Origin of the sequence: Corynebacterium kroppenstedtii, from assembly GCF_016894245.1 — a bacterium.
Classification (GTDB): Bacteria; Actinomycetota; Actinomycetes; order Mycobacteriales; family Mycobacteriaceae; genus Corynebacterium.
In genome coordinates this window covers 980,418-1,038,088 of the sequence record NZ_CP069792.1, presented here as the reverse complement: position 1 = coordinate 1,038,088, position 57,671 = coordinate 980,418, and the positions used below count along the sequence as shown (strand labels likewise).

Annotated in this window: 46 protein-coding genes and 3 pseudogenes (2 of these 49 cut by a window edge); 9 read left to right on the top strand and 40 right to left on the bottom strand. The window is 58.5% G+C overall.

All coding sequences use genetic code 11. The features are described 5' to 3' along the window. The 24 genes and pseudogenes from I6J23_RS04550 to I6J23_RS04440 form a co-directional block, all read right to left on the bottom strand. On the bottom strand, window positions 1–527 hold the start of the coding sequence (locus I6J23_RS04550) for an MFS transporter (protein WP_239455034.1). The gene continues 805 nt to the left of window position 1, outside the view; only the first 527 of its 1,332 coding nucleotides appear in the window; the start codon lies at window positions 525–527; the stop codon falls past the left edge of the window. A gap of 411 nt (window positions 528–938) precedes the next feature. Further along, window positions 939–1,970, bottom strand: a complete 1,032-nt coding sequence (gene rfbB / locus I6J23_RS04545; protein ID WP_204582698.1) for a dTDP-glucose 4,6-dehydratase — start codon at window positions 1,968–1,970, stop codon at window positions 939–941. Window positions 1,971–2,031: 61 nt separating this feature from the next. Further along, entirely contained in the window at window positions 2,032–3,504 is a 1,473-nt protein-coding gene (locus I6J23_RS04540; RefSeq protein WP_239454996.1) for a dicarboxylate/amino acid:cation symporter, read from the bottom strand. Between the two features lie 439 nt (window positions 3,505–3,943). Beyond that, on the bottom strand, window positions 3,944–5,113 hold the full coding sequence (gene ccsB, locus I6J23_RS04535; protein ID WP_204582697.1) for a c-type cytochrome biogenesis protein CcsB: 1,170 nt from the start codon (window positions 5,111–5,113) through the stop codon (window positions 3,944–3,946). Window positions 5,114–5,243: 130 nt separating this feature from the next. After that, on the bottom strand, window positions 5,244–6,815 hold the full coding sequence (locus I6J23_RS04530; RefSeq protein ID WP_204582917.1) for a cytochrome c biogenesis protein ResB: 1,572 nt from the start codon (window positions 6,813–6,815) through the stop codon (window positions 5,244–5,246). 171 nt (window positions 6,816–6,986) lie between these two features. Continuing rightward, window positions 6,987–7,793 (bottom strand): cytochrome c biogenesis CcdA family protein, encoded by an 807-nt coding sequence (locus tag I6J23_RS04525; protein WP_204582696.1) that lies wholly within the window; start codon window positions 7,791–7,793, stop codon window positions 6,987–6,989. Further along, window positions 7,793–8,485 carry a TlpA disulfide reductase family protein gene (locus I6J23_RS04520; protein ID WP_412523820.1) on the bottom strand — a complete coding sequence of 231 codons (693 nt, stop codon included), beginning with the start codon at window positions 8,483–8,485 and terminating at the stop codon, window positions 7,793–7,795. The genes I6J23_RS04525 and I6J23_RS04520 overlap by 1 nt, the downstream gene beginning before the upstream one ends. Window positions 8,486–8,816: 331 nt before the next feature. Next, window positions 8,817–9,377 (bottom strand): annotated as a pseudogene (locus tag I6J23_RS04515) (histidine phosphatase family protein); the annotation flags it as partial. A 4-nt stretch (window positions 9,378–9,381) separates the two neighbouring features. Continuing rightward, on the bottom strand, window positions 9,382–10,674 hold the full coding sequence (gene hemL / locus I6J23_RS04510; protein ID WP_239455033.1) for a glutamate-1-semialdehyde 2,1-aminomutase: 1,293 nt from the start codon (window positions 10,672–10,674) through the stop codon (window positions 9,382–9,384). A 117-nt stretch (window positions 10,675–10,791) separates the two neighbouring features. Next, a pseudogene (locus tag I6J23_RS10685) lies at window positions 10,792–11,223 on the bottom strand (ribonuclease H family protein); the annotation flags it as partial. Between the two features lie 147 nt (window positions 11,224–11,370). Beyond that, complete coding sequence (locus I6J23_RS04505) at window positions 11,371–14,022, bottom strand: heavy metal translocating P-type ATPase (protein ID WP_204582693.1); 2,652 nt, start codon at window positions 14,020–14,022, stop codon at window positions 11,371–11,373. Continuing rightward, window positions 14,013–14,468, bottom strand: coding sequence for a hypothetical protein (locus I6J23_RS04500; RefSeq protein ID WP_204582692.1), 456 nt, complete (start codon window positions 14,466–14,468; stop codon window positions 14,013–14,015). The genes I6J23_RS04505 and I6J23_RS04500 overlap by 10 nt, the downstream gene beginning before the upstream one ends. Before the next feature lie 33 nt (window positions 14,469–14,501). Continuing rightward, window positions 14,502–15,479, bottom strand: coding sequence for a hypothetical protein (locus I6J23_RS04495; RefSeq protein ID WP_204582691.1), 978 nt, complete (start codon window positions 15,477–15,479; stop codon window positions 14,502–14,504). A gap of 119 nt (window positions 15,480–15,598) precedes the next feature. Beyond that, the gene (hemB, locus tag I6J23_RS04490; protein WP_204582690.1) at window positions 15,599–16,648 is read right to left on the bottom strand and encodes a porphobilinogen synthase; all 1,050 of its coding nucleotides are present in this window, start codon (window positions 16,646–16,648) and stop codon (window positions 15,599–15,601) included. 35 nt (window positions 16,649–16,683) lie between these two features. Next, window positions 16,684–18,342, bottom strand: a complete 1,659-nt coding sequence (locus I6J23_RS04485; protein WP_204582689.1) for a uroporphyrinogen-III synthase — start codon at window positions 18,340–18,342, stop codon at window positions 16,684–16,686. 150 nt (window positions 18,343–18,492) lie between these two features. Then, on the bottom strand, window positions 18,493–19,380 hold the full coding sequence (gene hemC / locus I6J23_RS04480) for a hydroxymethylbilane synthase (protein WP_204582688.1): 888 nt from the start codon (window positions 19,378–19,380) through the stop codon (window positions 18,493–18,495). Further along, entirely contained in the window at window positions 19,377–20,927 is a 1,551-nt protein-coding gene (locus I6J23_RS04475; RefSeq protein WP_204582687.1) for a glutamyl-tRNA reductase, read from the bottom strand. Before I6J23_RS04475 ends, hemC begins: the two co-directional genes overlap by 4 nt. Before the next feature lie 410 nt (window positions 20,928–21,337). Beyond that, on the bottom strand, window positions 21,338–21,574 hold the full coding sequence (locus tag I6J23_RS04470; RefSeq protein ID WP_204582686.1) for a glutaredoxin family protein: 237 nt from the start codon (window positions 21,572–21,574) through the stop codon (window positions 21,338–21,340). Between the two features lie 165 nt (window positions 21,575–21,739). Continuing rightward, the gene (locus I6J23_RS04465; protein ID WP_003402602.1) at window positions 21,740–21,841 is read right to left on the bottom strand and encodes a 30S ribosomal protein bS22; all 102 of its coding nucleotides are present in this window, start codon (window positions 21,839–21,841) and stop codon (window positions 21,740–21,742) included. Between the two features lie 207 nt (window positions 21,842–22,048). After that, on the bottom strand, window positions 22,049–22,240 hold the full coding sequence (locus I6J23_RS04460; protein WP_012732517.1) for a helix-turn-helix domain-containing protein: 192 nt from the start codon (window positions 22,238–22,240) through the stop codon (window positions 22,049–22,051). 205 nt (window positions 22,241–22,445) lie between these two features. Next, on the bottom strand, window positions 22,446–23,288 hold the full coding sequence (proC, locus tag I6J23_RS04455; protein WP_204582685.1) for a pyrroline-5-carboxylate reductase: 843 nt from the start codon (window positions 23,286–23,288) through the stop codon (window positions 22,446–22,448). Between the two features lie 129 nt (window positions 23,289–23,417). Further along, a complete protein-coding gene (locus tag I6J23_RS04450; RefSeq protein ID WP_204582684.1) occupies window positions 23,418–24,803 on the bottom strand; it encodes a hypothetical protein in 1,386 nt (461 codons plus the stop codon). A gap of 161 nt (window positions 24,804–24,964) precedes the next feature. Beyond that, a complete protein-coding gene (locus tag I6J23_RS04445) occupies window positions 24,965–25,909 on the bottom strand; it encodes a Ppx/GppA phosphatase family protein (RefSeq protein ID WP_046203225.1) in 945 nt (314 codons plus the stop codon). A gap of 74 nt (window positions 25,910–25,983) precedes the next feature. After that, window positions 25,984–26,445: a DoxX family protein gene (locus I6J23_RS04440; protein WP_204582683.1), complete on the bottom strand. Its 462-nt coding sequence runs from the start codon at window positions 26,443–26,445 to the stop codon at window positions 25,984–25,986. 130 nt (window positions 26,446–26,575) lie between these two features. Between I6J23_RS04440 and I6J23_RS04435 the strand changes: the two genes are divergently transcribed. Together I6J23_RS04435 and I6J23_RS04430 are read left to right on the top strand one after the other, a co-directional pair. Further along, entirely contained in the window at window positions 26,576–27,277 is a 702-nt protein-coding gene (locus tag I6J23_RS04435; RefSeq protein ID WP_204582682.1) for a hypothetical protein, read from the top strand. Between the two features lie 509 nt (window positions 27,278–27,786). Next, a complete protein-coding gene (locus I6J23_RS04430) occupies window positions 27,787–28,809 on the top strand; it encodes a hypothetical protein (RefSeq protein ID WP_204582681.1) in 1,023 nt (340 codons plus the stop codon). Between the two features lie 79 nt (window positions 28,810–28,888). On the opposite strand, the gene I6J23_RS04425 is transcribed toward I6J23_RS04430, so the two are convergent. The 5 genes from I6J23_RS04425 to mshA form a co-directional block, all read right to left on the bottom strand. Then, window positions 28,889–29,575, bottom strand: a complete 687-nt coding sequence (locus I6J23_RS04425; RefSeq protein WP_204582680.1) for a response regulator transcription factor — start codon at window positions 29,573–29,575, stop codon at window positions 28,889–28,891. After that, window positions 29,568–30,827 (bottom strand): sensor histidine kinase, encoded by a 1,260-nt coding sequence (locus tag I6J23_RS04420; protein ID WP_318758093.1) that lies wholly within the window; start codon window positions 30,825–30,827, stop codon window positions 29,568–29,570. Before I6J23_RS04420 ends, I6J23_RS04425 begins: the two co-directional genes overlap by 8 nt. 90 nt (window positions 30,828–30,917) lie before the next feature. Continuing rightward, window positions 30,918–31,664 (bottom strand): phosphoglyceromutase, encoded by a 747-nt coding sequence (locus I6J23_RS04415; RefSeq protein ID WP_204582679.1) that lies wholly within the window; start codon window positions 31,662–31,664, stop codon window positions 30,918–30,920. A gap of 119 nt (window positions 31,665–31,783) precedes the next feature. Continuing rightward, window positions 31,784–32,266, bottom strand: a complete 483-nt coding sequence (locus I6J23_RS04410) for a YbjN domain-containing protein (protein ID WP_239454994.1) — start codon at window positions 32,264–32,266, stop codon at window positions 31,784–31,786. 17 nt (window positions 32,267–32,283) lie between these two features. Then, on the bottom strand, window positions 32,284–33,573 hold the full coding sequence (gene mshA, locus I6J23_RS04405) for a D-inositol-3-phosphate glycosyltransferase (protein WP_204582677.1): 1,290 nt from the start codon (window positions 33,571–33,573) through the stop codon (window positions 32,284–32,286). 342 nt (window positions 33,574–33,915) lie between these two features. Here mshA and I6J23_RS04400 point away from each other — a divergent pair, with 342 nt between their 5' ends. Beyond that, window positions 33,916–35,655: a long-chain-fatty-acid--CoA ligase gene (locus I6J23_RS04400; RefSeq protein WP_412845044.1), complete on the top strand. Its 1,740-nt coding sequence runs from the start codon at window positions 33,916–33,918 to the stop codon at window positions 35,653–35,655. A 22-nt stretch (window positions 35,656–35,677) separates the two neighbouring features. On the opposite strand, the gene I6J23_RS04395 is transcribed toward I6J23_RS04400, so the two are convergent. After that, window positions 35,678–36,901 (bottom strand): UDP-N-acetylmuramate dehydrogenase, encoded by a 1,224-nt coding sequence (locus I6J23_RS04395; RefSeq protein WP_046203232.1) that lies wholly within the window; start codon window positions 36,899–36,901, stop codon window positions 35,678–35,680. A gap of 164 nt (window positions 36,902–37,065) precedes the next feature. Here I6J23_RS04395 and I6J23_RS04390 point away from each other — a divergent pair, with 164 nt between their 5' ends. Further along, a complete protein-coding gene (locus I6J23_RS04390) occupies window positions 37,066–37,932 on the top strand; it encodes a class I SAM-dependent methyltransferase (protein WP_239454992.1) in 867 nt (288 codons plus the stop codon). A gap of 35 nt (window positions 37,933–37,967) precedes the next feature. On the opposite strand, the gene I6J23_RS04385 is transcribed toward I6J23_RS04390, so the two are convergent. Then, window positions 37,968–39,926: a hypothetical protein gene (locus tag I6J23_RS04385; RefSeq protein WP_204582675.1), complete on the bottom strand. Its 1,959-nt coding sequence runs from the start codon at window positions 39,924–39,926 to the stop codon at window positions 37,968–37,970. A gap of 139 nt (window positions 39,927–40,065) precedes the next feature. Here I6J23_RS04385 and I6J23_RS04380 point away from each other — a divergent pair, with 139 nt between their 5' ends. Then, window positions 40,066–40,968 carry an LmeA family phospholipid-binding protein gene (locus tag I6J23_RS04380; protein WP_204582674.1) on the top strand — a complete coding sequence of 301 codons (903 nt, stop codon included), beginning with the start codon at window positions 40,066–40,068 and terminating at the stop codon, window positions 40,966–40,968. Here the strand turns inward: I6J23_RS04380 and I6J23_RS04375 are convergent. After that, entirely contained in the window at window positions 40,962–41,249 is a 288-nt protein-coding gene (locus I6J23_RS04375) for a DUF2516 family protein (RefSeq protein WP_390886200.1), read from the bottom strand. The genes I6J23_RS04380 and I6J23_RS04375 overlap by 7 nt on opposite strands. 78 nt (window positions 41,250–41,327) lie before the next feature. Then, complete coding sequence (locus tag I6J23_RS04370) at window positions 41,328–42,953, bottom strand: DUF445 domain-containing protein (protein WP_412523802.1); 1,626 nt, start codon at window positions 42,951–42,953, stop codon at window positions 41,328–41,330. Window positions 42,954–43,022: 69 nt separating this feature from the next. Between I6J23_RS04370 and I6J23_RS10910 the strand changes: the two are divergent. Further along, a pseudogene (locus I6J23_RS10910) lies at window positions 43,023–43,121 on the top strand (hypothetical protein); the annotation flags it as partial. A 465-nt stretch (window positions 43,122–43,586) separates the two neighbouring features. Here I6J23_RS10910 and I6J23_RS04365 read toward each other — a convergent pair. The 7 genes from I6J23_RS04365 to I6J23_RS04335 form a co-directional block, all read right to left on the bottom strand. After that, entirely contained in the window at window positions 43,587–43,910 is a 324-nt protein-coding gene (locus tag I6J23_RS04365; RefSeq protein WP_046203233.1) for a hypothetical protein, read from the bottom strand. A 166-nt stretch (window positions 43,911–44,076) separates the two neighbouring features. Next, window positions 44,077–44,826, bottom strand: coding sequence for a succinate dehydrogenase/fumarate reductase iron-sulfur subunit (locus I6J23_RS04360; protein ID WP_204087627.1), 750 nt, complete (start codon window positions 44,824–44,826; stop codon window positions 44,077–44,079). Beyond that, window positions 44,826–46,865 (bottom strand): fumarate reductase/succinate dehydrogenase flavoprotein subunit, encoded by a 2,040-nt coding sequence (locus I6J23_RS04355; RefSeq protein ID WP_204582672.1) that lies wholly within the window; start codon window positions 46,863–46,865, stop codon window positions 44,826–44,828. The genes I6J23_RS04360 and I6J23_RS04355 overlap by 1 nt, the downstream gene beginning before the upstream one ends. Window positions 46,866–46,880: 15 nt before the next feature. Continuing rightward, the gene (locus I6J23_RS04350) at window positions 46,881–47,642 is read right to left on the bottom strand and encodes a succinate dehydrogenase cytochrome b subunit (protein ID WP_204582671.1); all 762 of its coding nucleotides are present in this window, start codon (window positions 47,640–47,642) and stop codon (window positions 46,881–46,883) included. 312 nt (window positions 47,643–47,954) lie between these two features. After that, entirely contained in the window at window positions 47,955–50,531 is a 2,577-nt protein-coding gene (locus I6J23_RS04345) for a glycoside hydrolase family 65 protein (protein WP_046203237.1), read from the bottom strand. 113 nt (window positions 50,532–50,644) lie between these two features. Then, window positions 50,645–51,421 carry an HAD family hydrolase gene (locus tag I6J23_RS04340; RefSeq protein ID WP_204582670.1) on the bottom strand — a complete coding sequence of 259 codons (777 nt, stop codon included), beginning with the start codon at window positions 51,419–51,421 and terminating at the stop codon, window positions 50,645–50,647. A gap of 149 nt (window positions 51,422–51,570) precedes the next feature. Continuing rightward, window positions 51,571–53,796: a malate synthase G gene (locus I6J23_RS04335; protein WP_204582669.1), complete on the bottom strand. Its 2,226-nt coding sequence runs from the start codon at window positions 53,794–53,796 to the stop codon at window positions 51,571–51,573. A 496-nt stretch (window positions 53,797–54,292) separates the two neighbouring features. Between I6J23_RS04335 and aceA the strand changes: the two genes are divergently transcribed. The 3 genes from aceA to I6J23_RS04320 form a co-directional block, all read left to right on the top strand. Continuing rightward, complete coding sequence (gene aceA, locus I6J23_RS04330; protein ID WP_046203239.1) at window positions 54,293–55,588, top strand: isocitrate lyase; 1,296 nt, start codon at window positions 54,293–54,295, stop codon at window positions 55,586–55,588. A 63-nt stretch (window positions 55,589–55,651) separates the two neighbouring features. Beyond that, a complete protein-coding gene (gene ramB, locus I6J23_RS04325; RefSeq protein ID WP_204582668.1) occupies window positions 55,652–57,148 on the top strand; it encodes an acetate metabolism transcriptional regulator RamB in 1,497 nt (498 codons plus the stop codon). 360 nt (window positions 57,149–57,508) lie between these two features. Further along, window positions 57,509–57,671, top strand: partial view of a dicarboxylate/amino acid:cation symporter gene (locus I6J23_RS04320; RefSeq protein ID WP_412523819.1) — the 5' end (the start) only. Its footprint extends 1,178 nt past the window's final position; 163 of the gene's 1,341 nt are visible here — the first part of the coding sequence; its start codon is at window positions 57,509–57,511; its stop codon lies off the right edge, out of view.

Here is a 57,671-nt window from a genome sequence, read left to right as displayed (position 1 = left end):
GTAGCTCCGTCGATAAGTAGTACCGTGCGAAAACCCAATGTGATCACGGCTGCGGTGCCGATTAGTGGACCGGCGATATATAAAACATCACCGAGGATCGACAAGGTCCCGTTGACGCGCGTGCGCTGCGAATCCGTGAACAACAGCGCCAGTAACCCGAAGCGAGCCGGGGTAAAAAATGAGGAGGCGCATCCGTACACGAAACTTGAGACGGCAAACGAGGCAATCGAATCACCCTGGACGAGCACCCAGGCAACTAGCCCCCACTGAGCCAGTAAACGAACAAAGTCGCTACTTAACATCCAGCCCACAGGACGAATTGGCGGCAGCAGTTTGCGCACTACCACGGAACTGATAAATCGGCCTGACCATAAAGCAATGAGCACCATCGTCAAGCCTCGACCGGAAGAATCTACTCGGTGGGCCTGAAGCGCAAAAGCAATAGGAATCAGCCCGTCGCCTATTCCAGAGATTAATGCGGCTAAAAAGAGGAGCGATAAAGTTGATTTAAACGATAGCTTATTCATCACGCTCCGTAATTCTCATTGAATACGGGGGGGGGTGGACAGCAGTCCTTATTCGAATCCGAACTGCCAAACAATAAGCTCATTAAGTGGTTACCTCACTAGAAAAAGTATGACAACACGCTACTGAGGAGGCTAAGCACGGATTCTCCACAGGGCTGTTTACAAAGCACAAAAGTCCCTTGAAAAAGGGGATGGCACTATGCTCACATCATTTTCAAAAGACTCAGCTTTATGGTGACCGTTAAACTCCTTGCCCCTCACAAGAATGGTATTAATACATCTAGCACGGAAGATGCGCTACCTAAACGAAGGAAACAAAGTATTAACAAAATATCACCCTAATTAGGGTTGTTAATTACCTTCGCGCGGCGCACAGGACAAGGTGCCACGAAATACCTGGTCGCGCCCGGCCTACCCGACCTCCCTCTCGGTGAGCGCATACTTTTCCTCAGCAGCCTTGGCGGCAACCTCCCACCACGTGTGATTGCTCCGATACCACTCAATCGTCTCGCGCAAACCGTCGGCAAGAGAATGAGTTGGCTCCCACCCCAGCTCCGTGCGGAGCCGCGTCGGGTCGATCGCGTACCGACGATCATGGCCCGGCCGATCCGTGACATGCACAAAATCATCACGCGACCGGCCAAATGCCTCGAGAAGATCCCCCACGATCTCCAAGTTGGACCGCTCCCCATCGGCGCCGATGAGGAACGTGCGGCCGTACAGCGCCGGATCGCGCCGGGCAGCGTCGATAATGGTCCACACGGCACTGTTGTGATCGTCCACATGGATCCAATCGCGCACATTCTCGCCCGTGCCATACACGCGCGGCCGCCGCCCGCCAATCAGCCCGATGATCTGCCGCGGGATGAGCTTCTCCGGGTGCTGCCGGGGCCCGTAGTTATTCGAACAATTCGAAATCGTGGCCTTCAGCCCGAAACTGCGCACCCACGCGCGGACCATATGATCCGCCGACGCCTTCGACGCCGAATATGGCGACGACGGGCGATACGGCGACCTCTCCGTGAAGCGCTCACCCGAACCGATCGGAAGATCCCCGAACACCTCGTCCGTCGAAATGTGGTGGAGCGGAACGTCATACTTCACGCACGCTGACGCCACTGTCACCGTACCCTCGATATTGGTTGTGAGGAACGGCGCCGGATCCCGCAGAGAGTTATCGTTGTGGCTTTCCGCGGCGAAGTGCACAACTTGATCTGCCGACTTCACCAGCTTGTCGACGAGTGGCTGGTCACACACGTCGCCGACGACCAGTTCGCAGAGGTCGGTGGAGTCTGTGGCGTCGGGATTTAAGCTCTCCGGATTACCGGCGTAGGTCAACGCGTCGAGGACGACGATCTTCACGTTGGGATAGTGCGCCCGCGTGTAATGGACAAAATTCGAGCCGATGAAACCAGCCCCGCCGGTAACCAAGACAGTGCGCATGGCAAACACCGTACCTCAGCGCCCGGCCCAAGTGGTCAGGATGGGCTAGCGTCCGGCGCGGCTACTGCATTGCAGCTTCGCGAGCCTCCGCTTCCGCAATTGCATCCTCATACGTCGGAGTATCCTCGAGCTCCTTGCGGCTAATGCCCTTATCCCCCACCATGCGGTTGATAATCAGAGCGATGGCACCGTCGCCAGTAACATTGCACGCCGTACCAAAGGAGTCGATCGCGATATACGCCGCAATCATGATCGCAACCTCAGAATCAGAAAAGCCCAGCATCGACGAGAGCAACCCCGACGCCGCCATAATCGCGCCCCCCGGCACGCCCGGCGCGGCGATCATCGTGATGCCCAGCATCAGCACGAAGCCGATCATTTTCGCCGGCGTCGTGTCGATGTTCGCCATCTGCACAATCGCGAACGCGAACAGCGAAATCTTCATCATCGACCCAGCCAGGTGAATTGTCGCACACAACGGCACCGTGAAACCGGCGACCGTCGGATTCACGCCATTCTTCTTCGAGCACTCGTACGTGACCGGGATGGTCGCAGCCGACGAGGACGTCCCCAGCGCGGTGATATACGCCGGGATCATGTTCTTGAACGCGCGCCACGGGTTGACCTTCGCGATCCCCCCGGTCACCGAAAACTGCAACAGCAGTAAAACCCCCGTCATCGCGATGGCCAGCACGATGACCTTGGCAAACGACACCAGCGTGTTCGTCAAATTGCCGTTCATGCCCATCGACAAGAACATGCCGAAAATGAACGGCGGCAACAGGGGGATCACGAACTTGCTGATCACGCGCATAATCACGCGCTCGAGGTCCTTCGCGCCCGCGTACAGCGTGTCGCTCTTCACCGCCGTCATGGCCACGCCGATGGTGAACGCCAGCAGGAGGGCCGTCATCACCTCGAACGGTGGCTTCATCTCAATTTCGAAGAACGGCTTTAGCGCACCGTCGTCGACAGTTTTTGCCTTAAAAAGATCGTCGCCCTTCAGCAACCACGGATACACTACCGACGCCGTGCCAAAGGCGATCAGGCCCGAGAAAATAGTCGAGCCGTACGCGACGCCCGTTGTAATCGCTAGCCACTTGCCGGCGCCGCGGCCTAGGCCGGAGATCGCCGGGGTGATCAGCGCGAAAATGAGCACCGGGATGAAGAAGCTCAAGAAGTTGCTGAACAGGCTGTTGTACGTGACGAACACGCGGGCAAGCCAATCAGGGAAAAACAACGAACAGACGATGCCCGCGATGATGGCGATGATGATCTGCCACAAAAGGTTACCGCGAATGCGCTGGCCGATGGACTTTTTAGGGTGGGTGGTGGTGTCCTCTGGGGTGCTGGCCTTGTTGGCCGCGTCGTTTTCCGTGGCCCCCTTAGTCGCGCTGGTCCCGTTCGTCTCGCCGTGCGGCGCCCGCGTTGTCGCAGATGGTTGAGCTGTGCTGGCCGGGCGGGAACTATTCTCTGCCGATCCCTCCATAGGGGGTTCGTTCGCTGGCTGCTCAGGTGGGACCGACTTGGGCATAAGGGATCTTCCTCTTCATGTGACCTTTTATCCCCAATGAGATTATTAGGAGGTCGGCCCCTTTTCCAAAGCCTCGCCCGTGATTTAACTTCCTGGAAATAATCGAAGGAGTTGGTTACCGCCCAAGACCTCTCGAAGATCCAGGTCTGCTGGAAAACCGGAGACCATTGGCCTCATGCCTGTGGGAAATGAGGATTACTAATTCCTAGCGACGCTCGTGTCGGCCGATTTCTCTAATTCTGCGGGGGTATATGGTCATCGGAAAAAACTGCGGGGGTATATGGGTGAAAAATGGCCAAAAATTGACCATATCCCCCCGCACTTTTCCCCACCAGGTCAGATATACCCCCGCAGTTTTGGTTCACACCGAGCTACCTACCCCTCTTGGGCGCGTTTCACCCCTGCATATTCGCCTAGAGGCTTCCTCAATCCCGCGGAACTAATTCAACCCGGCGTACGAGTGCAGCCCGGATACTACGAGGTTGATGAAGAACAGATTGAACACCATAATTCCGAAGGCAACCACGTTGATCCACGCTGCTCGCTGGTCTTTCCACCCCGTCGTTGCTCGAGCATGCAGATAAGCTGCGTACAAGATCCACGTGACGAACGACATGGTCTCCTTGGGGTCCCAGTTCCAGAAGCGCCCCCACGCCGATTCAGCCCAGATCGCGCCAAAAATCACGCCGAGCCCGAAAATCGGGAACGCCACGACGGCTGTGCGGTATGCCAGCCGGTCAAGTCTTTTGGCACTCGGCAGTGGTCCCGCGATTTTTCCCATGAAACCATGCTCTTGCCCCACCGGCTGAAACATCCTCACGATGTACGCCAAGCTACACATTCCGGATATCAGGCCGAAACCAGCACCAATGGACACCGTCGATACGTGAATCGGGAACCAGTATGACTGCAACGCGGGTACCACCGGTGCCGATGCCGCGTACAGCTTCATGCCGCCATAGAACAGCAGCGCAACCACGGGAGTTAGCACCCAGGGCCACATGATGCGGTTCTCGCGCTTAGTCAGGACCACCGTGGCGACGATCATCGCGACCAGCGACACCAAGGCGACATATTCGTACAAATTGCCCCACGGGAAGCGGTGCGCCGACAACCCGCGCAAAATGACGCACGCCGCATGGAACAGCAGCCCGAGGAAAATGACGCCCTGTCCGAACGTCCCCAAGCGATCAACACTGTCTTGGCGAGCGTCGAGTTCAGCTTGGCTCATGACCGGCCGGTCGTGGGCAACGCGCCCCCACAATGAGGCGGCCCGCGACGAACCACCACTACGCGACGAACCAGCAGAAGAGGCCGACGCCACCGATCCGACGTCGACGTGTGAGCTGGTACCGGATTCCGACGCCTCCGAGGCAACACCCGATTTCGTCGCGCTAGCTCCAACCAGCTCCTTGTCCGAGGCACCCTGGCCTACAGACTGGTTTCCGGACTGGCTTTCCTCACGACGACTAGCGTCCTCATATGCCTCTTGAAGCATCCGCTCGCGCACGTAATAGGCCAACATCACGATCAGCCCGATGACGTACACGGCGAAAGCCACTTTGAACGAAAAGTCTGAAAACGAGGCGAGAGTCTTATTAACCGGCATAGTTCTCCTCTTGATCTGTGCCCAGGCTATTCCACGTCACACTTTGGAGCAATAAACACGCCATACGCCCAGGACGCACGCCACGGCCCGCTCATGAATAATCGCCATCAATCGTCCCCATCAATTATCATCAATCCTCCTCGTCATCCTCGTATTCATCGTCGTCTGGTTCCTGCAGGATAGCCCGGGCATATTTGCTAAACTCCCGGCCCCATCCGGCCCTGTCCGTACGTGCAAGCCCGGCGGTCTCGACAAGCGCGCTGCTGTCGTCTTGCGGTGTGACGCGCACCCACATGCGTCGCCGTTTAATAGACACGGACCCAACCAACCCGGCGAGCATGATAAGCGTGATTCCCAGCAGGTATCCCTGCGTCGGATCGTGGCTGACCTGCAGGTTCACGAACGGCTTTGCGCCATTAAAGGTGATTTCAGTCCCGTCGTTAAGGGTGGTTTTCTCGCCTTTTCGCAGATTCACGCGATCAATTTTCGACAAAAGCCCCTGGTGGATCAGGCTCGTGTCCAGGGTGAATATGCTCTGCCCCACGCCCGTATCCAATCCGGCATCGCCGCGGAACACGTCGATCGCAACAGCCTCATCATCCTGCGTGGGAAAGCGCGATGCCGAGAGCACATTGTTGTTTTCGCCGGTAAATACGGCCGTCGGCGCATACATGCCCTGGATCGCTAACTGGTTTTTCCGTCGTTCTTGCAGGTCAGGATACATCCCCGCAGGCGGGTCGAACCGCATCGCACCGGCCGACAAGAAGTTCGTCATGTCGGTCGGCTGCCATTGAATCTCTCCGGTGCGCGTCTCGCCGTCGGGCCACTTGACCGTGAACGACGGCGCATAACCATGTCCCTGCAGGTACACGCGGTCACCAGCGATCCGCAACGGGTGGTTGACCTTCAGCGTGTACTTTGTCCACTCCGACGTGGGCTTATCGACGTCGTCCTTCGCGGCGTACCGAATGTCGGACGTAAACATTTTCGCCTGTCCGTTGGATAAGTAGTCCGCTTTGAAGTCCTCGATCTGCAGGCAGTATGGGGACAGTCGCGTTCCGTCGACAAGAGCCCCGTGGCGGAAGGAATCGAAATTAGCGACGGCTGAGTTGCAGAACTGCGAGTTCTCATTACCGGCGATGACGATGACCTGGCCTTCGTAATACATGAGGCGTCCGGCCGCGATGAAAACCAGCATGACGGTGAGACCGATGTGAAAAACCAGGTTGCAGAATTCGCGGGCGTATCCGCGTTCCGCGCTGAACGACCATTGCCCGGCGCGATCGTCATGTGCCGACGTTTCACGCGTGTGCCATTTTTTGAACCGCGGGGTGATGTGGGTGCGCGCGAAGGTGTCGGTGTCGGAAAAATCGCTGGCTGGGATGGTGCGGGCGCGGTAATGGGGCAGCCGGTTGAGGTTTTTGGGCGCTCGGACGGGCTGGGAGCGCATCGCTGTGTAGTGTTCCCATGTGCGGGGGATGATGCAGCCTACTAGTGATATGAACAGCAGGACGTAGATGGCGGTGAACCACGTGGAGGAGAAGACGTCGAAGAGCTGGAGCTTGTCGTAGATCTGCCCGAGCTTGCCGTTGTCGGCGATGTAGGTGTCTACTTTCTCTTGGTTAAGGGAGCGCTGCGGAAGGATGGCCCCTGGGATTGCGCCGAGGGCCAGGAGGAATAGCAAAATCAGCGCGGTCCGCATGCTGGTCAACCAGCGCCAGGGGATACGCCACAGTGAAGAAAATTGTTTGCGCGCCAAATCGTCTGCCTTTCTTTTGCTATCCGATTATGGTCTATGCGGCAGATCAATGGTGAAGTGCGTCCACCGAATCCGATCATCGGCCGGGCCCAACCACGGTCGTGGGCTAAGGATCTAGATGGGTGTCACCGTGCTGGTCACTGCCCACTGCCGGATCCACGACACAAAGACCGCCCATTGGCCTGTGACCAGGGCAATCCCTACGACGATCAAGGCGACGCCACCGGCGATTTGAACCCCGCGACTGTGGCGACGCAACCACGATACGCTCGATAACGCTTTGGAGGAGCCCAATGCCACAATGACGAAGGGTAACCCCAGCCCCAAGCAGTAGAAGATGATGAGGGTAACTCCGCGCAGGGCCGTCGTCCCTTCGGTTCCCGCAGCAATGCTAATAATCCCGGCGAGAGTGGGGCCTAAACATGGCGTCCACCCGAGGGCGAACACCGCCCCCAGAAGCGGAGCCCCCATCAACGTGGACCAATGCTTCGGAGCCATACGGCGTTCATTCTGCAGAAACGGTATGAACCCCAGGAATACGACGCCCATCACAATGGTGACGACGCCCCCGACGCGTTGGAGAAGCTCGTTATTCATCTGGAGGGCGGAGATAGCGCCAAAGATGGATGCCGTCGCTAAAACGAAGACCACCGTAAAACCGGCGACGAAAAGCAGCGCAGCCCCAGCCACGCGACCACGGTGTGAGCGAACTTTTGTCCCCTCGGCTGTGATGTCACTTTCCGCGCCGACGACACCGGCAAGGTAGGAAATATAGCCAGGCACCAGCGGGATGACGCATGGGCTTGCGAAAGAGACAAGGCCTGCCAGCGCGGCAGCGCCTAACGCAAGGAGTAGCGGGCCCGACGCGGCGGTGTTCGCAAAAGCGGAACCGACATCAACATGAACCTGGGCGGGGATCATTATTCCTTCTCCAGGGTGTTCACAACGTCCATGATTTCCTTCACATTGACTTCGCGGAGGAATACCGCCGCTGGCCGGTGCTGTTTATCGAGGACAATCGTCGTCGGCACGACGGATGCGGGGATTCCGCCTAGAGAGATAGCAGATTTGAACGAGGGATCGTAGATGCTCGGGTAGGTGATGTCGTTATCTTTGACGAAATCCTGCGCGGCCTGCTTGTTGAAATCACGGACGTTGATCCCGAGAACAGTGCCGGCTGGTTTGCTTTTCGACGTGCCGGAATCATCCGAACCGTCAGCCCCGTTCCCCGGCCCTTTTTGCAGGTCATCCTGAATTTCTTGCAGGTCATCGACCTCAGTGCGGCACGGGGCACACCACTGCCCCCAGGCGTTCAGCACCACGATTTGGTTATCGAAATCCGACAACTTAATTGTCTTATCCGGCTCCATTAACGACGAACCGGATAGGTCTTTTACTGGCTTGCGATCTTTCTGGTCGTACTTAATGACCAACTGGCCACCCGGGGAGACGAAGCTGAAATTTCCGCCGACGGCGACCGCGTCTTTACCAGCCGTTTCGTCAGAACCGCAGGCGGTCAGTGTGGTAGCCCCCACCGCAGCCACGGCACAGGCCACAAGTGCCGACACTACAGTGTGACGTACGGATCGCGCCCAAGCATGACGATGGATCATTCTGTGCGTACGCGCCGGCCGGCCACCGTAGGCAGCCACCTTTGGGCTAGCGGATGTCGTCTTCTTCATCACTCACACCACCTCACACTGACTTCGGCCCATATCGTCATCACCTATACGCCACGTGCCGGACCTATACGCCATGTGCTGGCTCGCTATAGACCACATCACTCACTTGGGCACGAATCCTCGAGGCCTTGTCCGCCGCACGAGCATCCGCCGACGCACGCGACGTCGTTTCACGTGTCGCACCCGGCGCGCCCACTTGTGCGACCGAGCTGACCTGCGCGGGGTTGCCCACCTGCGCAGCGGAACCCGCCAGCGCAGCATCGTCATCGTCGAAAATAAGGCTGGTCACGCTGGCCAGTGAACACTGACGAACCGCCGGATTATGGGCCAACGCTTTGCCAGCGTAATCACGCTGCAGCATCACGATAGGAAGCTGGTGGGAAACCAGCACAGCCTCGTGGCCACGAGCTTCTTCACGCGCTCGTCCGACTGCAATCCACATCCGGTCACAAATGTCCTGGTAGGGCTCGCCCCAACTGGGCTGCATCGGTTCTGTCAGGTGATGCCACAATTTAGGGTTCCACAGCTGGGAGCGCCATCCCTTGATCCGGTGCCCTTCTAGCTCATTTCCAGCCTCGATGAGGTCATCATCAATCTCGATATCCACACCGGTCACCTTCTTGAAGGGCTCGGCAGTTTCCTGAGCGCGCACCAAAGGCGATGCTTTCACCACTGTCACATCATGATCCCTGAAGGCGCGAGCACACATCGACGCCATGACGCGTCCACGATCGCTCAAGTGATAGCCGGGTAAGCGGCCATACAGAATGCGATCCGGGTTGAAGACCTCGCCATGACGGACGAGGTGGACAATCGTGGACACGTACTTAGCCCTCCTTGGTGGCCGCTGCGGCCGCCTTCGCGGCAGGACGCAATGCAGATTCAATGCGAGAGAAATCTTCGTCGGTCAACGCTGTAGATACAAACCAGGTCTCAAACGGCGACGGAGCCGTGTACACACCATTGTCTAACAGCTCGTGGAAGAACGGGGCGTAACGGAACGTGTCCGCGGCTTGCATATCCGCGAAATTATGCCCCTCACCCTCGGCAAACCGCACCGACAGGAACGTCGACGCGCGCTGGATGTGGTGGGCAACGCCCTCACGCTCCAGAGCCTCGTGCAGCAAGTTCTCCAACCGGTCAGCATTCGCGCGGATCGTCGCGTAACACTTCTCATCTGCCAGACGCAATGACGCTAACCCAGCAGCCATCGCTACGGGGTTGCCCGACAAAGTCCCCGCCTGGTACACAGGGCCCTCCGGCGCAAGGTACGACATGATGTCGCGTCGGCCACCAAATGCTGCAGCCGGCAGCCCGCCCGAGACAACTTTGCCGAAGGTGACGAGGTCGCCCGCCACACCATCGACGCCGTACCAGCCCTCATGCGATGTGCGGAAACCCGTCATGACCTCGTCGAGAATAAGAAGAGCACCATACTCGTGGGCGATGTCCTTAAGTCCGGCATTGAAACCCTCATGGGGCGCGACGGTCCCCATATTCCCGGCCGCAGCCTCCGCAATCACGCAGGCGATGTCGTCGGGGTGTTGCTCGAAGGCGTCACGAACCGCGTCGAGATCGTTGTAGGGAACCACGATGGTGTCACTCTGGGTCACGCCTGGTGAATCCGGCAAACCGAAGGTCGCCACACCACTGCCCGCCGAGACCAGGAGGGAATCGACGTGCCCGTGATAGCACCCCGCAAACTTCACGACCGTTGACCGGCCGGTGAAGCCGCGCGCCAACCGCACCGCGGACATGGTTGCCTCGGTCCCGGAGTTGACCATACGTACTTCGTCCACTGCGGTGCGGTCGATAATTTCCTTAGCCAGGCTATTTTCTGCAGCAGTGGGTGCGCCGAACGATAAGCCCTTCGTCGCCGCTTCCTGGACGGCCTCCACAATCGCGGGATGGGCGTTGCCGTGCAGCATCGGACCCCACGATGACACTAAATCCACGTACTCATTTCCATCGACATCCCGCAGGTGGCTCCCCCTCGCGGAGTCAATGAACAGTGGCGTACCCCCCACGGAGCCGAATGCCCGCACCGGGGAATTCACCCCACCCGGGATTAATTCACGAGCTTGTGAGAATAAATCACTACTACGAGTCATAGTTTTCATGGTAGGGAACTCCACCGCTAACTGCCCACACTCATCGGTGGAGGACGTCACCTTACACGAATACCCCGGCCCCCGCGCTGGTTCTTGCCGACGCTTATACGCCATCGCTGCCGCATTCGCGCAGCTATCAGCAGCCTCGTTGAGTTCATGCCCAGCGTGTCCCTTAACCCACCGGAATGTCACCTCAGCCCCGTTCTTTCGACGACGTGTAAGCAGTTCGTCGATCTCCTTGATTTGCTCCAGGTTCAGGACGGGTTTCCCATTCGACGTTTTCCAGCCTTTTTTCTTCCACCCATGAACCCACTTGGTTACCGAATTAATGACGTACTGAGAGTCGCAGAAAATCTCCAATTTCTCCGGAATGCCATCTCTATCGCACATATATTCGGTTACACGTAACAACTGACGGACAGCCTCAAGCTCGCCCTTGTTATTCGTTCCGTGTGCCCATCCCCCAGCAGCCCAATGAGCGTCATCAATGTACCAGGCCCACCCCGACGGGCCTGGATTTCCAATCGCCGATCCATCAACCGCAGCCGTAATTGTCATGACGCTCAGTGTAAACGGCACCTAGGACACAGGACCATAAGTGCCGTTATTCACGGCCAACGCGGCGACGCGGGTTACACACCATTCCGCGCAGCCCACACCTCACACAGCTGACGCGGCGATGCCTCCAAGCGCGACCCCCAAGCGCTACGCCCGCCGCAACGTCAGGGTGCGCATCTCAATCACGGTTGAGCCCAAAAGCATCAAGAACGTAGACACCAAGGGGTTAATAATTGACAACGCCCCGCCCACCAGCGCAAAGGTGTTATATGCACGCGAAAAATTCATATTGCCCTTACCAACACGCCGCACCTTCGTCGCCAAGTTCACCGCGTCAGGAACGGCGCGCACCTCGTCGCGAAGGATAACGACCGACGCATCAACCGTGTCCAAGCAATCTGCAGCACCGACGAGAATCCCGACGTCGGCCACCGCCAGGTACTTCATCAAGTCGCGGTCACCAACGAGGGCGACGCTGTAGCCTTCGCGGTGCATGGATCGCACGGCCGCCCCTTTACGCGATGGCGCGATCCCGGCCAGAACCAAGCTCATGCCCAAACTATCCGCGGATTTCTTGGCCACTGGGTAGGTATCACGGGATAACATTCCCGTCTCAATACCCATATCTTCCAGCTGCTCGATGGCCTCCGCCGCGTCGTCCTTCGTCGCGTCGATCACGGTAATAACGCCACGGTTCTTGTTCTTCCAGGACACCACCAAGGGGGTGCCACCAGAGATCGCCGCCATTGCAAGGCGATCATCTTTCAGTTCAGACAAGTCGCGGGGCCGCCATAGCGCAGCTTTCACAGAACTCATCTCGCCGCGAATCGGAATATCCACGGTGCCGATAAAGGACCCGTTGTCGGTGATCTGCTCGCCCGTCACCTCAATCCAGTGAGGAACACTGTTCCCTCCGGCTCCCAGGTCACGAGATTCACGGGCAGCTTTCACCAATGCACGAGAGACCCCATGATCGCTCTCCATGGCCAGGGCACCCGCCACACGAAGGATCAAGTCAGCGTTTTCGCCTTCCGCCGCAGTCACGCTCTCCACTTTCATGTTTCCGGTGGTCAACGTACCGACGCGGTTGAAAAGCAGCATGTCACATTCGCCCAGATCCCACATCACTTGCTCGTCGCGGAATAAGATGCCACGGCTAATCGCTCGGGCCAGTCCTAACCGCGAGGCCAACGTCGTGGAGATAGCCAGGGACACCGGCCCCACTCCCGTGAGCACCGCCAAACTTGTCGCCAGGGCACCCGCCGCGTCCTTCATAATGAGGAACCAGTTCAGGAAGCACATCACGGCCAGCACTATCGCCCAGGGGACAAGGAGCGATGCTGACCGGGTCGCGGTGCGGGTCGCCATATGCTCCGCATAATCGCACTCCTCGACCCAACGGTGCATGGCCGCCAGACGCGTCGTATGTCCGGACCGATCGACACGGATCTTGAGAGTATCCCCCATATTGCGCCCACCAGCGTAAATATGGGAATTAACCTTGACGACGGTTCGGTTACTGTGCCCCGACACCGGCCCCGGACTAATTAACGACGATCCGCCAACAACAACTCCGTCGACGGGAATAATGTCGCCCGGCCCGACCAGAATGTCCTCACCAGGGTGGAGCTCTGCTGCGCTGACAGACTGCTTCCGTGGCCCATCGGCAGTCCGACGAATGACGGTGACCATCATCCCCGAATCCACGTTGTGTGTGGACAGTAGCTCCATGCTGTGCAAGCGATTGCGTCGTGACAGTAGCCGCCCCAGAAGAACCAGGGTGGTTGCTCCACAAGCGACGTCGAAAAAGACTTGCGGTTGGTGCTGGAAGACAAGCCATTTGGGTGCCGACGTCCAATCACCCTGCGGCCGCATAAAAACGACGGTGCCCACAGACCACACATATGCGACGGTCACGGCCAGTGATGTTGCAGAATCAAGCGCGGCCATCTTTCTGCGAAGACCGCCGACGGCTGCCCGGTGGAAGGGCCACGCGCAGTAGGACACGACGGGCAACGCCAATCCCGCCGACACCCACTGCCAGTACGGAAACTGAAGCCGCGGGAAAAGGGCGATGGCGACGACCGGCACCGACAGCGCCACCGCCACAATAAGCCGAAGCTTCGTGATTAAAGCGCGCGCGGTAAACAGCGCCTCCATGTTGTCCGGTTTCTTCACCCGGAATGGATGGCGAGACAAGAACGACTCGTTGTGCCGACGATGCCGACGTCGCTTCCGTTCTCTTCTTTCCTTCTCGGCCTCGGATTCAATGACCTGACGGTACACTGACCCCAATTTTTTGACGGCACTCACGCCGCTGGCCTGGAGGATCGAAATGATGTGATCCACCGACATCGAACTCGGTGCAGAAATCCATGCCGTTGACGGGTTTCCGTAGACAATGCGGGCAGTCACACCGTCGACATCCGAGAGCATCTTTTCGATATCACCCGCGTGGACGGCGTCCTCAAGCCCGTCCAACTCCAAGGTGAACGAGTGGTATGACTGCTCTTCATCCTCGTCATTCAGCAGACCCGCGTGGCGACGCTCGACTCCCAGATCGCGGGCAGCGTCGACCGCCGCTTTGATAGCGGTTTCAGACTTTTCCAGGGACTCCGGGTCAGCGGGAAGTAGCGAACCATCCGCCGCGCGTCGGTTATTACGGGGTGAGTACTTCCCCGAGTGGGAACCATAGGGGCGACGGTGCCGCGGAAAATCTGTCGTGGGCTCGCCCGGTGTGGGCTTCTTGGGTGAGCTATCTGGCGTTTGGTCTTCTACAGCCGATTTTTTTACTGCCATAGCGAGCGAACTCCGAAATACGATCGTGCGGACGGCTGGACCATACACATCACAGCGATGGCCAGAAGAACAGCGATGAGGGCTAGGACAAAACCGCCGACGTGGATAACGAAAGCCATGATATTAAGAGCAATTCCGCCGGCCGTCAATGCAATCAGCACGCCCCGGGCACGTCGGCTACCTGCCGACATGGGGGCCACTGCGAAACCGATGGCACACCCCAGAAGAACATTGGCAATACCGACTATTCGCATATTCCGTTCCCACGCGTGAATGAAGTCAGAGTCCTCATGGCCGGTGTAGTTGGCGCTAGCTAAAATCAGGCCGGCCAGAACCATCAGCACCGCAGCGATAATAAACACCCACCGGGCTACCGTGACCGCAGGTGGGCGTGGTTGATCTCCTAATGAGGAGGTGGATTCACTATCGGTGCTGGACATCGGCATACTTGTACCTTACGTGCCGATACCTTTTCTGTACTATTTTCGAGTGTTCCGATCGCCGGAGTGACCGGAAGTGTCGGAGTCTCCAGAGTCCCCAGAATCGTCCTTAGAGGATGTTCCCCGCAGATAATCGGATGCTGGCGGCCGGGTAGAAAACCAAATACCTACCGCCGACAACACGGCCGAGACAATACCCAGCGAGCCTGTTGCCCATACAAACACATTCGAACCGACGTCCGGCACCGCGAATGCACCGCTTACACCATTAATAATTAGGTAGGCGGATCCCACGATCAAGAGGAATCGCGTCCACTTCTTTCCCTTCACGAATTGTCTGATCAGGAGAACTGCGACCAAGCTAGCGACGATGTAGAACACGGCGATCATCACGCCACTGACAGAGGCGATGGCCGAATTACTGACATTATCTGCCGACATGCCATACGTATCTTCAGCCTGTTTGATGGCACTATCCAGAATCGACGGGTTCGCGATGACTTCAATTCCCGTCAGCACACCAAGAATTGCTTGTAGGAGTGCGGTCCACATCCACGCTGTCCGCGCATCCTTAATATCTTGAGGTGGTTCAGGCTTCGTTTTCTTATCACCGTCATTGTTCGACGACGGAGACCCGGTCACCGCCTGCGGCGCCACCCCGTACCCACGATTCGCGTCATCCGGGCTGTATCCGCCATCCGTACTGTCCGGGCCGTACCCACGGTTGGAGTTTCCCGGGTTCTGCGCTCCTCCTGGGGCCGGTTCACCTCCGGGAAGTGGATCGCCACTGACACCTGGTTCTCCTGGGGCTGGTTCACCTAAACCCGACGACCCTGACTGTCCTGGTGTCGACGGCGGAGCAGGAGTCGGCTGCCCTGGCGTCGGGCCTGGCGTCGGCCCCGAACCGGGTGTAGGCCCGGATCCCGGCGCGGGCGAGGGTTCCGGTGCGGGTGATCCGCCGGGGGCGGACGCCATTCGCAGCGTGGGGGACGGATGTGTGTGCTCAGGTGAAGCCATAAATTCCTCCAATACGGGGTGGCAGACTACCGCAGCGGGGGCTCAGTCTAGCTCGGTTCGGTAGTGTGGTCAGCGTCGTGACCGGGTGTGACTCATTCCACGGCCCTGAACCGCGTGACTTAGTTGTCCTTCAACCAGTGGGCTACTTCAGTGGCATAGTACGTGAAGATCATGTCCGCCCCGGCCCGCCGGATAGAGGTCAATGATTCAAGCACGATGCGTCGCCTATCAATCCACCCATTCTGCGCGGCCGCCTCAATCATGGAGTACTCACCGCTGACCTGATACGCGGCCACGGGAACGGGCGAGAAGTCCGCTACCTCACGAACCACATCCAAGTACGCCATGGCCGGCTTAACCATCACCATGTCCGCGCCTTCGTCGATATCCAGCTGCACTTCGAGCAACGATTCACGCCGATTCGCAGGATCCTGCTGGTAGGCCTTCCTATCACCCTGCAATGAGCAGCCCACGGCATCACGGAATGGCCCGAAGAATGCTGACGCGTACTTCGCCGAATACGCCATGATGGACACGTCCTCATAGCCAGCATCGTCGAGGCCACGTCGGATCTCCGCGACTTGCCCATCCATCATCCCTGATGGGCTGACAATGTGCGCCCCCGCCTTGGCCTGCGATACCGCCATCTTCACGTAGAGCGGCACGGTCTCGTCATTATTCACAACGACGGTCCCATGCTTGTCTTCCGTCAGCACTCCGCAGTGCCCGTGATCGGTGAATTCGTCCAGGCAGGTATCGGCCATGACCAGGATGCTGTCGCCGAATTCTTTGCGTACCGCGGCGATTCCGCGGTTAAGGATGCCGTCGGGGTTCCATGCCTCGGACCCTTGGGCGTCTTTCTCCTCCTCGAGGGGAATGCCGAAGAGGTCAACGCACCGAACGCCGGCGTCACGAGCTTCGCGAACGGCGTCGATAAGAGAGGACACCGTGTGCTGGTACTGCCCCGGCATGGAGGGGATTTCTTCCGGCTGGTCAATGCCATCGCGGACAAATAAAACCTGAATCAGGTTGGCCGGATCTAAACGAGTCTCGGCAACGAAGTCCCGCATTGTCGCCGACGTCCGCAACCGACGGGGGCGGCGTTGAAGACCTAAGCTATCGCGGGATGTGTGGTTCGTGCTCTGAGAGAATTCGTTAGTTTGTGACATGCGCCCCAGGGTACTACGTGGTCCCACAGTGCTACTTACGAGGACTTTTTCTTCTTCCGCACTTTCCGGGGAGGCGGCAGTTGCCCCGCCGCACGCAAACCTGCCACGTGTTCGGCGAGCGCGTCCACGAGTTCGGGGACCCCGGCTTCTTCTGGCACAACGTCAACGCGCAGACCGCATTCTTTCGCTGTTGCCGCCGCCATCGGGCCGATGCAGGCAATAATCGTGCGCTGGTGGGGTTTTCCAGCGATTCCAACGAGGTTTTTCACGGTCGACGATGACGTAAAGCACACCGCATCGAATCCGCCCGACTTGATCATGTGGCGAATATCAGCACTGGGCGGGGCCGCGCGAACGGTGCGGTAGGCCACGACGTCGTCCACGTCCCAGCCCAAGTCAATGAGGCCGTCGACCAAAACGTCGGTGGCGATATCCGCACGCGGAAGAAAAACCCTGTTCACGGGGTCAATATCGCTATCGTAGGGTGGGAAAACATCCACTAGTCCCGACGCGGACCGGGCATTGGCCGGGGGCATGAGTTCGGGGTTAATGCCTAGGTCCGTCACGGCTTTCGCGGTTTTCTTCCCGACGGTCGCGATACTCACTCCGGCGAAAGCACGGGCATCCAAACCGATCGCTGTCAGCTTTTCCCACACGGCTTTCACCGCGTTCACCGACGTGAAAACGATCCACTGGTAGCGCCCATCAACCAGGCCTTTAATCGCACGTTCCATTTGGGCCGGGCTGCGCGGTGGTTCCACAGATATCGTCGGTACTTCCCACGGGATAGCACCGTGCTGAGCTAAACGGGTACTCATTGGTCCTGCCTGCGACTTCGCGCGGGGCACCAAGACGGACCAGCCGTACAATGCCCGGTTTTCCCACCACGAATACTTGTTGCGCGCACCGACCTCAACACCAATGGTGACCACCAGGTGCCCTGGTAGGTCCCCTTCGCACGATGTCAAGGTACCTAAGGTAACGTCGTAGGTTTTCTGCAAGCGAGTGGTACCGTTCACCGTGACGGTGGCTGGCGTGCTCTCGGGCAGACCACGATCCACCAGCCGAGACTCGATGACCGGAAGGTCCTGCGCCTCCGCCTGAAGAACCAGCGGCTGGGGCGCCTGGGCAAGCCGATCCCACGTCGCCGTGTCATCGCTACCCGTCACATCGGTTTCGGTAAAACTTGAGCCGACGGCAATTCCAGCGAATGACGGAACCGTCGAGGGAACCGACATTCCCGGCACGACCTGAAAATCGGCATCCTGAGCAGCTACGGCGCTAATCTCAGCTAAGACTGAAGTGTTGCCCAGGGGGTTGCCCGCTACCAGACGAATAACATCGGCCCCCGTCGCGGCCTGAGCCAACATGGCGTCGGCCGTTGCCTGGGGGTCGCCTTCGGGGCTGCGTATATTCGCCGCCGTCGGGGGCGGAGGGGGCGTTGGCCGCCGACGCGACCCTTTTGCTTTCGCTTCCTCCACCATCCGGGCAAACTCTTGCTCGGCTTCCTCTACTTTCTCGCGCGGGACGGGGACATCATGTCCCACGAGACGGCAAATAGATTCACCGACGCCGTCGTCCACCCATGCGTCCGCAATAGATGTCAGAACTTCTCGTGCGCGCACCGTTAAGAGGTCGGGGTTACCGGGGCCGGCACCGACGAACAGGATGCGCCCTGGAGTCGAGTTGGTCATGGAGATCCTTTAAAGCGGGGTCGAACCGCGGCTAATTTTGACTAAAAGAGAATAAATCCTACTACGTGCTCAATCCAAAACGACGACACCCTCCAACATCACAGACAGGGGCTAGTACCCGCCCGACGGAGGGCCCCCACACCGGCGCACTCACATCAAATCCATCGCTCCATGCGCCCGTAAATACTCCGCTGCTTGGTGGCCGATGTCCTCGGTTGGTTTGCCTTCAGAACTCCACGTCACACGCTCAGAGCCGTCGACCGCGAACACGCCCGCACGGAACGAATCTTCTGTCGCGTAGGCCCCCACGGGGGCGGTACATCCCGCGTTCAGGGAGGCCAAGACCGCACGCTCCGCAATAGCCCGACGGTGCGAGATCTCGTGATCAAGCACACGAATCGCGTACAGGGCTTCCTCGGAACAATTCTCGTTCCCCTCAGCGACGGCCTCCACCGCCAGCGCACCCTGCGCCGGAGCGGGCAGCACCATGTCCACGTCCAGCGTTTCCGTCGCCTCCCCCAGGCGACCAAGACGCTCCACACCAGCACGCGCCAGGATCACAGCGTCCAGATCTTTCTCCAGCCGCCCTATGCGCGTATCGACATTGCCGCGGATAGGCACGACGGTGCAATCCGGCCTCAGCGCCCGAACCTGGCCCATGCGCCGCGGGGCACCAGTTCCAATCGATGATCCTGCCGGCAAGTCCGCCAGCGGAATCCTGTCGCGGGAGAACACCACGTCACGGGCGTCGACCCTGGGCGGTACGGCCAAACGAAAACGCGGGTCGGGTGCCGTCGGCAAGTCTTTAAAGGAATGCACAGCCAACGAGCACTCACCCGCGGCGAGTGCCGTGCGAAGTGTTTGTGTGAACACCCCGACACCGATCCGAGCAACAGGAGTACCAGCACCCTGTGACGCATCCCCCGGTGTATGAACTGTGAAGAGTTCAGCTTCTAATCCGGCGGAGATCAGTGCGTCCCGGACGTGTCCAGCTTGGGTTAATGCAAGCGCGGAACCCCTGGTGCCAATACGAATCATGAATGCCCTTTCTTCACATCCGATCCATCGTGTCGTAGCCCCATGATCGCACCCACCCCTCGAGGGTCGGCCGGATCAGGCAAGGCCATAGGAACAGCGTAGTTGGTCAATGAAGAATCTGGCTGTGGCACGGAGGGTTCTGGTCGTCCTTCGGCTGCCGACGGGTACTCCACATCGTCCAGACCGAACAAGTCCCGGATCGCGTCTGAATAGGTCATATCGGTGTGGCCAGCGAGTTTCTTGAGCTGAACTGTCGGCGTATGCATGAGTTTGTCCACCACGCGCTTCATGGCACTGTGGACTTCTTTGCGTTCCTTCTCGCTCAGGTCCGGGGTGCGGGAATCAATCCGGTCCAACTCACTGCGCAAAATGTCTGCACCGCGACGGCGCAACGCCTTGACCGTCGGAACCACATCTTGGCTACGAATTCGCTCGACGTACGACCGCAGTTCCTCTGCGACGATGGACCGTGCCAATGCAGCTGCATCATCAGAAACGACGCTGGGCTGGGCGCTTTCTGGCAACCCCTGATTGTGCTTGACGACGTCGCTCTGGTCCTCGAGGGCGGCGCGGCGCTGTTTCTGCATCGTGTCGATATTTAAAACGGTGACGCCGGGGCGAGGGGCACACACGACGTCGCGAGGAAGAGACAAATCGCAAATGACGAGTTCAGCGGGCTTATTAGAGCGCGCATCAGAAGAAGCGCCGTGGTGCTGTTCCGCGCGAGCCGCGAGTGCCTGGTCAACCATCGGAGTATCGACCAACGGGTCCAAGGCGCCGGTAGCGGTGACGACGATGTCCGCGCGGGACATCTCTGTCACAAGGTCGGAGAGGTCCGTGGCATCCGCAGATACGCCCACCTCACGGGCATGGGACGCCACATTTTGCGCGCGGCCTAGCGTGCGGTTAGCGATGGTCATTGACGCGCCTAGCCGGCCAAGATGCGTCGACGCTAATGAGGCCATCGCTCCCGCCCCTACCACGAGGGCGTGACGGCCGTCGAGGTTGTCAACCCCCATCGCGTCCAGGGCCTGGCGAACGGCGAACGACACCATCGACGGGCCTTCGTCGTCAATATCGGTCTCGGCATGAACGCGCTTGCCTGTGCGCAACGCACGATGTGCCAATTCATGTAGGCCATGCCCGATGGTGCCATCTTCTGTGGCGCTTGCGTAGGCATCGCGAATCTGGCCGATAATCTGCTGCTCCCCCACAACCATGGAGTCCAAACCAGCAGCAACGCGGAGCATATGCTCCACAGCGGACTCTGCATATCGCACGTATAAGTGCGGGAACAGCTCCGACACTGACGCGCCCGAATACCGCGAAATGGTATCGACGATATGCTCCACCGTGGGGTGGAAACCCTCACACACCACGTAGAACTCTGTGCGGTTGCACGTGGAAACGATCAGTGCCTCAGAAATAAACGGCTCGGTTAGAAGGTCAGCCGCCACCTTAGGGCGGTCCTCCGCACTTACCGTAGCACGTTCCAACAGGGAAACAGGTGCACATCGATACGACATGCCTACGAGCACAATGCTCACGAAAGAACCTCCTCGCAGGGGATCCCCGCTCTTCTCTGTGCGGGTGCTGGACTGTCCACCAGCGCAGACGCCACCGGAAGGGTCGTCATCCTTACGGAACGTCCTGAGCTAGCTGAGCGCCCCACTCGACCCGTTCGACAGGTCAACCAGAGCACCCCGGGAGTCTCTATTAGTAGCTGCAGTAACAGGGGTAACACAGCTGATCCCACATATTCGATTAAACACCGTATCCGCTTTACCCCTTCCATGACAAAGAAAGGGGCCGACTGTGGCGTATGGGTACCACAAGAGGGGGTAAACGCTCAGATTTTAGAGGTATTCCACAACAATTCGGACAACCCCGGTAAGGACAGGCAAAAGTTTCATAAAACCGGTCAAGATCGGGCGGTGCTCATCACCGACGGTGCCGCTCACGACTCCAGAGCTGCAATAAGATCCTCGTCGTCAATTTCCCAACAGGCGATTTCATCGTCGTCAACGAGGACAACGGGAACACGATCCCCGAATTCCATCGCCAAGCTGGTGTCGGAATCAACGTCCGTCACCACGAGCTCAGCACCCCAGCGTTGACAAATCGGGCGGATCTGATCCGCAACTCGTCGGCACGATCCGCACGATTGCCTCACCATCAGCTCAACCTGATGCATATATACCTGTCCTCATAACCAGACCTACTGCTGCGCCTTCCCAGAAGGGACGTCACCCACCTCAGATACGACAAGAGCCGGCCCCGGAGGCGAAAACCCGCGCAGTCGCGGTTCCACCTCGCCCGACAGGTCGGCTCTGGCGAGAGCTCCTCACGGAGCCCGGTTTTACTTACCGAGCTTCCTACGCTGAACGCGGGTGCGGCGCAGAAGCTTACGGTGCTTCTTCTTGGACATACGCTTGCGGCGCTTCTTAATGACAGAACCCATGAGGAATCCTTTATCGATAGTGAACAGTTTCTCGCCTACGCACGAGGCAGACACGAATGGGCACCACTCTACCGGCCACGACGTGCTAAAACCAAAAGTGAAACGTAGGGCGTATCTGCCACGCAGTGTCCGTCACAGACAAATTCGCTGGTGGGGGAGAGACTTTCTCGCCTCACCCCTCGCAACCAACGAGGAGATCGTGTGCGACTAGATCGCTTTGTAGTGCGACTCTTTGAGGTACTCGTCCACCGCAGACTCGTGCACCCGGAAGGAACGCCCTACGCGAACAGCCGGAAGCTCACCGGCGTGGACCAGGCGGTACACGGTCATCTTGGAGACTCGCATAATGTCTGCAACTTCAGCGACCGTCAGAAACGATCCGTTTTCTGCATGGCTCATACTCAGTTTTCTACCTTTCGGCACGCCGCGCTGCAGGCTTCCCCTCCCGCAGGGTGACACGCACGTGCTTAGACCAGCTTAGCGTGAATGATGTGTCATAGCGATTATAGGGGGACACAACGTGTTAATTGTGCAGTTAAGAACACCTATGGAACCGATGAGAACCCCTGAGCTTCATGGGACGAGTGTGAAAAACTTACTCCTTTTAGTTATCACCCAAATTATCCGATTTCGACGCTGGCTTCCCCAGCTCCTCAGACTTCTTCGCGCATGCTTCCATCGCCCGATAAAAGGCGGTGCGCAACCCGTTCTCATCGAGGGCACGAGTTGCTGCACTCGTCGTCCCACCTGGCGACGACACATTCGCGCGGAGCTGCACAGGGTCGGCGTCCTCCTGCGTGGCCATCGTGGCCGCACCCAGTGCTGTTTGTGAGGCCAATTCCTTAGCAAGTTCGCGGGGTAGCCCCAGGTTGACGCCGGCATCCGTCATGGCTTCCAGAACGAGGAAGAAATAGGCCGGGCCTGATCCGGACACTGCGGTCGCCGCGTCCATTTGTGATTCTTTGACTTCCGCGGTGTAGCCCAGCAGTCCGAGCAGGTCAGAGACTGTTTCCAGTTGCTCGTCAGAGACGAAGCGACCCCGGGCTATGACATTGACGCCCTTGCCCACCAGCATGGGAGTGTTGGGCATTACGCGCACAATGGCAGTCCCCGCGGAGGCAATCCCCTCCAGCGAGGACAAGGTGATTCCTGCTGCCATGGACACCAGAATCGTATCCGTGTCATTATGGTCAACAACATCTGCAATGCTTTCCACCACGCCGAGGGTGTCGTAAGGCTTCACGCATAGGAAAGCGATGTCTGCGTTTTCTACTGCAGTGGCATCGTCATCGACGGCGGTAACTCCATAGCGTTCTTTGAACTCGTCGCTGCGCTCTGGGCGTCGATTAGCTACGACAATGTCTGTCGGGTCGTAATCGCCAGATAGCAGGCCCCCGATCAGGGCCTCGCCGATCTTTCCTCCACCAATTACCGCGATTTTAGTCATGCACCCAGGGTGCCAGAGTCAACCATGCACGTCCACCGGCACCGGCGGTCTAGCCACTTATGAGCTGGCAACCTATGTACGAGCCACTCGTGTGTGAGCCCCCTTCGGCCACACCAACGTGCTAGCCCACTACATGACGACGAGATACGGGCCGAAGGTTAACGCGAGTCCCACGACCGCGGCAAGAAGCATGATGAGCTTGTCTTTTTCACGCAGAAGAGCGTGAACCACACCGACGAACACAAGTGTCATAACGATGGCTAGCAATGCCGTCAACGGCACCGAGAACCTGTTCCACAAAATAGTGAACCCTTTGAACACGGCCACACCGGCAGCCAAGGCAACGATGATCTGGACGATCATCAGGCCAATGTTCATTTTGTCCGAGGATTCGTCCTCGTCGCGGGACTCATCCTTGACCGCGGACTCACCCCGGTCTGAACGCTCATCGTCCTCATCGGAATACTCCGACAACCGCTCAGATGTCTCGTGCTCTTCCCCCGGCAGGGCCCCTTCCTGCTCCTCGTGCCAGTAAGAGGACTCATCGTCGATCTTAGACCCGTCATCAGAGGGGTATTCGCCACGCAATAATCCCTGTTCATCGGGATTGTCGTCGGCTGCTGCGAGATCCTCGTCGGTAATCTGTTGCAGATTGCGAGTTTCTTCTGTCGACGGAGTTGAGGCACGCGGAGTAGATGTCGACAACGAGTCACGCGCCTGATCATCGTCGATCTCGGAGGCACGGTCCACTCCTGCGCGATCCACTGTTACCCGGTCAGATCCGCGCTGATCCGCACTCCAATCGTCCTCAGCAACGTCGCTGCTCGCGGCCGAATCGTCAGAGCCCTCCGCGCCCGCAGCCCACGTATCTTCGTTCCATACGGTGTCCGCGGCGTTCTCAGGTTCGCCGTCGGCGTCAACTTCACTGTCAACGTCGCTATCAATGTCGCTGTCGGCATCAACTTCGTCGCCAACTACACGTGCCTCGATGTTGGCACTCTGGTCAACCGGCTCGACACGATCGGCACCCTGCTCATAGTCGGCACCCTGCTCGCCATGCGCATCGTTCTGCGCAGCCCGGGCCCAAGTTTCGTCAGACCACGAAGAGTCGCTGTCCACCGAGCCACTATCTACAGACTCACTATTCACGGACGCTGAGGGTTCGGCCTCTACCTCATCGACGTCGTCAACATCGACGTCCGTCGGCTCCTCGTCTCCGCCGTTCTCAAGGTGTTCGTCAGTGACTTTTGGAATGGAGCCCGTCAGCTCTGCAACAGACACGCCCCCCTGTTCAATGTTCCGGTGCCGTCGAGGAGCAACATCGGCATCGTCAGCCGGTTCCCCAGCTACGTCGGCACTCTTCCGGCTCGCGGCGCGACGAGCAAGAAGTTCTGCCACAGTTATTTGGTCGCCAGCCATACCGTCCTCTCGACCATCAATGGAGAATGGCCCATTGTTCACGGGCCGAACATCAACGCCCTCAACCCTACCCAAGCGCAGGCCAACAATGAACATATGGCCACATTTTTGGGCCACAAACTAGTTTCACTCTTAGGTGTATAAGCCAAATAGTGCCGACAATCAAACGATTACCGACGTCGCGGCGACCGCAAATCCAGCCGTCGCGCGACCACACGTTCTGGCCACACCACTGTGGCAACTACGCCCAAGCGCACCTATTGATAATCCGCCACGAAGTCTGGCGAATCGGTGTACCGCATAATGACGCCTTCACGCAGCGCCCACGGGCAAATGTTGATCTCTTCCAGGTCCAGCGCGCGCATGGCCCCCTCAGCCACCAGCGCACCGGCCACAATCTGCGGCGCCCGATCCGCACTGACTCCCTCGAGCTCCGCGCGGTCCTCCGCCGTCATCCGAGAAATAAATGCAATCAACTGCCGAACACCCGCGCGCGTCAACGTCCGCTTCACCCTGGGGCCAGCCGAGCTGGGAGCGGCACCCGTCAGTCGGGCCAATGTTCTAAAGGTTTTCGACGTGCCCACGGCAAGGTCGGGGACGCCGTGGTTCTTAATCGTCGCCGCCGGTGTGGCCAATTCCGCGTCGATGTAATCACGCAGCGCTTTAATCTTCTTCTTCGACGGCGGGTCTTGGTCGAGCCAATCGTGGGTCAATCGGTTCGCGCCCAGCTGTACGGAGAACGCGTCTTCCGGGTCTTCATCCGGGCCAGCGCTGATCTCCAGGGATCCGCCACCGATGTCGAGGTCAATGATTCGCCCGGCCGACCATCCGTACCACCGTCGGACAGCAAGAAATGTCAAGCGGGCTTCATCCTCACCGGACAGAATTTTGAGTTCGACGCCGGTCTGGTCTTTCACTTCCGCCAGAACGTCGTCGGAGTTGGTGGCGGACCGCACCGCGGACGTAGCGAAGGGGATCATGTCATCGCAACCGAACGTTTCCGCCAGGTCAGAGGCCTCTTTGACCCCTTTGACGAGCTTGTGGCGGCCTTTCGAGTTCAACTCGCCATGCTTATTAATGTGCTCCATGAGCCGCATGGTGGTTTTCCAGTCGCTCATCGCCGACGGTTGACCACCCTGACGGGCATCAACCACCACGAGATGAACGGTGTTGCTTCCTACGTCTAGTACACCGAGTCGCACGGAACATAACTGTATCAGTGCGATAAACGAACCAACGTGGGTGGCGGGCGGAGTGACGTAACCCGCTCGGTTGTTTAGTCCTTCTCAGGCAAACCGCCAGCCCACAGTGCAGCAGCGATCAATCCCGGCTGACCGAAAAGACGCAGGAGGCGTTTGCCGTCGGTATCCAAGTTAAAACCGCCGTTCTTTTCGGCGTATTGCCCCACATTGCCCGGGAAAATAGCAATGTAGAAAGCGGCCAATGCAACCCCGACTTTGCGACGCTCCTTGGGTAAAGCCATGAGGCCCAGGCCCAGGCCAATTTCTGCCAAACCAGAGCCGACGACGACCGAGTCCTCGGAGAGCGGCGCCCAGGACGGGACCTGGTCCTGGAATGTTTTGCGGTTCCACGCGAGGTGCGACACACCCGCCATCGTCATAAATCCACCGAGAGCGAGCCGCGTGACCTTTTGCGAAACTGGCTCATTCTTGGGCGCATGCCCTGCGTACAGTTTCTTGGCACGGGATAGCCGACGCTGGAGTGATTTGTTAGCCATGATGGCTCCTTCATTCGACAGATAGATGTTTTTACCCATAATACGTCCGTCGCAACACTGCGACAGATCCCCGAAATATCGCGGAGTACATGACTCGGGCTACAAGATAATCATGCATAAACCATGCGTAATGAACGAAATATCTATTGTGAAGGGTGAGCTTAAGCCGATGGGTGACATGACGAGAAGTAGAAAATACATTTCCCTCCTCAGCGTCGTGCCCGTGGTCAGTCTTTGGCTATCCGGATGCGACCAGGGCAGTGACGAAACGCCCCAAGGCTCACGGTCAGCGGTTTCCCCGTCGACCGCCTCACCCTCGAGTCCCCGCGACGCATCAAACAGCCACGCCAACATTCAGCCCTCGCTCGACTCCCAGGCAGAGTCCGATCAACATAGAGATGGTGACGGCACCGAGGGTGGCCATCGTCGGCAAGAAGACGCACCATCCACGTTGAATGGGACGAGCAATTACATTCCCAATCCCAATCAAATCGGCGGAAACTGTGGCACAACCTACGACGGAGATGAGATCAAGGCAGAGGCGACAACATCCTGCGGTTTTGCAGGAGCAATATTCACCTCCGCGATGCAGCAGACGTACTCCAAGTGGGCTCCTGACCCGACCGTGACCTCCGTATTGCGCGCTGACTTCACACAAAAAAGCCCGACGACGGGGCAGGAATACACCGTCGTCTGCATTATCGGCAGCGCGCAGGACACCCTTTCGTGTGGTGAAAAGATCAACGCGACCGGAAGCGATCGCGGCAGTTTCGAGGCTGTTTACCATCGAGGACCTGCCGGAACCTTTGGCCAACGGGTCAGCAAAAAGTAATCAGGAAGAGACCGCCTCTATCACAGCCGATCGTTATGCTTACTAGCGTTACCGGGCGTGGGTGAGGTGTTCCTGGATGAGCAGGAATCACCTGCATATTAAAAAGAAATCCTGGTCTCGAGCATGAGCTCGAGGCTGTTTTTCGTTTCAAGGAAGAGTTTATCTTCAGTCGTATAAGCCCAGGAAGAACACAATTTCTGGGGCCCGACGCACCGACGCACGGAAGAAGGAGCCGGTGGACGGACACCGCGGGGGACGCTACACCTGGAGCCCGAAAATGCGGGGGGATATGCGCCCCGAATAAAAGCGCGGGGGTATATGGTCAATTTTCTGCCATTTTTCGCCCATATCCCCCCGCAGTTTGACCACCACCCCGCATATACCCCCGCAGTTTTCCGGCATGCGGACACACTTTTGTTGTATAACCCCGCATTATGATTGGGTTCAAACCTCGTTAGATTTTCCGCGTTTTAAGTGATCGCCCGGTCAGCATCTATGCTGAGTGCGCAATGCCCACTCCTAAACCCACCCATTCCACAGCGCGCACCCATCCCATGCGCACCGGCTACCCCGAGGGCACCCTCGCGGACCGCTCCATCCGCGCCGGCATCGAAGTCCCCGCAGACTTCCCGCGCGAATGGTTCTCCTTCCTCAACCCGGACGACGAGGATCACCTCATCACCGTCGATCTCACCTGGCTGCTCTCCGGCTATTCCTGCCGGTTCGGCACCGACGCATGCCCGGGAATTGAATCGTCGATGCCCAATGCTGGCTGCTGTGTTCACGGGGCATTTCTTGCCGACGAAGACGATCACGACGCCCTCACGGATTGCGTGTCCCGCATGCCCGCGAAGTATTGGCAACTTCGCCCGGAGGGGACGGACGAGTGGCTGAGCACCCGCGACCCGGCGGAGTTGGAGCCCTGGCTCGTGTGGGATGAGCTAGACAATGACGACGGCGAACCAGAACCAGCGCTCAAGACGCCCATTGTGGACGGTGCCTGCATTTTCGCGAACCGGCCCGGCTGGCCAACGGGCACGGGGTGCGCTCTCCACCAGTGGGCCATGGACACTGGCGAACGACTGGAATACGCGAAGCCCGAGGTGTGTTGGCAGCTACCTTTGCACCGCACGGAGGACTGGGAGACCCGCCCCGACGGCCATGAAATCCTGCACACGACGATTGGCGAATACGAACGCCGCGGGTGGGGCGACGGCGGAGAGGATTTTGACTGGTACTGCAGCGGCGCTCCTGGCTGCCATACGCCCATGCCTTTCCTCCAAGGGAAATCCCTGTGGCGTACACACAAAGATGAGTTGACCGAAATGCTCGGCGAGAGCGCCTACGAGGTCATCGCGGAGCATTGTGAGGCGTTAGAGGAACGGGCTCGGATCGTGATGGAGGCCGAGGGGCAGACCAACGTCACGCAACAAACCGAAGCTGCGCAGAATTCACGTCGCCCTGTGTCGTTGGGAATGCCGATTGTTGCGATGCATCCGGCAACGGTCGCCGGCACACACCCGGCCAACTAAAACCGCGCGGCACCACGCCGCTAAAAACGGGCGGGAAGCACAAACCTCACCACGCCGCTAAAACCGCCGGGGCCCGCCGTTATTCGAATTTGTATCCAAGCCCCCGGACCGTGATCAGATGGTGCGGGTGCGAGGGGTCATCCTCCACTTTGGACCGCAACCGCTTCACGTGAACATCCAGCGTTTTCGTGTCCCCCACGTAGTCCAGCCCCCACACGCGGTCAATCAGCTGGCCACGTGTCAGCACACGCCCTTCATTCCGCATCAGGTATTCCAGCAGGTCAAATTCCTTCAGGGGCATGTTGATTTCTTTGTCGTCCACCCATACCGAGTGGCGTTCCACGTCCATCCGCACGTTCCCGACCTCAAGGATTTCGTCGTCAAACTGGTCAGGCCCAGAAGTCCCGCGGCCACGTCGAAGAACCGCCCGAATTCTCGCGATAAGTTCGCGGGCCGAATACGGTTTCGTGACGTAGTCGTCGGCACCCAGCTCCAAGCCAACGATTTTGTCCATCTCTGTATCTCGTGCCGTGACCATGATGATGGGGACGGTAGAGCTTTGCCTCAGTTTTTTACAGACCTCGGTGCCGGACATCCCCGGGAGCATAAGGTCGAGGAGAACAATGCTGATCTCGTGCTGGCTGAACTCACGCAGACCCGTCGGCCCGTCGGGGGCGATGATGACATCGAATCCCTCCTTGCGCAGGAGGAATGCAAGCGGCTCGGATAACGTTTCCTGATCTTCGACAATAAGAACACTAGTCATGTGTCGGGAGCTCCAAAGTGAATGTTGATCCGGTTTCCGGCTTACTCCATAGCTTAATGTCGCCGTCGTGGTTTGCTGCCACATGCTTCACAATCGCCAGGCCCAAACCTGTACCCCCTGTTCGTCGGGATCGTGCCTTGTCGACGCGGAAGAACCGCTCGAAGACGCGTTTCTGGTCTTCGGGGGCGATGCCGATTCCGCGGTCTGTCACCCGCACGTCCACGACCTGCCGCCCCTTGTCACGGTCAGAGAGCACTTCCCTGGTGACGGTGACCGGCGTTGCTTCCGGCGAGTAATTGATGGCGTTCATGATGAGGTTGCTCAACGCGGTGACCAGCGAGTTCGTGTCACCTAACACGGTGGCCCCGCAAGGAGCGTCGGTGGAGAGTGAGATGTCGTGCGCTTCCGCGGCAAATCGGCATCGCTCGACTGCTTCGTCAACCACATCGTCGATGCTCAGGACTTCGAAATCAGGTAATGGTTCCGCGCCTTGTAGCTTGGTTAAAGAGATTAGTTCGGTGATCAATTGGCCCAGTCTTTGGGTTTCTTTCATTACTTTTCCGCCGAAATATTCGACAGAATCGGGATCATCTTTGGCCTCAAGCAGGGCTTCCACCATTAACGACACCGCTCCGACCGGTGATTTCAACTCATGTGACACATTTGCGACGAAATCTCTCCGCGCAGTTTCCATGCGCACATTCTCTGAGTCATCAATCGCATATATAACGATGAAGCGATTGTCGCTGTCAGAAAGTAAGCGAACGGCGGCTTTCACCGAAAAAATGGGGCGTTCGCGGGTCTCACGAGCAGACCGCTCCGGGCGGAACACGATCTCGCGCGGCTCACCGTCCGCGAAAACCTTCAGCGCAGCTCCCCAGGCCGCCCGGTTGATGTGCGTCTTATCCACAATGCCCAGTACCCGGGAAGCATCGTTGGCTAGCACAATGTCTTCATGCTTATCGACGACGACCACCGCGATGGGGGAATTATCGACGGCCACATTGAGCACGTCGGCGTAGGTCACCAGCTTGCTCGACGCCTTAGCTTTGGGCTGGCGAGATGGCGACGCTGGTTTCTGAACACGGGCCGTCGGTTCGCGGCCGGGCGCTTCCCCACCTGCGCGGGGTTTCAGCCGCGGGTGGAGTAATTGCACACCAGAGAGAACACGGTGCAATTTGGCCACTGTGAAACCAATGGCTCCCCCGACGAACACACTGACTGCGATGATGATGCCGATTGTCGCGGACACATCATTAAGCGTAGTCGGTCACGCGGGGCGGGCTCCCCCTACCTCACCGCCACGCGTTAACTGCCCCGCCTTAACGTCATGGGTCCGCTTTTACTTCGAGCCCTGGTTAGCGACGGCCGCAGCTCCTGCGGCAGCAGCTTCCGGATCCAAGTAGGTTCCGCCGGGGTTCACAACGGAGCCGTCCTCAGCAATCTCGTAGACCAGCGGGATACCGGTGGGGATGTTCAAACCGGCGATGTCGTCGTCGGAAATGTTATCCAGGTGCTTGACCAACGCACGCAAGGAGTTTCCATGGGCAGCGATCAGGACGGTCTGCCCCTTCTGTGCGCGCGGAAGGATTTCTTCCTTAAAGTAGGGGACGAAGCGAGCAACGACGTCCTTCAAGCACTCCGTCTTCGGGACCGAGTCAAGGTTGGCGTAGCGGGGGTCGTCGGATTGCGAGTACTCTGTGCCGTCCTCGAGCTCTGGCGGGCGAGTGTCGTAGGACCGACGCCATGCCATGAATTTTTCGTTACCGTATTTTTCTTTAGTATCGGCTTTGTTCAGCCCCTGCAGGGCACCGTAGTGACGCTCGTTCAAGCGCCAATCACGGATGACCGGGATCCACAGCCGGTCGGCAGCGTTGAGGGCGATGTCAGCGGTGCGGATAGCCCGTCGTAACAGGGAGGTGTAGAGCACCTCAGGATGAAGGCCCTTTTCCTTGATGAGCTCGCCACCGCGCTTGGCTTCTGCCTCGCCCTTTTCAGTGAGATCAACGTCGACCCAACCCGTAAATTGGTTCGTGGAATTCCACTGGCTCTGGCCATGACGAAGAAGAATAAGTTTTCCGTTACTCATGCCTTCTATCGTGCCACGAATGGCAACACCTTGCCTAGTGCCCTGGAGGAACATCGCAGCGTGCCTGGATGAACATGGTCAGTGCACTGGGCGGTGGCTGCTCATCGGCTGCTTCCCGGCTACTCGTCGGCAGGTCGGAGAGCCTCGAAGGCTTCCAAGTTTCTCGTTGATTCGCCGCGGCTTAATCGCCAGGCCCATTCTTTGCGGATGGATTCCTCAAATCCCATCTCAAGCATCCGGTTGAAATCGTTATCCGCCCGGTCCAGTAGCTGTCCCAGAGCCCGATCCAGGTCCTGCGGGCTTAGATTCGCTGGTAGGTATCCGGCCAGATAGATGTCGTTATTGGCGTCGAGCGTATAGGCAACACCGAATGTCTTGTTGTTCTTCTGCAACAGGAACCGGTACACGTCGGCCTGTTTTTCCTCGACGGCACGGCACACAAACGCTTCAATGCGTAGGTAATTCTGGCCCGGGATCAGCAGCGCGACGGTTTTCAGTCGCCTGGTTCCCGGCAGGATAACGGCCACAAAGTCCTTGCCGTCGGGGGCGTCATAATCAATGTCCGCCTCGTCGAGGAGTGCGATCAGGTCGTTTTTGGTCATACTCTCCATTGTGGCCTCTATGACGCCCCGGCGCGGTCACTTCCGCAACGAACGTGGGGGCCTTTCTTGATTGCATCCTCATAAATGTCACTGAGGTGGCGTGCCGAGCTGGCCCAGGAGAACCTGGAGGCGTGGGCGGTGGCGTTTTCGCCCATGGCGATTCGACGATCGTCGTCATCGCACAAGGCTTGCAACGCGGCGGCCCAATCGGATGGGTTATGGCCGTCGACGAGGATTCCGCTGGTGCCGTCGTCGATGGTGATGGGCAGTCCACCGGCACGCGCTGCAACGACAGGGGTGCCGGATGCTTGGGCTTCTACGGCGACGAGCCCGAAGGATTCGTTGTAGCTAGGGATGGCGACGATGTCGGCGGCGCGGTAGACGCTGGCGAGGTCCTCTGGCGGGCGGGGTGCAAGGAATCGCACCAGGGAGTCGATGCCGAGGTCCCGCGCGAGGTCTTCAAATTCGGTGGGGCGCGCGAGCCCGTTGCCTGATGGTCCGCCGCACATAAGCACGCGTAGTTCCTGGTCCGGGCGCTGTTTCATCATATCGGCGACGGCCCGCAGGAGGACGTGCGGGCCTTTCAATCGCTGCATGCGTCCGACGAAGGCGATGACCGTGGCATGCAAAGGGACGCCGAGTTCACGTCGGCTGCGTTCTGTTGCCCGGTCGGATCCCGGCGAGAATTGTGTAACATCTGCCCCGGGGAGGACGACGTCGATGTGCTCGGGGTTGGCATCGTAGTGGAAGACTAGGTTATCTTTTCCTGCTTCGGTATTGACGACGAGGCGATCCGCGTTGTCCACGATTTGTTGTTCACAGATGCGCCGTGATTCCGGTTCGGGGCGGTCGCCCGTGGCTAGCGCGCTGTTCTTGACAAGCGCGAGGGTGTGCGCGGTGTGAATCTGTGGGACTTGCCATAGGTCGCGGAGAAGCCACCCCACCTGTCCACTCATCCAATAGTGTGAGTGGATGAGCGAGTAGGACACTTTTTCACAATGGGCGAATTCGATGATGCCGCCGGTGAAGGCGACCATTTGTGTGGGGAGTTCCTCTTTGGTGAGCCCTTCGTAGGGACCGGCAATGATGTTAATGAGCCGAACATTCGGCGCGAGCTGCACGACTTTCCCCTGGCTAGAGCGTGTGGCGCGGGTGAAGATATCGACCTCGTACCCCAATGCACCCAGTTCTAATGAGGTGGATCGGATGTAGACGTTCATTCCTCCGGCATCACCGACCCCCGGTTGCTCAATGGGAGAGGTGTGCATCGAGATCACGGCGATCCGGCCGCGAGGAGAAGTTGTCATGCCACCAAGGGTGGATGAATCGGGCGATCCTTGCAAGCGTTGCACTCTGACATCCCGGGGGAGTTTCGGGGTTGGCCATAGGGCGGAGCGATTCGGCGTCCGACAATGTAGCAAATATGTAGTTGCCGAATTACCACTATTTTTATTTTTTGCCTACAAAAATTTCATATGGAGAGTCGTTAGCGTTAGGGTGAAAAACGCCTCAGTCCCCCGTCGCTGCCTAGGTCTATCCCAAGAGGTCTTAACGATAAGAGGCCTAAGCTCCACTCGGAATTGAGGCGTACTATCGCTTCACATCAATCACGCCCACGGCACACCCCTTCGAGAGTGTCCCTTCCACCTATCGCTACGACAGAAAGTGCAAACATGGGAGCAACCGACGATAAAGCATGGTTACAGTATTACCCCGAATGGACTGACCATGAGCTGGATTATGAGGGCATAACGCTGTCCACCATTTACCGCGACAACCTGGCCAAATTTGGCAATCGACCAGGCCTTTCCTTCTTTGGAGCTAAACAATCTTGGAAGGATGTCGATCGCGAGGTACGTCGGGCCGCAGCCGGACTCTATGCCCTTGGAGTGCGCCAAGGCGATCGCGTCGCACTCCTCATGCCTAATTGTCCTCAGCACATTCATGCTTTTTTCGCCTGCGTCATGCTAGGCGCGGTACCCGTCGAACATAACCCTCTCTATACCGCTCCTGAGCTCAAAGGCCCCTTTGCAGATCATGGAGCGCGTATCGCGATCGCGTGGGACAAATCGGTCGCGATGGTCGAAAAGCTTCGTGCCGACCCCAATACTGCTTTAGACACCATTGTTTCGGTGGATATGACAAAAGCTATGCCTCTGCACTATCGGCTAGCTCTCCGGATCCCTCTTCCTCCCCTTTCCAAGATGAGGGGCCAGCTCACCACCTCAGTCGATGGGACAATTCCTTGGGAAACTCTCATTTCCGACGGCCTCGGTGGGGATGGATCCACCATCGAACCTTATGACGCCGATCCCGATGACCCGACACTTATCCTGTACACCTCCGGCACGACGGGAGCGCCCAAAGGCGCAGAATTGCGCCATCGAAACCTTGTGGCCAATGTTGTTCAGGGCAAAGCGTGGGTTCCTGACTTACGCCCAGGCAAAGAGACTTTCCTTACTGCGCTGCCTATGTTCCACGCCTACGGCATCGTGATGACCATGCTATTTGGGCCCTTCATCGGCGGTGCAGAACTCATTCTGCTGCCCTCACCGGATATGAAGCTCATCATGTCGATTATGAAGAAAGAGACTCCTACATGGCTGCCCGGAGTCCCTACGTTGTATGAGCGTATTGCCGCTGAGGCGACAAAGAAGGGCATTGATATCCATGGCGTCCGTAACTCATTCTCCGGCGCATCATCCCTGCCCGCCTCTACCGTCGAAAAGTGGGAAGCACTGACCAAAGGACATCTCATCGAAGGCTATGGGCTGACGGAAACCTCCCCCATCATTGCCGGGAACCCCATGACCGATAACCGACGTCCCGGATACGTCGGCATCCCGTTCCCCGACACCATTATTCGCATTGCGGACAAAGATAATCTAGATCGCACCATGCCCGATGGGGAACCAGGAGAACTCTTGGTCAAAGGCCCTCAGGTCTTCTCTGGATACATCAATGCCCCCGAAGCCAACGCAAAAAGCTTCCATAACGGCTGGTACATCACCGGCGACGTCGGGATCATGGAGCCCGATGGCTTCATTCGCTTAGTCGCACGGACCAAAGAAATCATTATCACTGGCGGATTCAATGTGTACCCGCAAGAGGTAGAAGACGTCCTCACCCGGCACCCCGATATTGAAGCCGCAACAGTTGTCGGTCTCCCCCGTGAAGATGGTTCTGAAACAGTCGTCGCCGGTATTAGCTTGGAACCCGGAGCAGCCCTCGACCCTGATGGATTAAAGGACTTCTGTAGGGAATCCCTAGCCCGATACAAGGTTCCCCGCACGTTCTATCACTTCGACGATTTACCCCGCGACCACATGGGAAAGGTCCGCCGACGTGATGTCCGCGACGACATTATCGAGCGCACAAAGAAAAACTAGCGCCAATGGCTCCACAGCCGGCCTAAAACCCCACCCACACTGGTTCGGGTTCCAACGTCACCCCGAAGACCTCCCGAACATGGTTTTGCACGGCGTGGGCCAACTCGACGATATCCGCGCTGTTGGCCCCGCCGCGGTTGGTCAAGGCCAGCGTATGTTTCGTTGACAATGACGCCGGTGCGTGAGCATGAACCTTCCATCCCTTCGTCAGCCCCGACTTATCGATCAACCACGCTGCCGATAACTTCACACGATTGCCGACGGGGAACGCTGGCATCGACTCCGCGACGTCATCACCACACCGCTGGCGGACAGCCTCACGGATAAGAGGGAGGGCGTCGGCGTCGATAATGGGATTAGTGAAGAACGAACCCGCTGACCAGGTGTCATGATCGTTCGCGTCGAGAACCATTCCCTTACCGTGCCGCAGCTGGAGGACCGCCTCACGCACCGCCGCGGCTGGTCGTCGAGCGCCACCCTCCTGGGCTGATTCTTCCGGGGTCACCCCCAAGCGCCGGGCCAACTCGCCATAGCGAAGCGGGGCCGACACTCCCCCGGGCGTCAATTGGAACTCCACGGCCGTCACCACGGCCCGCCGGGTGAACTTGATGTTCGAGTAGCGGTAGGCCAGGTCGAGGGCGTCGGGAGTGACCCATTCCTGCGCACCCGGCTCGTGCTCGCCATCGCCGCAATAAGTCAACAGCACGCGCTGCAGCACCGAGGACACCTCAACGCCATACGCGCCCACATTCTGCACCGGCGTCGCACCGACCGACCCCGGAATCCCCGACAGGCACTCCAATCCGCCCAAACCCGATGTCACGGTCGCGGCCACGAGGGCATCCCACTCGACACCGCCGAAACAGCTCACTGTGCCTTCGTGAACGTCCATCATGACGGGTGCTAGCTGCGATTCGTCATCGTCGGGATCGTCCAAAATAGGCCGGCGAACCATCAGATGAACGGCAATCAGCTCCTCCACCGACGGGCTCTCCGCGACCACCAAGTTCGATCCACCGCCGACGACGATCCACGGCACCTGGGCATCAACGACCGCCTTGACCACTGTGGCGACGGCGCCGGGGGTTGTTACCTCGACGACAGCGCGCGGAGTACCGCCGATGCGCAACGTCGTTAAGTCCGCGAATGACTTCCCGCGGACGACGGACACACCAACGGTCGCGTCCAGGCGCTCCAGGAGGTCATCGGTAGAATCCTGCTGCGGACTCGTCGGTAAAGAACTCATCTGCTCAGCCTTAGTGTCGGATTGGCGGGCTGCCGTTCAGCCCCGGTTGACTCGTGACAGTACGGCACCTCAGTCTACGATCACTATCGACGAGTGGGTAGTACCACATCCACACCACCGCTATCGACACTTCAAACGCACTCCCTGCTGAACCGCACCCCCCTATGGACAAACCCTCGACCCCACATGGGAATCGCCGCCATCCCGACGCTGGGACGCGGAATCTGCGCGCCCATAATGTCCGCACACCATCGTGGAGTGGGAATGGGCCCGTCGGCACCGTGACACGCGGAACGACGGGGATTAACCGGCTGCGGCGGTGCGACCGGTGGGTTGTTCATAACGCGGACCTGCGCCGCGCGCTCCTCCATGGGGATAGGCCCCTGGCCGTGGATGTGGGCTACGGTGCGAGCTGGACAACGACCTGCGAGTGGGCCGCCCGTTTGCGCACTATTCGCCCTACTGTCGACGTCACCGGCTTGGAGATCGACCCCGAGCGCGTCCTCCCCGACCGCGATGGGGTTCATTTCGCGCTCGGCGGGTTTGAGCTGGCCGGGCTGCGGCCGCACCTGGTTCGGGCGTTCAATGTGCTGCGGCAATACGATGTCGCGGATGTTCACGCTGCGTGGGAAACGATGCAATCGCGGCTCGCGCCGGGTGGGTACATCATCGAAGGGACCTGCGACGAACTCGGCCGCCGGTGTTCCTGGATCCTCCTAGATGCCGACGGGCCGCGCACGCTGACCCTCGCATGGGATCCTTTCGACGTTGACAAGCCCTCTGACCTGGCCGAACGTCTGCCTAAAGTTCTGATCCACCGCAATGTTCCGGGCGACCCCGTCCACGATCTTTTTAGTACGCTCGACGACGCGTGGAACAGAACAGCACCGTTCGATGTGTACGGCCCCCGCGTCCGGTGGCGGGAAGCGCTGACCTACCTGCACCGATCTGGATTTCCTGTCGACGCTCCGCGGCGACGAATCCGCGATAACGTCATTACCGTTCCATGGGATGTTGTTGCGGAAGGGTGAGGTATTGCCCGACGCTAGCCGTCTGCAGTCTCTGCTCAGCCCAGGCGCTCGAGTTGCATATATGCTGGTAAGAGTCCAGAAACTGGATGGTATCCAAGAGCTGTGACCCACTGGCGGATATCGACGCATTCGTCCCCATCAACGATCTCGCACACGATGTGTAAATCAGGGAAATGGGCGGAGCAGGTCTGGTTCACTGCATCGTTGACCCCTTCAATTAGTGCATCGTGCTCTGGTTTTTCTGTATCGTCATCCCTACGCGCGATAGCTACCGTAATGCAGTGCTCGGCAGCAGACCCCGCTACCCGCGAATGCTTGACGCCAACCCACGAGACAGCGTGTGGAGCACAATCCTGGAGAGCTAAACGCACCGCAGCGAGTGCAATGGCCTGATCTGTGACGGCATCGCTTCGAGCCCCGAGCGCTAATGGCCATAAGCACGGTAAGACGTCCGAGTGAGATGCCCGGCGCGGATTACCTGGAGAAATGTCGCGCGAACTTACGCTCTCCGTCACTGTCCGAGCTTGGGCAGCAACTGGCGTTTCCAACCGCGCTGTCTCAGACCGCACTATCTCGACGGGAAAGTCCATCGATGGAGTAACTCCGAGTTCGTCCAACACATCGCACACATCATGGATCACGTTGCCCAGCGGAGCAGTAGCGTCGACCTCCACGGTGAACAGCGGTCGATCTACCGAGTCACGCATTAATGACACAACATTGGGGTGGACCGCGCGCACGGTTGTTGTCGGGGTGGACGTGTGTGGTTCGCGATCCACAGAAATAGCGTCGAGTTCAGACTTGTCGCTCATTCCGGCTCGGACGTCGTCCGACAGTCCCCACGTCGCCAATGATTCCCACATCAACGTCGGCGTCGCGTGAGCCCCAAGACAATCAGGATCAGCCAAGGAACACTCGCGCTGTAACTGGTCAATAACCTCAGCCGGCCGGAGATAATCACCCCATTGAATACGACGATCAATGAGAGTCCGACCTGGTGTAAACGGACGAGCCTGAATAACGCCGCTATCCGGATCACGATGCAGGACAACAGACTCACACTCGCGATTGACCTGTGGCTCTGCTCCGAGTGGTGGGGTGACAGCCTCGGTCACAGAGGAAGCGAAGCAATCGTCCCGCAGAATTCCTGTGTCCAGCGGAATTTTGTACAGAATGACAGGAGTTTCTTCAGCATCAGGTTCGTGAACCGTGGAAGGAAAAGAAGAGTGACGTCGGACATTGTGAAAGACTGCTCGACAATCGACGGTACTTCCGAAGGTGGTCGCGAACGCCTGGGCTCGGTCTATGAGCCACTCAACTACCGGCTCAGTGAAAACCGGATCCTCGGCGTGGACGTGCAGCGTGATGGGAGTAACGGGAGACGCTAATTTGCTATCAGGATGGCGAGCAATGCTGTAGGCAAGCCGCCCAAAGGCCATCGGGCTACCAACATGGTTGCCACTACCGGTCTGACGGCTCCCCTCACTCCAACGGTGCACGTAGTCGCGGGTGAGTTCCTGGATAGTGGAACCAGTGAAGTACTCCCGCACAACCAAAGCGAGCAACCCCAGTGGTTCAGCCAGGTTCCAAGCAGGGATGTGTCCTGATAGTGCTGAACCAGCTGCGGTTGTACTGACCTCGCGTGCCACCGCCACCGACGCCTCCGGGCTGTAATCACGGGGAGCATCACCGAAATCAACAACAGCGAAAGCGCGGTTCATGAGGGCACCGGCTGTTATACGCAGATCCTGCTGGTAGACGTAGTCCAGCGCCGTTTCGTCGAGAGGTGAACCACCGAGAAGCCACTGAATATGCGTGTATTCTCGTTCGATGGTCTCTAATGTCCGGGCACAACCTCCCGCACTCTCGATCGAAATATGCCGTGCGGAAATCCCCGGCTTCAGTGCCAGTCCGCGCGAGTGTCGGGGAATAGCTAGCCCACCGGTCCAGGCAGCAATTCCCATCCACCGGACATAATCGATAACCTTCATCACCTAAAACCTAGTCCGCGAGCCCCCAGAAGCCCCGTAAATACCCCTTACTCTGTGAATTTGCTGAATAGTTTTCTACAACATTCCTAAATACGGCATTTTCCCTTGCCGAGCCCCCACGATCTCCGGTTTACTTGTCCGCGTGAATCGCTCTAAGTCTTCTTTGGGAAAAATCATGGTGGTCGTCATCGTGCTGGCCATCGTGGTACTCGTGGTCGCCGAATTTGCCGCGCGGGCCTACGTGTCCTCTCACATTAAAAAGGAGCTCTCAGAGCACGCGGATGGTTCGTCGTCCTCCGCACAGGTCTCGTTCGGCACGCACCCGGTTCTACCTGCGGTAATCACGCGCAAGCTCAGCCATGTGAAGGTGGATATTCCTAATTCGCTCGATGTGACCTACCCCGACGGCACCACATCGGCTCCCGACGTCAGCGGGTATCCGCCGTCGACAATCACGATTGATAACCTCAACATGAACTCTCACAAGGCGGGCACGCTCACGCTGGATACCACGCTGTCCACCGATTACATCGAAGCCGCGGCACAGGGTGGGGTGACGCGAAAGGGCAGTTCAGGCACCAATTCGCAAAACGCCAGTAGTCAGGCCTACCACCAAGCTGCCTACTCCCCTGCGGCGCAATCTATTGCCGATCGCGCCATCAAAGTCACGGCCGTCAACCCCAACCCATCAAAAGGCACCTTCAGCCTCGAGCTATCCGGTGGCCTGGCCGATCTAGAGATCAAGCCCACTATCGGCGACGGCGATCTCACCATGAAGGTGACCAACGCGAAGTTGCTCGGTATGTCGCTTCCGCAGTCTGTGGCCGACGTTCTGACGTCGCAAATTGAAGATGCCGCCAATGTCAGCAATAAGGAGCTGAAGGCGACTCATGTGGAGGTCACTAGCCGGGGTATGCGCGTGACGGAGGAAGGTCACGACGTCGATCTGAAAGCGCTGTCGGATAATGCCAATCAGATCCTGGGGACGCGGAACGATGGCTCGACCAGTGATTCAGCCGCTGGTCGCGTTAGTGGCCGTCAGTAGTATTCGCCGTTTTGGATGCTCTTGAGCTGCGGGTGTACGTCAAACCAGTACACGCCGATGGCCACGATGCCGAAGAGCCAGATGAAGCTCCTGGTGAACAGCACGAGGAGCGTCGATACCACTAGGATTCCGAACCACTGCCACTTGGGGCGGCGGTCCCCGGCCTCGAACGCGTCGGAGCGGGTGGATGCCACAACGACGGCACCCACAACCCCCACGACCGCGATGGCTAATTTCATGGCCACCATGACCCAGCCGAGGACCATGAAAATTGTCATCATGACATGCATCGCGGACTCTCCCACTACGTAGTTTTCAAGGGTGGCGGATTCACTGCCAGACTACAGGCACCCACCAGGCTACAGACTCAGCACCAGCTGCGAGAGCGTGTAGATCAGCAGCCCGGCCAAGGATCCCACAATGGTCCCATTAAAGCGAATGTATTGCAGGTCCTTCCCCACCATGAGCTCGATCTTGTCGCTGGCTTCGTCGGCATCCCAGCGCTCCACGGTTTCGGAAATAATGCTGGTCACCTCGCCCGAGAAGTTCTGCGCGATATACCGCGCGGTTCCCGTGACGCGCTCTCCCCATCGCGCGCGAAGCTCCGGATCCGTCAAGAGCCGGTTGGCATACAGGGAGACTTCCTCGGCAATTCTGCGTCGCACATGTGATTGCGGATCCGACGCCATGCGAACGATTTGTTCTTTCATATTGCGCCACACGGTCGCGGGTGCAGCTTGCACGGGTGCGGAGGACAGCACGTCGTGTTTAAATTCCTCGACCCTGTTGATCATCTCCGGGTCATGCTGCAGGTCCGACGCCCATTGATTGACCACCCGACGCAACGCCTGGCGGGCCTCATGGTCCGGCTCCGTCTTCACCTTGTACGCAAAATCGACGACTTCCCGGTACACGCGTTCACCGACGAGGTCGTTGATGAACCCTGGTGCCCACGACGGCGCCCGCTGATTGAGCAACCGCGTAATGAGCTCCTCGGAAGTGCGCGCGCGGTCATATGCCCAGGAAATAATCGTGTCGACGACCGGCTCGGCTTTTCCCTCCGCAATGAATTGCTCCATGAGCGCACCTGCGGGCGGCCCCCAATCCGGCTCGGCGATGCGGTCGATCACCATCGTGCGGATAATCTCGGCAGCTTCGTCATCGTCGATGCCCTCGACAATGGCGATCGTCGCGTTGCCGACCTCTTCGGACACGCGCGCCGCATTGGCCGGCTCCGACGCCCACTGCCCCACTCTAGCGGGAATGTCGGCCTTCTGAACTTTGTCGGTAATGAGCTCAGCATTGAGGAAGTTGTCCCCCACGAACCCCGATAATGCCTCGCCGACCTGGTCTTTTTTGCGCCGGATGATCGCCGTGTGAGGAATGGGCAAGTGCATGGGCCGCCGGAATAGTGCCGTCACGGCGAACCAATCCGCGAGCGCACCGACCATGCCCGCTTCGGAGGCGGCGCGCACATAACCGATCCATGCGGCGTCGGAGTCCTGCTCCAACCACCGGCACACGAGGTAGATCACCGTCGCGAAAACTAAGAGCCCTGTCGCGATGGCCTTATATTTTTTCAATTCTCGACGGCGGCCTGCCTCATCGCTGACCGGCGGAAGGGTTTCCGACGACGGCGAGGATGGCGAGGGAGCCGACGACGGCGAGGCGGAAGACGACGAGGCCGAGGACACAGTTCCCCGTGGTGCGGGCGCCTGAGTGGCGACCTGTCCACGGTGGTTAACGGCTACGGGAGCTACCGTGGCTGCGTGCCCTCCGCGGCGGGATGTGTCGTGCCTGGCTACAGGCGTGCCGGAGGGTGTGGGGTGTGCCAGGTTATCTCCAGAGGAGGCACGAGTGGGTGAATCGTTATCAGGGGAATTATCCGCAGGAAGGGCATGACGGGGTCCAGAATCAGTCACGGTTCTATTGTGCCAGGGCGGTAGGACATGACACGCATGCGCTAACACGTGCTGCACAAGCATTGCGTTCGAGCCAAAGTTTTACTGGATCCCCCGACCCTGCAAACATAAAACAAGGCTGACTTAGAGGTCTCAGTCGAAGGCTATCTAAAGTTCTACAACACCGAGCGCATCACCAACACGCTGGGCGGACTGACCATCGAGGAACACCGCCCTATGGTGGCGGCATAACCTGTCCAAAAAGGTGTTCGCACCGTTTTCTGTTGTATAACCCCAGGAAGAACCTAATCCCCGGGGCGCGAAGCACCGACGCACGGAAGAAGGAGCCGGTGGACGGAAAAACTGCGGGGGATGCTACACCTGGAGCCCGAAACTGCGGGGGGATATGCGCCCCGAATAAAAGTGCGGGGGTATATGGTCAATTTTCGGCCATTTTTTGGCCATATCCCCCCCGCAGTTTGGCCACCACCCCGCATATACCCCCGCAGTTTTCCGGCATGTGGACACATTTTTCGTCGTACACCCATAAAACAACGCCACCCCATGTTCACAGGGGTGGCGTTGCTGGAGGTGCTCAGGATCTGGTTTCACCTAAGCGCGTTATTGATACATTCACGCATGCACAATTCATGCGGGACCGTGCTGAACAGCGCTATACCGCTCAAAACAGCACAGCCATGCGCAACGTGGTGTCTTTTAGTGGAGGCGTCCGGTGCGCTTCTTGTACTCACGGTAGGGGGCACGACCAGCGTGGATGAGGCCGAAGCCGACAATGAGGCACACGAACCCGCTAATGAGTCCGCCGATTAGCAAGTAGGTAGACCAGCCTTGCCCGCCATAAATTTCGGTGGCAAGACCGAAGATGAAAATGCCGAAGAAGGCGAGTGAGGAAAGGACAAACCCCATCCCCGACCATGTCTTGCTACTGTGCAGCGATGAATGCGGTGACGCGAGGGATACGGGAACATAGCCCTCTATGTAGTGCGGTTCGCCTTCAAATCGAACCTCAGACGAAGACATAACTTTACCTTTCACGACCTGAATCAGGGTGGGTCATAGAGTGTGACCCTTAGTCTAGCGGCTTGAGGATAAAAATTACCCATAAGCCACCGTGGGGTCACCCCTGAACTGCCACCCTGCATGTCTAGGCAGGCCAACAGAACGTAGGAGTGACAGGTGATATGACCTACTTGTCCTTGTTACGCAATGCGGAACGAGTGCGCTCTTTCGTCACGGCAGCCACAGCGGTTAACGGGATTCCCGCCGGGCAGACGTCGGCACATTCACCGTACAACGAGCATGGGCCGAAGGTGGTTTCCAGGTTGTCGACCATCTTCCGGGCACGCTTACCGCGCTCTTGCTTACCCAGCGGCATGAGCTTCAAGTGCTCCAATTTCGCGCCGGTAAACAGGTGAGCTGCACCGTTCGGGCACGCGGCGACGCACGCACCACAGCCAATACATGCCGCGAAGTCGAGAGCCTTCTCGGCGTCGGCGTGGTTCATGGGCAAGAAGTCCGCGTCGGGGGCGGTACCAGCCATGACGGAAATGAAGCCGCCTTGTTCCAAGACGCGATCCAGCGCGGAGCGATCAACGACCATATCCTTAATCACGGGGTATGCCGCAGAGCGCAATGGCTCGATTTTAATGCTGTCACCATCTTTGAAGTTGAACAGCCGCTGCTGGCAGGCCGGCTTGTTCTTGTCCGGACCGTGCGGCCGGCCGTTGATGGTCAAGCCGCAGGTGCCGCAAATACCTTCACGGCAGTCGGAGGCGAAAGCAAAAGGCTCTTTGCCTTGCTCGATGTAGCCTTCGTTGACGTGGTCCAGCAGCTCGAGAATGGACATTTGCTCGACGGCGTCATCGACATCGACAGACTCGAAGTGTCCTTCGGATTCCGGGCCCGCCTGACGCCAGATCTCTAGATGCAGTTTCATTACTTGTAGTTCCTTGTCATCAGAGGGATGCGGTCGAAGTACAGGGGCTCAGCGTGGCGAATGAATTTGCCATCGCCGTTGTGTTCCCATGCAGAGACGAAGCACCACTTGGAGTCATCACGCTCTGCCTCACCATCTTCAGAAAGGTGGTCATCGCGGTAGTGGGCACCACAGGATTCGTCGCGGTCCATGGCGTCGACGCACATGAGCTCCGCAAGATCCATGTAGTCAGCAACACGGTTGGCGTATTCCAAAACCTGGTTGAGGTTATCGACGTCACCCGGGATGTGCAGGTTCTGCCAGAAATCATCGCGCAGTTCGCGGATGTCCTTGATACCCTTTTCCAGATTTTCGACGTTACGGGACACACCGCAGGAGAAGTACAGGATGTCACCCAGTTTGCGGTGGAAGTATTCCGGCCCGTGCGGGTCCTTCGCCTGGATGTTCATCAATTTCTCGATGCGCTTCTTGGACCGTTCCAAAGCTTCCTGAGCAGCAGGCGAATCAGCCGGGAGAATCTTCGTGCCCAGCAGTGGCGCCAGGTAGTTCGGAATCGTGAACGGCAAGGTAAACCAACCGTCAATCGACGCCGACAGCAGCGAGTTAGCACCCAGGCGGTTCGCACCGTGGTACATCCAGGATGCCTCGCCGGCGGCGAAGAGGCCGGGGATGTTCGTCATGTCGTTGAAGTCGGTCCACAGGCCACCCATCACGTAGTGGCAGGTCGGAGCGATACGCATTGGTGTCTCGTAGGCGGATTCACCAATGGTTTCTTCATACATCTGGATCAAGTTGCCGTAACGTTCCTTGATCACGTCCTTGCCCAGACGCTGGATAGCGTCACGCAGGTCCAAGTACACGGAGTTGTGCAATGGCCCGACGCCGTATCCACCGTTGATCTGCTGCGAGTTCGCACGGGAGGCGATATCGCGAGGGACGAGGTTACCGAATGCCGGGTAGCGACGCTCCAGGAAGTAGTCGCGCTCGTCTTCAGGGATGTCGTTGGGGTCGCGGTCGTCGGCCTTCTTCTTCGGCGTCCAGACGCGGGCATCGTTACGGAGTGATTCCGACATTAGAATCGTCTTGGACTGCCAGTCCGAGTTCACCGGGATACCGGTCGGGTGGAACTGCACGAACGACGGCGATGCCATGTAGGCGCCCTGGTCGTAGGCGCGCATGATGGCCGACGCGTTGGAGTTCTTCGCCAACGTGGACATGTAGTAGACGTTGCCGTAGCCGCCGGTTCCGAGGATTACGGCGTGGCCGGTGTGGGCGGTCAGCTCGCCCGTAATGAGGTTACGGGTGACGATGCCTTGGCAGCGGCCGTCGTCGATAATGAGATCCATCATCTCGTTGTGGGTGAAGATCTCTACCGAGCCGGCACCAATTTGACGCTGCAATGCGGAGGTCGTCGCCAGCTGTAGCTGCTGGCCTGTCTGGCCTCGGGTGTAATACGTACGAGAAACCTGGACACCACCGAATGAACGGGTGGCCAGCGTTCCGCCGTACTCGCGAGAGAACGGTGCGCCCACGGCATTCATGTGGTCAATGACGCGGGGAGACTCTTCTGCCAAACGCCAGCAGTCGTTCTCGCGGCAGCGGTAGTCGCCACCCTTCACCGTGTCTTTGGTGTGATTGTAGGTGGAGTCATTGTCCAGCTTCTTGGAGCGAGACGAGTTCACACCACCCTGCGCGGCAATCGAGTGAGCGCGGCGGGGAGCGTCATGGTACGTGAACACCTTGACGTCATAGCCCAGCTCACCCAACGCTGCTGCGGCAGCGCCGCCGGCCAAACCAGTGCCAACGACGAGGACCGTAAACTTCTTCCGGTTCAGAGGCGAGACCAGCTTGAAGTGTTGCTTAGCGTAATCCCACTCATCGGCCTGCGATAGCCCCGCCATGTGGGGAGCGTTGTCCTTTAATTTGGAGCCCAGGGTCACTCCGGGGACGCAGGAATCAGGCGCGGTGAAATTCTCAACGGCGGTGTCGTAGTCGAAGTCCGGCCCCTGATTGTGGGGGTTCTGAATAACTGCACTCATGTTTGTAACCTCCGCCTACAGTGATATCGCGCCGGTCAGAACAGCGACAGGAATCGAAATGTTGCCGATCATGATGATGGCCGGAACTACGTAGGCGACCACTAGCATGACTTGACGCCACCGGTGTCCGGTAATTCCGAGATCGGAGATAGCCGTCCAAATGCCGTGTGACAGGTGGACGAACAGAATCACCATGGCAAGGATGTAGAAAATGGCAACGCCGGGACGATCAAAGCTGTGAATGAGGTTGGCGTAGGCATTTGCATGACCGGGAGTGTTCTCCTCAAACTCACTCGATCCGATCGGCCGCACACCCAGGGTCAAATCCAAAATGTGGAAGATGATGAACAGCAGTAGGACCAGGCCCGTCACAACCATAGACCGCGCTGCAAAGGTGTTCATCCCCGACACAAGCCCTGTCCGGCGGTACTTGCCGCGTGATTGGCGGGCGCGAGAGTGCAAGGCGATGCCGCAGTACACGTGCAACACCAGGCAAGCGAGCAAAACAATACGAGCGACCCACAGGACGCCCTCACGCGGGAACAGGGGTTCGAGCACCGTACGCAGGAATTCTGCGTAGTCGTTGTAGTGATCCGCCCCCATGTAGATCTTTAAGTTACCGATCATATGGACGAGCACGAATAGCCCGAAAATTAGGCCCGTGATCGCCATCGTCATTTTCATAGCCCACGACGGGAACCCCGGCTTTTCACGGAGCGGGTCCGTCGTTATTTTACCGTGAGCAATGGCGTCACGGTTCGCGTTTTTTACAGTCATGGCACCTCCAGTGTCAGCCTTACTGTACGACGACGAGGGAGGTGCACTCCACTTACACCGCTACCGGGTGATACACATCACTAGTGGTCAAGACGGGTTTTTCGCAACTACGTCTTTGCGTAATTCATTACCCCCACTGCCCATCATGATTAGTAAGTGGAATTTTCCAGCCATGACCTGCAATGTTAATACTGTTTTCTTCGCATGAAGCAGCCCGTTAGCGTAGCCTCAACAAGCCAGTTAGGGTGGAAACACGGACATTTCCTGACAACTCACTGCCCCCAGTTGGGGGCCGGCGGTTTTAGTCCGAATCTAGTCGTCGTCGAGGTTGCGCTCACCAGGCAAAGCGATGGTCATCGGCTCATGAGTCACGACTACTTCACGGCCGCCGACCTCGATGGGACCAACATCGTGAAGCCCCTCTTCCACCACGAGTTCGACAGAGTGACGTCGGATAGCGACACGAATGCGACAACCATGGAGGGTGATCCGATAAATGAGTTCTTCCCACTCATCGGGCAGTCGCGGGTTGATGCTGTAACGCCCCTCATAATCACGGAAGCCACCGAAGCCGTACACGAGCGCGGACCACACGCCCCCGGTGGACGCAATATGCACCCCATCTTTTGTGTTCCCGTGTAAGTTGCCCAAGTCCACGAACAGGCCACGAAGGAAGAAATCCATCGCCTTGTCTTTCAGGTCCAGCTCCGCCGCAACAATGGACTGGACAACGGCAGACAGGGTCGAATCGCCCGTGGTTAACTCGTCGTAGTAGTTGTAGTCGGCCAGCTTCTCTTCCCGCGTGAACCGGTTACCCCGCAGGAACAATGCCAACACAACGTCGGCCTGCTTAATGATCTGGTAGCGGTAGATGGTGAGCGGGTGATAGTGCAGTAAGAGCGGACGCTTCGGACCCACGGCCGGGTCGTCGAGGTTCCAGCGCTCACGCTCCAAGAACTGGTCATCCTGCGGGTGAATCCCCAACTTCGGGTCCAGCAGGATGTGCATGTGCTCGGCTGCTTTATCCCACAGCTCTATTTCTTCCTCATCCAGGCCATACTGTTTCGCTAGATCGGCGTAGTCGTTTGGGCGGTCAGCCTTCATCTGGCGAACAACATCGGCCGCCACGCGCAAGTTATACTCCGCCATGACATTGGTGTAGAGGTTGTTATTCACCACGGTGGTGTATTCGTCGGGCCCCGTGACGGAGTGAATGTTGAATTCGCCATCTCGGTCAAAGAAGCCCAGGGACATCCAGAAGCGCGCTGTGCCCACCAAAATGTGGATCCCTTCGCGCAACAAGAAATCTGTATCGCCCGACGCATACACGTATTTCATGAGGGCGTACGCGATATCCGCATCGATGTGGTACTGAGCGGTCCCCGCCGCGTAATACGCGCTTGATTCCAGGCCGTTAATGGTGCGCCACGGGAACAGTGCACCGTCATGGGAGAGCTCCCGGGCACGGTCCTCGGCAGCGGGAAGCATCAAGAAACGGAACCGCATCGCATTCCTGGCAAATGACGGATTGGTGTAGCTAAGGAATGGCATGACATAAATTTCCGTATCCCAGAAATAGTGCCCGCCGTAACCAGATCCGGTCATTCCTTTTGCAGGAACCCCATGGCCATCGGCCCGTGCCGACGCCTGCACAAGCTGGAAGAGGTTCCACCGGACCGCCTGTTGGACTGCTGGCTGGCCGGTAATTTCCACGTCGGATCGTTGCCAGAACGCATCGAGCCATTCCCGCTGGTTCTGCTGCAAGGCCGGGAACCCTACCTGTACCGCGCGGTTAATCGTGCGCGCGCAGCGGAAGGCTAGCTCCTCAGCCGCCACATGCCGGGAGGAGTGGTAGGACACGAACTTTTCCAGCCGTATCGTCATTCCTTGTTTGCCGTTGAGGTGGTGGACGACGCGGGCGTTATCGTCCCGCACGCGTGCATCCACTTCCACGCCTGCCTCTTCACGCGTGTTCAGCGATTCCGCACCCGGCATGTCCACCGTCAATTTGTGGTCCATGCTGCAAGTCACGGTCATGCCGGACTCGGCACACCGGTATCCCAAAGTGGCGCGCTCGGGTGCCGGATGGGCCCGGAATGTCGGGATCAGGACACGTTCTTCAATGGTCTCGCCCTGGCGGGGGTCCTTTTCCGCGGCACTGTTGGCGCTATTCCCGTTGCCGCCACCGTGGTATTCATCCTCACCGTCCTGGCGGTTGAGGATTTGCGACGAAATAACGACGGCGGCGTCAGAATCGAGAAGCTCTACCTCCAAGCTCATGATGGCCAGGTGTTTCTCCTGGAAGGAGATCATCCTCTCGGAGGTCACCCGCACGCGTTTGCCCGAGGGAGTGCGCCAAATGAGGTTGCGACGAAGGATGCCTTCGCGGAAGTCCAGGACGCGCTCATAATCTTCGAGGTCGGCGCTGCCCAAGCGGAGGGGTTCGTCGTCAATATATAGGCGCATCGGCTTGGCATCGGGTGCCGAGACCAAGGTCTGCCCCTTGCGGGCTAGGCCGTAGGCGTCCTCCGCGTGGCGGATGTTCCATGTTTCGTGGAGGCCGTTGATGTAGGTGCCATGGTAGGCGGAGTCCCGACCTTCGGAGGGGTTCGCGCGCATGCCCATGTATCCGTTGGAGAGGGCGAAGATGGATTCCGATACCCCCAGGTCCATGCGGTTGGGGACGCGCTCAATGAGCCGCCACGGGTCGACGGGATTGTTTTCACGGTCGATGGTGGACTCAGGGTCAACACCGTGGTGGTGGCCGTCTGCGCGGGCCAGTAATCCGTCCTGGCGGCCGTCATCGATCGAGCCCTTTTGGTCCTTATGTCCATGGCGACGGGCAGCAAGAAAGGCTTCCGACGTCGCTTGCGATGCTTTCGGGCTCATTCACTCTCCTAGGGGTCCTTGTGGTGACGTTAACGGCATGAGCTGCTGCAGACACAGCCTATCGATCAGGCTACCGATCCGTAGGTTGTGGGTTGGCTGGCAGGGGGCCTTTTTTACACCAGCTCGCCGAGGTCGTCAACGACAGCATCGGCCCCGGCCTTGATCAGCGCATCTTTTCCTGCACCACGATTGACACCCAGGACGTACCCAAATTCACCAGCACGCCCCGCGGCCACACCGCTAGTGGCGTCCTCAACAACGACGGCGTCGGCAGGGGTGAAGCCGAACAATTCGGCACCGTACACATAGGTATCGGGTGCAGGTTTCCCTTTCAGCCTTTTCTCTTCCGCGATTTTCCCATCGACGACGTGGGGGAAGTAATCAGTGAGCCCGGCTGATTCCAGGACCCTCGGCGTGTTCTTTGACGACGACACCACACCCATCTGTACGGCATCCGACGCGTGGAACTCGTTATAGTCCTTCATCGCGTGGAGCAACTGCAATGATCCAGGGTACGGGTCCATTCCACGTGTGAGGAGGTCAAGGAAGTCGCGGTTTTTACGCAGTCCTAACCCGGTGATGGTGTTATCGGTAGGTTCGTCGTCTCCCTCATGACCTGCGTCACCACGATCATAGGGAAGGGAGATGCCGCGTGATTCTAAGAGCGCTTGAATGGCCTCATCCCGACGACGCCCGTCCAGGTAATCGAAATAGTCCTGGTCCGTGTAAGCCCGCTCGCCACGCTCTGCCAAGAAAGCCTGGAACATCGTCGCCCACGCCTGCTGGTGGAGTGTTGCCGTGGGCGTGAGAACCCCATCAAGGTCGAAGAGCACGACCTTGAATTTCAGAAGATCCTGAAGCGTTGGTTTATTTGCTGACTGCGTCACCACAAGGTACCTTTCTGCTCGACCTTCACCGTCTACGTATGAGGTTACCCATCACCTGTGACAGACGCAGCAGTTGCAGCACCAAAGCGGCAGGATCGACGCGGAACCTTCAGCCGCGGGCGGAACCGACGCGCAACCCCGCCCGCGGAACCTTATGCAATCCCTTCGCGTTCCTTGAATTCGCGGCGACGGCGATGCAGGATCGGCTCGGTGTAGCCAGATGGCGACGTTGTTCCGTCCAAAATCAGGTCCTTCGCCGCCTGCCAGCCGATTGACTTGTCATAATCGGCCGACATGGGGCGGTATGCCGGGTCTCCTTCATTCTGCTTATCGACGACTTTCGCCATGCGCTTCAACGCCTCGATCACATAATCCTCGGTGATGATGCCGTGGTGCAGCCAGTTGGCCAGAAGCTGTGAGGAAATTCGCAGCGTCGCGCGGTCTTCCATGAGGTCAACGTCGTGAATGTCCGGAATCTTGGAGCACCCCACACCCTGCTCCACCCACCGGATGACGTACCCCAGGATGGACTGGCAGTTGTTGTCTACCTCTTCCTTAATGTCCTCATCGCTCCATTTTCCGTCGGGCGATACGGGGACGTTCAAGCGGTCGCGGTAGTTATCACGACGGCCCGCGGCGCGGAGTTTCTCGTCGACGGTGAACACGTCTACCTGGTGGTAGTGCGTGGCGTGCAACGTCGCTGCGGTCGGCGACGGAACCCACGCGGTGGTGGCACCTTGTTCTGGCTGGCTGATCTTTTCAGCCAGCATGTCGGCCATGAGCTCGGTCTTCGCCCACATGCCCTTACCGATTTGCGCCTTTCCGGGCAGGCCGTGGGCAATGCCAGCGTCCACATTGTTGTCCTCATAGCCCTGCATCCACGGGGCGGATTTCATTTCGCCCTTGCGGATCATGGGGCCCGCTTCCATGGAGGTGTGGATTTCGTCGCCGGTGCGGTCCAGGAAGCCCGTATTAATAAAGGCCAGTCGCTTGGACACAGCCTTAATACACGCGTCAAGGTTCAGCGTGGTCCGGCGCTCTTCATCCATCACTCCCACCTTGATGGTGTTCTCCGGGAGCCCGAGGAGCTTCTCGGTGGCGCCCAGTAGGTCGTTGGTGAATTCCACTTCCTCCGGACCATGCTGCTTGGGTTTCACGATGTAGATCGACCCGTTGCTGGAGTTGTACATGGGGTTGTTCTTGTCAATCCCCGGGATCCCGCATACCGCGGTCATGACGGTGTCCATGATGCCTTCGAATACCTCAGACCCATCCTCCAACAGGATCGCCGGGTTGGTCATGAGGTGGCCGACATTGCGGGTAAACATCAGTGTTCGGCCATGCACGGTGAAGGATTCGCCGTCCGGGCTGGTGTATTCACGGTCGGGGTTTAGCCGACGGGTGAACGTCTTATCCCCCTTTGTCACTTCTTCTTCCAGCTCACCGGTGTTTAGCTGGAACCAGTTGCTATATCCCAGGGTTTTATCTGTCGCGTCGACGGCCGCGACGGAATCTTCAAAGTCAATCAACGTGCTGACGGCGGCGTCGAGAATAATGTCCTTGACTCCGGCCTTGTCCGTGGATCCGATGGGGGATTCGGGATCGATCAAAATGTCGATGTACAGGCCGTTGTGCCGCAGCAAAATCGACGTCGGGTTGGATTTGTCACCGGCGTAGCCGGCGTAGACCTCCGGTTCACGCAGCTCGTGCTTTTCGTCGTTAACATAGCCGACGAAGGAGCCGTCGGAAATGTCGTACCGGGTGACGTCGTGGTGCGAGGCATCAACCAGGGGAACTGCCTTGTCGAGGAAATCACGCGACCATGCGATGACTTTATCGCCACGGACTTTGTTGTAGCCACCGTTGCCTTTTTCTGCTCCGCCGTCTTCGGGGATGGCGTCGGTGCCATAGAGAGCGTCGTATAACGAACCCCACCGCGCGTTGGCAGCGTTTAGCGCGAAGCGGGCGTTAAGCACGGGAACCACCAGCTGGGGACCACTGGTCTCCGAGATTTCCGGGTCGATATTGACGGGGTCGATCTGGAAGTCATCGTCATTGTCCACCACGTAGCCGATGTCGTGGAGGAAGGCGTCGTAATCGTCGATGTTTTGTTCGCCGGGGTGCTGGGTGTACCACTCGTTGAGCTTGGTTTGCAGTTCCTCGCGGCGGGCTAAGAGTTCCTTATTGCGAGGCGTATAGGTTTTCACGATGTCCGCGAAGCCGGACCAGAAGGCGTCGGGGTCCTGGCCGGTGCGGGGAAGGACCGAGCCGGTAATGAAGTCATAAAGAGTGGTGGCTATCTGGAGGCCAGCGACTTTGGTGCGGGGTGTGGTGTCGGAAGTAGCGGTTGTCTGCGATGTACTAGTTGTGTCGGTCATAGTTTCTCCTTCGGAACGACAACTGTTCTCGGTGGTGTTGCTAACACTGGTGTGGCTAACCCTAAGGGAGTTCGGCGTGTGGTGGAACACTTTTTAGCTAATCAGTGCCAGATATCCTGTCAGCTCCCCCCGCTCTTTTTTGCTGTGATCCACAAAACACTATGGAGTGACGCGAAACACAGTACGCAGTTATCTAGATCATATTTTGTATTAATGCAGCTCATTGCCGGTTGTCGATTTTGTGATCTAAAACATACGGTGGCGTAAGTTTGCAAACTTTGCAAAATCCCCCACTACCCCCGCACAAGAATACGATCTTAAAAGTCATTGACGTGCGTTTTCTCATCGGTAAAGGTTAAGACCACGCCAACGAGCCCACCACGGCCACCGGCTACACAGACATTCACCAAAGTCGTAATTTCCGTTTTTCTACGGATTTAGCCCGATATGTGGGTGTCAATGTCTCTAGAACTTAGACCTCATAGGAGTGAACACAATGTCTACGGTTGGACAGGCCCGTACCGCTGAAGAAATCAAGAAGGATTGGGAGACCAACCCTCGGTGGAAGGGCGTCACCCGCAACTACACGGCGGAGGATGTGGAGGCGCTCCAGGGCACCGTCGTTGAGGAAAACACCCTTGCCCGCCGCGGCGCAGAAATCCTTTTTGACTCCATCCACGAAGACGGCGACGGCTACATCAACGCCCTCGGCGCCCTCACTGGTAACCAGGCTGTCCAGCAGGTTCGGGCGGGGCTCAAGGCCGTGTACCTGTCCGGTTGGCAGGTTGCGGGCGACGCCAACTTGGCTGCTCAAACCTACCCCGACCAGTCCCTCTACCCCGCTAACTCTGTCCCACAGATCGTGCGCCGCATCAACAACGCACTTCTTCGTGCCGACGAGGTTGCGCGTATCGAGGGCGACACCAGCGTCGATAACTGGCTGGTCCCCATCGTTGCCGACGCCGAGGCCGGCTTCGGTGGCGCCCTTAACGTCTTCGAGCTGCAGAAAGCCATGATTCAGGCCGGCGCGGCTGGTACCCACTGGGAGGACCAGCTGGCCTCAGAGAAGAAGTGTGGTCACCTGGGCGGCAAGGTGCTGATCCCCACGCAGCAGCACATTCGTACGCTGTCGTCGGCACGGTTGGCGGCGGACGTTTTGAACACGCCGACCGTGATCGTTGCCCGCACCGACGCCGAGGCCGCCACACTCATCACCTCAGACGTGGACGAGCGCGACCAGAAGTTCATTACGGGCGACCGCACCGCGGAGGGCTACTACCACGTCCAGAACGGGATCGAGCCCTGTATTGCTCGTGCAAAGTCCTACGCCCCCTACGCGGACCTCATCTGGATGGAGACCGGCACACCGGACCTGGAGCTGGCCAAGAAGTTCGCCGACGGTGTCCACGAGGAATTCCCCGACCAGCTGCTGGCCTACAACTGCTCACCATCGTTCAACTGGTCCTCGCACCTGGAGAAGGACGAGATCGCGAAGTTCCAGAACGAGCTGGGCAAGATGGGCTTCAAGTTCCAGTTCATCACCTTGGCCGGTTTCCACTCACTGAACTACTCCATGTTCGACCTGGCTTACGGCTACGCCCGCGAGCAGATGACGGCCTTCGTGGACCTGCAGAATCGCGAGTTCCAGGCTGCCAAGGAGCGCGGATTCACCGCCGTCAAGCACCAGCGCGAGGTCGGTGCCGGTTACTTCGACCGCGTTGCCACCACCGTGGACCCCAACTCCTCCACGGTTGCATTGAAGGGCTCCACCGAGGAAGGCCAGTTCCACTAGGTCGCGTCGAGGAATCTACGCAAAACCCCTCAATTGCCCCCGACGACGCTCTATTGTTGTCGCATGAGCACTGGAGCTGACAAGGAGGGTTTGTCCTCGCGGGTTTTCGTGGGGGCGCGGCTCAAGCAGCTCCGAAAAGAACGAGAGTTAAGCCAAGCAACCCTTGCGCATTCTCTCGGGCTCTCTGCCAGTTACGTTAACCAAATTGAAAATGACAGTCGCCCGCTGACCTCGTCGGTTCTCCGGAAAATCACCCATGTTTTCGGAATCGACGAGGCTTTCTTTTCGCGCGAAGACGATTCCCGCCTCGTCGCCGAGGTTCACGACGTCACCCTGGACCGCGAGGTATGCCCCACCAGCATCGATGTGCACGAGGTGGCGGATCTTGTCCGCTCTCACCCGGAGCTTGCCCGCGCATTGGTGGATATTCACCGCCGCTATCGCAATGTCTCGGACAAGTTGTCACTGGTCACGGAGGAGCGAAACCGGTCGGATGTGGAGGATTCGTCGACGGGATCCGACGCACTCACCATGCCTCACGAAGAGGTTCGTGATTTCTTTTATGCCCGCCAGAACTATATTGATTCGCTTGATGGGGCGGCCGAGAAGCTTGCCGGAACGCTGGGCCTGGGCGTTCCCAATATCAACCACGTCGAAGATTGCGTCGCAACGCGGCTGACCTCGAAATATGGGGTCGAGGTTCGCTACATTTCGCACCTGGATAGCGCGGGGCATGGGCACACGGATACCGCCGAGGACATGGTGCAGCACCGGTTTTCCCCCGACACCGGCGTGCTCACCATCGATGCCCACCTCACGTCTGGACAGAAGGCTTTCCGGATGGCTACGGAGCTTGCCTATTTGGAGGTCGGCGATCAGCTCCATTCTCTTGTCGACGAGGACCCGCGTTTTACATCCGACGAATCCCGGCAACTCGCGGTGCGGGGCGCGGCGACGTACTACGCAGCGGCGCTGGTGTTGCCGTACACCAATTTCCATGCTCAGGCAGAGCGCGCCGGCTACGACATCGAGTACCTGTCGACGGCCTGCGGCATGGGGTACGAGACAATTTGCCACCGCTTATCTACCCTGCAACGCCCGAAGCTGCGCGGAATACCGTGGACCTTTGTTCGCGTGGACCGCGCTGGGAATGTGTCCAAGCGGCAATCGGCGACGGGATTCCATTTCACACATTCCGGTGGCACTTGCCCGTTGTGGAACGTGTACGAAACGTTCTCCTACCCAGGGAAAGTGATGCGCCAGCTAGCGCAGATGCCGGATGGGCGTACGTACATGTGGGTAGCGCGGACGGTGAAACACTATCGACGACGGTTCGGCCAGCCGGGAAAAGTGTTCGCCATCGGCCTGGGGTGCGAGGCGCGTCATGCGGAACGCACGGTGTATGCCGAAGGCTTAGATCTCTCGGACTTGGCGGCCGCAACTCCGATCGGGCCTGGGTGCCGTGTCTGCAGCCGTACTGAGTGTCCCCAACGGGCATTTCCCTCGATTCTCCATGACATACGGATTAATACGCATAGTTCGTCGGTCAACCCGTATTAGCTCGTACGAGCGAACTCACACTCATGGCGTGGCGACGAGTGTCGGCTGAGCGCGGGGTGTCGGCTGAGCGCAGAGTGTCGGCCAGGCGACGGTGGTCACGCCGATGAGTGATATGTCACGTCAGGAATAGTTGCCCACGGTCGCAGGTTGGAACCAGGGACGTCACCACGTAATATGTGCGTCGGTTATAAATAGACAGACCAGTCTGCACGGGCTCCGGCTTGACCAGCCATAACACCTCCCGCCGTCCCGCACGCAGGTCCACAGCGAAGGAGACACATGGCCGATTCAGCTGACACGAAAATCGACACAAAACTCAACAACACCGTCGATGAGAAAAAGAAGTTCCTCCCCGGGTGGATGACCGGGTTCGGCGCCCAAGTGATCGCCGGCCTCATTATCGGCCTCATCCTCGGTTTTATCGCCCGCGCTCAAAGCAACGGACTCGACGGCGACAAGGAAGGATGGCTAGGCTCGCTGCTCGACGGGGTCGGCACTGCCTACGTGCAGCTTCTGAAAGTGA

What these genes read in the sequence shown, in the direction of transcription:
- I6J23_RS04395 (WP_046203232.1), bottom strand. Translation starts at nt 36,901, where the DNA reads ATGAGTTCTTTACCGACGAGTCCGCAGCAGGATTCTACCGATGACCTC.
- ccsB (WP_204582697.1), bottom strand. Translation starts at nt 5,113, where the DNA reads ATGCCGGTTAATAAGACTCTCGCCTCGTTTTCAGACTTTTCGTTCAAA.
- I6J23_RS04525 (WP_204582696.1), bottom strand. Translation starts at nt 7,793, where the DNA reads ATGATCCCCGCCCAGGTTCATGTTGATGTCGGTTCCGCTTTTGCGAAC.
- I6J23_RS04360 (WP_204087627.1), bottom strand. Translation starts at nt 44,826, where the DNA reads ATGAAACTGCATCTAGAGATCTGGCGTCAGGCGGGCCCGGAATCCGAA.
- I6J23_RS04425 (WP_204582680.1), bottom strand. Translation starts at nt 29,575, where the DNA reads ATGACTAGTGTTCTTATTGTCGAAGATCAGGAAACGTTATCCGAGCCG.
- aceA (WP_046203239.1), top strand. Translation starts at nt 54,293, where the DNA reads ATGTCTACGGTTGGACAGGCCCGTACCGCTGAAGAAATCAAGAAGGAT.
- I6J23_RS04440 (WP_204582683.1), bottom strand. Translation starts at nt 26,445, where the DNA reads ATGGCTAACAAATCACTCCAGCGTCGGCTATCCCGTGCCAAGAAACTG.
- I6J23_RS04390 (WP_239454992.1), top strand. Translation starts at nt 37,066, where the DNA reads ATGGACAAACCCTCGACCCCACATGGGAATCGCCGCCATCCCGACGCT.
- I6J23_RS04355 (WP_204582672.1), bottom strand. Translation starts at nt 46,865, where the DNA reads ATGAGTGCAGTTATTCAGAACCCCCACAATCAGGGGCCGGACTTCGAC.
- I6J23_RS04365 (WP_046203233.1), bottom strand. Translation starts at nt 43,910, where the DNA reads ATGTCTTCGTCTGAGGTTCGATTTGAAGGCGAACCGCACTACATAGAG.
- I6J23_RS04530 (WP_204582917.1), bottom strand. Translation starts at nt 6,815, where the DNA reads ATGCGGACCGCGCTGATTTTGCTATTCCTCCTGGCCCTCGGCGCAATC.
- I6J23_RS04415 (WP_204582679.1), bottom strand. Translation starts at nt 31,664, where the DNA reads ATGAGTAACGGAAAACTTATTCTTCTTCGTCATGGCCAGAGCCAGTGG.
- I6J23_RS04370 (WP_412523802.1), bottom strand. Translation starts at nt 42,953, where the DNA reads ATGCTTGTGCAGCACGTGTTAGCGCATGCGTGTCATGTCCTACCGCCC.
- hemC (WP_204582688.1), bottom strand. Translation starts at nt 19,380, where the DNA reads ATGATTCGTATTGGCACCAGGGGTTCCGCGCTTGCATTAACCCAAGCT.
- I6J23_RS04435 (WP_204582682.1), top strand. Translation starts at nt 26,576, where the DNA reads ATGAACGAAATATCTATTGTGAAGGGTGAGCTTAAGCCGATGGGTGAC.
- I6J23_RS04465 (WP_003402602.1), bottom strand. Translation starts at nt 21,841, where the DNA reads ATGGGTTCTGTCATTAAGAAGCGCCGCAAGCGTATGTCCAAGAAGAAG.
- I6J23_RS04485 (WP_204582689.1), bottom strand. Translation starts at nt 18,342, where the DNA reads ATGACCAACTCGACTCCAGGGCGCATCCTGTTCGTCGGTGCCGGCCCC.
- rfbB (WP_204582698.1), bottom strand. Translation starts at nt 1,970, where the DNA reads ATGCGCACTGTCTTGGTTACCGGCGGGGCTGGTTTCATCGGCTCGAAT.
- I6J23_RS04540 (WP_239454996.1), bottom strand. Translation starts at nt 3,504, where the DNA reads ATGCCCAAGTCGGTCCCACCTGAGCAGCCAGCGAACGAACCCCCTATG.
- I6J23_RS04495 (WP_204582691.1), bottom strand. Translation starts at nt 15,479, where the DNA reads ATGGCTTCACCTGAGCACACACATCCGTCCCCCACGCTGCGAATGGCG.
- ramB (WP_204582668.1), top strand. Translation starts at nt 55,652, where the DNA reads ATGAGCACTGGAGCTGACAAGGAGGGTTTGTCCTCGCGGGTTTTCGTG.
- I6J23_RS04500 (WP_204582692.1), bottom strand. Translation starts at nt 14,468, where the DNA reads ATGCCGATGTCCAGCACCGATAGTGAATCCACCTCCTCATTAGGAGAT.
- I6J23_RS04520 (WP_412523820.1), bottom strand. Translation starts at nt 8,485, where the DNA reads ATGATCCATCGTCATGCTTGGGCGCGATCCGTACGTCACACTGTAGTG.
- I6J23_RS04350 (WP_204582671.1), bottom strand. Translation starts at nt 47,642, where the DNA reads ATGACTGTAAAAAACGCGAACCGTGACGCCATTGCTCACGGTAAAATA.
- proC (WP_204582685.1), bottom strand. Translation starts at nt 23,288, where the DNA reads ATGACTAAAATCGCGGTAATTGGTGGAGGAAAGATCGGCGAGGCCCTG.
- I6J23_RS04450 (WP_204582684.1), bottom strand. Translation starts at nt 24,803, where the DNA reads ATGTTCATTGTTGGCCTGCGCTTGGGTAGGGTTGAGGGCGTTGATGTT.
- hemB (WP_204582690.1), bottom strand. Translation starts at nt 16,648, where the DNA reads ATGTCACAAACTAACGAATTCTCTCAGAGCACGAACCACACATCCCGC.
- mshA (WP_204582677.1), bottom strand. Translation starts at nt 33,573, where the DNA reads ATGACAACTTCTCCTCGCGGCCGGATCGCCGTGATCTCGATGCACACC.
- I6J23_RS04335 (WP_204582669.1), bottom strand. Translation starts at nt 53,796, where the DNA reads ATGACCGACACAACTAGTACATCGCAGACAACCGCTACTTCCGACACC.
- I6J23_RS04410 (WP_239454994.1), bottom strand. Translation starts at nt 32,266, where the DNA reads ATGACCAAAAACGACCTGATCGCACTCCTCGACGAGGCGGACATTGAT.
- I6J23_RS04375 (WP_390886200.1), bottom strand. Translation starts at nt 41,249, where the DNA reads ATGATGACAATTTTCATGGTCCTCGGCTGGGTCATGGTGGCCATGAAA.
- I6J23_RS04505 (WP_204582693.1), bottom strand. Translation starts at nt 14,022, where the DNA reads ATGGCAGTAAAAAAATCGGCTGTAGAAGACCAAACGCCAGATAGCTCA.
- I6J23_RS04460 (WP_012732517.1), bottom strand. Translation starts at nt 22,240, where the DNA reads ATGAGCCATGCAGAAAACGGATCGTTTCTGACGGTCGCTGAAGTTGCA.
- I6J23_RS04345 (WP_046203237.1), bottom strand. Translation starts at nt 50,531, where the DNA reads ATGAGCCCGAAAGCATCGCAAGCGACGTCGGAAGCCTTTCTTGCTGCC.
- I6J23_RS04470 (WP_204582686.1), bottom strand. Translation starts at nt 21,574, where the DNA reads ATGCATCAGGTTGAGCTGATGGTGAGGCAATCGTGCGGATCGTGCCGA.
- hemL (WP_239455033.1), bottom strand. Translation starts at nt 10,674, where the DNA reads ATGAAAACTATGACTCGTAGTAGTGATTTATTCTCACAAGCTCGTGAA.
- I6J23_RS04430 (WP_204582681.1), top strand. Translation starts at nt 27,787, where the DNA reads ATGCCCACTCCTAAACCCACCCATTCCACAGCGCGCACCCATCCCATG.